This is a genomic window from Micrococcus lylae NBRC 15355, from assembly GCF_001570885.1.
Classification (GTDB): domain Bacteria; phylum Actinomycetota; class Actinomycetes; order Actinomycetales; family Micrococcaceae; genus Micrococcus; species Micrococcus lylae.
The window spans coordinates 1-57,671 of sequence record NZ_BCSN01000008.1; the positions used below are offsets into that span (position 1 = coordinate 1).

The following is a 57,671-nucleotide window of genomic DNA, read 5'->3' on the forward strand; positions in this document are numbered from 1 at the left end:
GGAGGCGGAACGGGCCCGGAACCTGGCCGGACTGGTCACGGGGCTCCCGGGGGAGGACGTGGACGCCAAGCGCTTCGACCTGCTGATTGTGCGCCGCCAGCTCGCACAGCTGACGGGCGACGCCGGCACGGCCGAGCGCATCCGGTCCACCGTGCAGTCCCTGGCCGAGAACCTGCTCTCCAAGGACGCGATCCCCTCGGTGCGGGAACAGCTCGTGCTCCTGGAGGCGGTGGCCGGTGACGAATGGTGGGAGGACGTCACCCTGGGCATGCTCGAACACGCCCGGAAGAAGCTGCGCGGGCTCATCCAGTTCATCGAGAAGACACGGCGCTCCCTCGTGTACACGGACTTCGCCGACACCCTCACGGAGATGGAGCACGTGGAGATCCAGGCGGCGACGCCCGGCGTGGACGTCGCACGGTTCTGGGCGAAGGTCACGGAGCCGCTGCGCCGCGACGAGGACACCCTCGCCCTGCAGAAGCTGCGCCGAGGGGAACAGCTGACCGAACTGGACCTGGACTCCTTGGAGGACCTGCTCCGCCGTCACGGGGCCGACGACACCCTGCTCCAGGAGGCGAAGTCCGAGGCCGAGGGGCAGCTGGGCCTGTTCGTGCGGAAGTTGGTGGGCCTGGACCGCAGCGCCGCGCAGGGCGTGGTCGCGGACTTCCACCAGGGCCAGACCCTCACGCAGACGCAGATCCGGTTCCTCGGCCACGTGGTGGAGGAGCTGACCGCCAACGGGGTGATGGACGCCGGGCGGCTCTTTGAGTCCCCCTACACGGACGACGTGGCCGACGGCCCCCTAGGGCTGTTCGAGGAGGCCCAGGTCTTCGCGTTGCGCGACCGCTTGGAACAGGTGCGCCAGGCCGCGATGGTGGGCGGGCCGTCCGGTGATGCCGCTCAGGAGAACGTGGTCGCCTGACCTGCCCCCCTGGCACCCGCGCCAGCCCCGCCTTCCGCGCTCAGGCCAGCAGCGATGCGTCCGTCCGGTGCCGGCTGACGATCGTGTGGATCAGCCGGGCCGCGGCCTTCGCCGTGCGGCCGTCCACGTCCAGGGCGGGGTTGAGCTCCACGACGTCGGCCAGGGCCAGCTTCCCGGACTGGGTGGCCTCCAGCGTGCACGCGTGGATCACCTCGTACGGCACACCGAAGCCGGCCGGTGCGCTCACCCCCGGGGCGACGGCAGCCGGCAGCACATCCAGGTCGATCGTCAGGTAGAGCACGTCCACCGCGTCGATGAACGAGCGCACCCAGCGGCGGACGCCGGTGGCGTCGGCGGTCTGGGCCTGCTCGTCGGTCACCCACGTGACCCCGTGCTCGCGCGCGGTGTCGAACAGGACACGGGTGTTGTTGGCCTCGCTGATGCCCACCACCGCGTAGGAGAGCTGATGCTCCGCCGCCTCGGCGTCCCGCAGCGCCTGCAGGAACGGGGTGCCGGAGCTGGGCCGCGGCGCCTCGCGCAGGTCGAAGTGCGCGTCCAGGTTGAGGATGCCCACGCGGGTGCCCGCACCCACGCGCGTGGACCCGGTCAGGCCCGTGATCGAGGCGTAGGCGGTCTCGTGTCCGCCGCCGAGCACCACGGCCAAATCGTGCGCGTTCAGCAGCCCGCTGACCACCGTGCCCAGCTCGGCCTGGCCCGCCTCGAGCTCGCCCGGGGCGTCGTCGTCGCCGCGGTCCACGGACACGTCGCCCGCGTCCACGAGCGCGCCCGTGCCCTCGAGGTACGCGAGCGAGGCGAGCGCGCCGCGCAGCGCCTCCGGGCCGTCCTCGGCGCCCACGCGGCCGTGGTTCCGGCGCACGCCCTCGTCCGAGGCGAAGCCGACGAGCGCCGTGGACCGCGCGCCCGACGTCGGGGCGCCGGCGCCGGGGTGGCGCTGCGTCGTCGTGGCCTCACCGCGGCCGTCGGCGGGGCGGACCACCTGGTGCCAGCGCAGGTGCTCGGGGGTCTCACCGTCGGTGCGGCCGGTCCAGGCGGGGGAGAGGGAGGAGGACGCAGAAGTCATGACTCCATCCCACGCCCCGGGACCCCTCGCGGGCAAGTCCGGGCCGCTCCGGCTCACCGGTCGATCGTCTGCCGCTTCGAGCTGATCACTCCGGTCACGAACCCGGCCAGGTTGAGGCCGCCGTGGAAGCGGGCGTGCTCGATCTTCACGCAGCGGTCCATCACGATGTCCAGGCCGAGCTCCTCGGCCAGGTGCGCGGCGTCCTCGTTCCAGATGCCCAGCTGCAGCCAGACGGTCCTCGCACCGGCGGCGTGGGCCTCGCGGACGATCTCCGGGGCGTCGGAGGCCTTGCGGAACACCTCCACGAGGTCCGGCTGCACGGGCAGGTCCGCCAGGGAGGCGTAGACCTCGTGGCCCAGGATCGTCTTCCCGGCCTCGGCCAGCACCGGGTTCACGAAGTACACGTCGAACGTCGTGGAGCTCAACAGGTAGGTGGCCACGAAGTACGAGGCGCGCGCGGGCTTGTCCGAGGCGCCCACGATCGCGATGCTGCGCGTACGGCGCAGGATCGCCAGCCGTTCCGGGGCCGTGGGGCCGGTCCAAGTGCGTTCGGGGATGACGGTGCTCATCTCAGGCCTCCTTCTTCAGTGCCGTTGCCGGCGGTCTTCTCCGGCTTCCCGACGACGGCCGCGTCCGTTCCCGGAGCCGGCTCGCCGTCGCGTGTGGTGCCGGTGGCGGCGGTGAGCGCCTGGTCCAGGTCCCAGAGGATGTCCTCGACGTCCTCGATGCCCACCGAGAGGCGGATGAGGTCCTCGGGGACGCCGCCGGCGATCAGCTGCTCGGCGGTGAGCTGCTGGTGGGTGGTGGAGGCCGGGTGCAGCACGAGGGTCTTGGCGTCGCCGATGTTGGCCAGGTGGCTGGCCAGCTGCAGGTTCGCGATGAACTCCGCGCCGGCCTCGCGCCCGCCGCGGTGCTCGCCGCCGGCCACGCCGAAGCTGAACACCGAGCCGACGCCACGGGGCAGCAGCGTCCGGGCCCGTTCGTGGTGCGGGTGCGAGGGAAGACCGGCGTAGCGGACCCAGCTCACACGCGGGTCCTCGTCCAGCCAGGCGGCCACCTGCTGCGCGTTGGCCAGGTGGGCGTCCATGCGCTGGGCCAGGGTCTCCACACCGATCAGCAGCTGGAACGCCGACTGCGGGGCCAGGGACGGACCGAAGTCCCGCAGCTGCTCCGAGCGCAGCTTGGTGAGGAAGCCGTACTCACCGAAGTTCCCCCACCAGGAGACGTTCCCGTAGGAGGGAACCGGATCGGTCATCTGCGGGAACTTCCCGTTGTCCCACGGGAAGGCGCCGGACTCCACGACCACGCCGCCGAGGGTGGTGCCGTGGCCGCCCAGGAACTTGGTGGCCGAGTGGATGACGATGTCCGCTCCGTGCTCGATCGGCCGGATCAGGTACGGGGGAGTGAGGGTCGCGTCCACCACGAGCGGGATGCCGTGCCGGTGCGCGACCTCCGCCAGACCCGGCAGGTCCACGATGTCCCCGGAGGGGTTGGCGACGATCTCGGTGTAGACGGCCTTCGTGTTGGGCTGGAGGACGGCCTCGAAGTCCGCGGCCTCGGAGGAGTCCACGAAGGTGGTCTCCACACCGAAGCGGCGCAGCGAGACGTCCAGCTGGGTGACGGTGCCGCCGTAGAGCTTGGAGGAGGCCGCGATGTGGTCCCCGGCGCCGCAGAGGGCGGCGAAGGTGATGAACTCCGCGGCCATGCCGGAGGCGGTGGCCACCGCGCCGATGCCGCCCTCGAGCGTCGCGATGCGCTCCTCGAACGCCGCGACGGTCGGGTTGCCGATGCGCGAGTAGATGTTGCCGTACTTCTGCAGCGCGAACAGGTTCGCCGCGTCGTCCGCGGACTCGAACACGAAGGAGCTGCTCTGGTGGATCGGCACCGCACGGGAGCCGTGCACGGCGTCGGGGACGGCGCCGGCGTGCAGCGCCTTCGTGCGGAACCCGAACTCGTGCGGGGCGGGGCGGGGGTCTGCCACGGGGATCCTTCCGGTCGTCGGCCACAGGCACGGGCGACGGACGCGCGGCGGGGAGGCGGCCGTCGTCGTGGTGTCCATGGTGCGCCCGGCCCAGGGGGCTCGGCAGGCCGGAAGGTCGTGCGAGGTCACGCAGGGGCGGCCGGGCCCCGCAGCCTGCGCGGCTGCGGGGCCCGGGAGGGGGTCCTGGACAGGCGGACGCCCCGGTGCCGACCGCGCGAGGGGGTACGCATGGTGGTCGACGCCGGGGCGTCCGCTTTTCAGTTGTCCATCATCACTCGCACCTTGATGAGGCGTCTACGACGCTAGGCGGTCACCCTTGAGGCTCTCGCAAACGAGCCTGGTCATTGCCTGGCGGTCCGGATGTCGAGTGATCTGCGTCTCAATTGTTGGAACCGCTCAGCCGGGCCAGGCAGTGATCCAGAGGACCGCCGGCAGGCCGACGGCGAACACCAGGACGAAGCCCCGGTAGAGGCGCCGACCGCCCGGAGAGCCGATGTTCACGGTGGTCCCCACTCCGTAGCCCTCGCGCTTGTTCACCACGATGTTCGGCTCATCCGGGTCGTTCATCATGCCGGTGGCGGTCCAGCGTTCCTCCTCCGCCCGCTCCTGGGCAGACGCATGGTGCCCCAGCTCGGTGGCGACGTCCTCGGACCAGCGGCGCCAGTGCCGCATGGACAGGGACAGGGCCGCGAACACGCCCACCATGACCACGGTGAAGACCAGGGGCATCAGCCACCAGGGCAGCCCGGCGGTGCGTCCGAGCAGGACGTGCACGGTGGTCGGGGCCGCGGCGAGCAGTATCAGCAGGCTGATCCAGCCCAGCGCGGAGACCATGCCGAAGTGCAGGCCGTGGCCGCGTACGCGCGCCCAGCCGGAGCGGTCCTGCGGGGTGGTGGACAGGGACGGGGCGAGGGCTGCGACGGCGGCCAGGGCGGCGGCGCTGCCCAGGCCGATGAGCGCTCCCTGGGCCACAGCGCCGAAGGACGTGCCCGCCCAGGCGTCCGGGGACCCGCTCGGGCCCCAGTGCGTCGGGATCTGCTCCGGCAGGCCCGGCAGGGCGAGGAACACCCACGCGACGAGGGCGAGGCCCAGGGCGGCGGTGACGACGAACGGCAGCCACGCCTTCGGCCTGGCCCTGCGGACGAGGCGACGCTCCTGCCTCTGGAGGCGGCCGTCGTCGGGGGAGCCGGGGGCGTGCGGCGGCTGGTGGGTCATCGGTAGAAGTCTCCCCTCGGGGCCGCGGCGCTGCGGCCGGATCTCATCGGGGCCTGGTCTCAACGGGCTGGTGGCCTACGAGTCTATCGAGGGGGGTCCATGAGGGCTGCGGAAGTTCCGCGCCTGTAGAGGTGCGGGGCCCGCAGAGGTGCCGCGCCTGCAGGGCGCGGTGCCTGCGCGCGGCCCGGCCCCGGACGTGCAGAGCCCCGGGCTCGGTCGCGTGAGGGGGACGCGTTGATGATCGAGGCCCGGGGCTTCTGCTGTTCAGTTGTGATTCATCACTCGCACCTTGATGAGGCGTGTTCCACGCTAGGGGGCGGCCCTGACCGGAGGCGCAGACGCCGCTGGGCGTTCTCTGGCCGTTGCGTTGCGCTTCGATCACATCGTGACGTGCGCCACGATCGGCTCGTGGCCACTGGGCTGTGCGGAGTGTCAGGCCGCGTCAGTGGGCGTCTGCGGCCTCGTTCGAGGAGCGCTTCACGAACCAGACGGCCACCACGTTGAGGCTGAACACGCAGGCGCCCGCCAGCAGGGCCAGGTGCACACCGTCCATGGTGGCGGCGACCTGGTCCGAGCCGCGGGCGGCGGACCCGGCCGTGCCCACGGTCAGCAGGGTGATGAACAGAGCGGTGCCGGCGGCCGCCGCCACCTGCTGGAGGGTGGACAGCAGCGCCGAACCGTGCGCGTAGAGGCGGCGTGGCAGAGAGGACAGGGCGGTGGTCATCAGCGGGGAGAACATCATGGACAGGCCCACGCTCATGACGATGTGCAGGGTGATCACGAACGCCGCCGTGGACTGCGGGGAGAGGAACGTGTAGCCCCAGAGCGCACCGGCGGCCAGCAGCGAGCCCGGGATGAGCAGGGGACGGGGCCCCACCCGGTCGTAGAGGTTGCCGACCACGTAGCCGAGGACGGCCATCGCGGCACCGCCGGGCAGCAGGGCCAGGCCGGATTCCTGAGTGGTCCAGCCGAGGACCTGCTGGAAGTACATCGGCAGCAGGATGATGACGCCGAACAGGGACATCATCGTCACGAGCATGCAGCACAGGGCCGTGGCATAGGTGGGCCGGGCGAGCGTGCGCAGGTCCAGCAGGGCGTCGTCCCCGAGGCGCACCTGCCGGTAGGCGAAGAACGCGAGGAACACGGCGCCGGCGGCGAGCGGGATCCATGGGGCGACCGGCGCGTGACCGCCGGCGGCCTCGCCGATGCTGGACAGGCCGAAGATCAGGCCGCCGAAGCCGAGCGCGCACAGCACGCCGGAGAAGCCGTCCAGGCGGATCTTCTCCGGCTCCGTGACGTTGCGGACCCACAGGGCGCCGGCCACCAGGGCGGCCAGGGCGATGGGGAACACGGCGCCGAACATCCAGCGCCACGTCAGGTGCTCCAGGATCACGCCGCCCACGGTGGGCCCGGCGGCCGGTGCGACTGCGATGACGATCGAGATGATGCCCATGACCCGGCCGCGACGGGAGACGGGGACCACGTTCAGCACGGTGGTCATCAGCAGCGGCATCATGATGGCCGTGCCGACGGCCTGGACGACGCGCCCGGCCAGCAGGACCGAGAACAGCGGGGCCAGGCCGGCCACCACGGTGCCGATCGTGAACGTGCTCATCGCGAAGACGAACACCTGCCGCACCGTGAACCGGTTCATCACCCACCCGGTGAACGGGATCACCACCGCCATGGTCAGCATGAAACCGGTGGACAGCCACTGTGCGGTGGCGGCGGAGACCGAGAACTCGGCCATCAGCCGCGGCAGTGCCACGGACATGATGGTCTCGTTGAGGATCACCACGAAGGCCGCGGACACGAGCAGGCCGATGAGGCGGCCGGTGCCGGGGGCGAGGGTGACGGGGACGGGGCCGGTGGGCAGGGAGTGGGCGGAGGACTGCGCGTCGGTGCCCGGCTGCGCCTGGCCGGCGGTCATGCGGCGACCCGCTGCTGAGGCAGGGCGGCCTGGAGGGTCTCGCCGGGGGCGCCGCCGGCATTCCAGGCGCGCACGAGTCCGGTCCGAGCGGTCATGGTCTGTTTCCCTTCCCGGTGGTTCACAGTGGGCGGTTGAAAGCCTCCGAGGATCTTAGTGGGGCACCGCCGCCTGGTGTCCGTTCGGCCGCACAGTGGATAAGGTGAGACAGACGTTTCGTATTCCCCGCCGATCCCCTGGAGGCAGCTTTCCGTGAAGAACGACGACGGCGCCCGCAACTCCGCCTCGACCGCCGCCCCCGCCGGGGGCGGCCGTCCGCCGCGACCGCAGACGGTGCTGGAGGTGGTCCGCACCGAGCAACTGACCCCCCACATGGTGCGCGTGGTGCTCGGCGGCGACGGGTTCGCCGCGTTCCACGAGCGCTGGGCCGCGAAGAGGGCGACCGACCAGTACATCAAGCTGCTGTTCGCCGATCCCGCGCTCAGGTTGGAACCGCCCTATGACATGGACGTGCTGCGGGAGCGGCTGGCCCCCGAGCAGATGCCCGTGCGCCGGACCTACACCGTCCGCGCGGTGGATGCACGGGCGCAGACGGTGGCCGTGGACTTCGTGGTGCACGGGGACGAGGGCCTGGCCGGCCCGTGGGCTGCGCAGGCGAAGCCGGGGGAGAAGGTCGCGTTCTTCGGGCCCGGCGGCGCCTACCGGCCGGACGAGGACGCGGACTGGCATGTGCTCGCCGGCGACGAGGCGGCACTGCCGGCTCTGGCCGCCGCGTGCGAGGACATGGCCGCACGGCTGCCGCAGGCGCGGGGCGTGGCACTGATCGAGGTGTCCGGAGAGCAGGACGAGCAGGAGTTCGCCGCGCCGGAGGGAGTCCAGGTCCGCTGGCTGCACCGCGGCGGGGACTTCAGCCCGCAGACCGCGCTCTGGGTGGACGCGCTCGAGGAGCTCGAGTTCGGGCCGGGCCGCGTGCAGGCGTTCGTCCACGGTGAGCGCGAGCAGGTGAAGCGGGCCCGGAGGCACCTGACCGACGTGCGTGGGCTGGACCGCAGGCAACTGTCCGTCTCCGCATACTGGGCCCACGGCCGTGCGGAGGAGGCGTTCCAGGCGGAGAAGCGCGAGCCGATCGGCAAGATCTTCGACGACGACTGACCCGCTGCCCCGTTCTCCCGTCCCCATCCCTGGTCTCACGCCCCCATCCCTGGCGTTTCTCCGCTCCGCCCACCCCTGGCGTTTCTCCGCTCCGCCCACCCCTGGCGTTTCTCCCCTCCGCCCACCCCTGGCGTTTTCGCTCGTGAAACGGGAAGGGGGCGCCTCCCACTTCACTAGCGAAGACGCTGCGGGGAGGGGTGGGGGCGTCTGGCCGGGGAAGGGTGGAGGCGTCCGGCCACGGTGCCGGTCCACGTTCGTCAGGGGTGGACGCGGGTGGAATCCGTTGTGATTTTATGGGGGAGCATAGAGTTCGGAGGCGGGCGTCCGGCCTTCCTCCACGATCATTGACGAGGGGACCGACCATGAAGAACCGTGTGTCCATCGCCGCCGGCATGTTCGCCGCCGGTAGCCTGCTGCTCACCGCCTGCGGCTCCGCGCCCACCCTGGATGAGGCCTGGCCGGAGGTTCGCAAGAACTTCGAGGAGGCCGAGAGCCTGCGTATCAACATGGAGGCTACCGGTGAGGAGGACGACAGCACGGGCACCGTCGACCTGGCCGGCGCCACGGACGACTCCCACATGAAGGGCACCATGAACATCCCCATGGGCGGAGACCCCGTGAACATGGAGGTCATGAGGCTGGACGGGGATGCGTACCTGAAGGTGAAGTCCGACGGCGAGGACAATGCCTTCACCGAGATGCTCGGCGACAAGTGGCTCAAGATGTCCGCCTCGGAGGCCGAGGGCATGGGCGAGTTCGCGATGTCCTCCTTGGTGGACCAGATGGTGGAGGACATGCCGAAGAGCGATCACTTCGACGGCCACGACATCGAGGCCGAAGAGGTCGAGATCGACGGTGAGAAGTACGACAAGTACGTGATCCCTGAGGATCTCCTTGAGAGCGAGGACGCCGGGGACGTCTACTACGTGGACCGTGATGACAACACGCTGTTCCGGGTGGAGGGCACGAAGACCGAGGACGGCGGCCAGGAAGCCGTCGTGACGTTCACCGACTGGAACGAGGTGGAGGCTCCGGAGGCGCCGGCAGAGGACGAGGTCGTCGACCAGTCCGATCTCATGAACCCCTGACACCCACCCGTGAGGGGAGGCCGGACGTTTCCGGCGCCTGTCTCCGGCGCCCCGCCGGACTCCCCACTCGTTTTCGCTCGCGAAACGGGAGGCGACGCCTCCCGTTTCGCGAGCGAAAACGTCTGGGGCGGGGGCGGAGGTCGTCAGAACCTCACCGGCGGGCGGCGACCGCCTTCTCGATCTCCGCCACGCACGGCTCGTTCTGCAGGCTCGTGGTGTCCCCGAGGGCGTCACCGGTGAACAGCTGCGTGAGCAGTCTCCGCATGATCTTGCCGGACCGGGTCTTCGGCACGTCCGGCACGAACACCACGTGCGCCGGCTTCGCCACCGGGCCGATCACCCGCGCCACGTGCCGCCGCAGCTGCTCGGCCTGCTCCGCGGTCTCCTCCGGGCGGCCGGCCACGGCGAACCGCTCGTGCGCCACCACGAAGGCCACCGCCGCATGCCCGGTCTTCGGATCCGGGACCGGGCACACCCCGGCCTCGATCACCTCCGGGTGTGCCACCAGCGCCGACTCGATCTCGATGGTGGACAGTCGGTGACCGGAGACGTTGATGACGTCGTCGATGCGCCCGAGGATCCACACGTCCGAGTCATCGTCCCGCTTGGCGCCGTCCCCGGCGAGGAACCAGCCCTGCCGCGCGTAGTCGGCCCAGTAGGAGTCGTAGAACCGCTGCGGGTTCCCCCACACGGTGCGGGCCATGGACGGGGAGGTCCGGGTGACCACGATCTTCCCCTGCAGGTGGGCGCCGACTGAGGTGCCGTCGTCGTCCACCACGTCCACGTCCACACCCGGCAGCGGGCGGGACCCGCAGCCGGGCTTGAAGACGGTGTCGGTCGGGCGCGGAGAGAGCACGGTGGAGCCGGTCTCGGACTGCCACCAGGTGTCCACCATCGGCACGCCGACGGAGCCGTCGCGGGGCACCGGCGCCCTACCCGCCGCGGCGGCCTGACCGTCCAGCCGGTCCAGCGCGTCCCGGCCGATCTGCGTGCGCGCCCACACCCAGGCCTCCGGGTTCACCGCCTCGCCGACGGTGCCGATCAGGCGGATCGAGGACAGGTCGTACTCCGCGGGCACGCCGTCCGGGTGCCAGCCCATCAGCGATCGGATCAGTGTGGGAGCCGTGTAGTAGCTGGTCACCCCGTAGCGCTGGATGACCTCGAAGTGCCGGCCCGGGTGCGGGGCGTTCGGCACGCCCTCGTAGATGACCTGGGTGACGCCGTTGCTCAGCGGCCCGTAGATCTCATAGGTGTGGGCGGTGACCCAGGCCAGGTCCGCGGTGCACCAGTGGACGTCGTCGTCGCGCCGTGCCGGGTCCGGGTGGGAGAACAGGAAGTCGTGCGTCCACGAGGCCGCGGCGAGGTACCCGCCGGAGGTGTGCACGAGCCCCTTCGGCTGCCCCGTGGTGCCGGAGGTGTACATGATGAACAGCGGGTGCTCTGCGTCGAAGGCGCGCGGGGTGTGGGTGTCCGGCTGGCGGTCCACGACGTCGTGCCACCACAGGTCCCGGCCCTCGGTCCACGGGATGTCCCGGTGGCCGGTGCGGTCCAGGACGAGGACGTGCTCGATCGCGTTGTCCCCGGACACGGCCTCGTCCGCGTTGGCCTTCACCGGCACGGCCGTGCCCCGGCGGAACTGGCCGTCCGTGGTGACCAGCAGCTTCGCCCCGGTGTCCTCGACGCGGAACCGCAGCGCCTCCGCCGAGAACCCGCCGAACACGAGCGAGTGCACGGCGCCGATCCGCGCGCACGCCAGCGTGATGACGATCGTCTCCACGAGCACGGGCAGGTACACGACGACGCGGTCGCCCGCCTCGATGCCCAGCTCCTCGAGGGCGTTCGCGGCCTGGGCGACCTCGCGCTGCAGCTGCGCGTAGGTGACGGCGCGGCGGTCGCCGGGCTCGCCCTCGAAGTACAGCGCCACCTTCTCCCCACGCCCGGCCTCCACGTGCCGGTCCACGCAGTTGTACGCCACGTTGAGCCGCCCGTCCGCGTACCAGCGGATCTGCGGGGCGGCCCCGGCGGCCGCGTCCGTGGGGACCGTGTCCGTCACCTGGGTGAAGTCCGTGTCCCAGGTCAGCCGGCGGCCCACCGCCTCCCAGAGGGCGAGTCGGTCGGATTCGGCGACGACGGCGCCGTCGCCCCGACCTCCATGGGCCCGTCCCGCGGGCCGTCCCGGGTGGATGTCCGGGTCCGCTGCGTCCACCAGGGACTGCGGCAGCGGACCGGGCAGCGTGGCCAGGGCGGCGGCGGGGACGCCGTCGTTCGGGCCGCGGACGGGATCCGGCGCGGGGAGGGCCGTCTCGGCGACGGTCGCGGCGGTGCCGGCTGCGGACACGGGCATGGGGTGTCTCCTTCCATCGGTCCTGGCGGGAGCACCCGCAGCCCGCGGGGAGGCGGACCCGGGTTGCTGCGGCGTCGAAGAGCCAGGTCTCTGGTGCCGCTCCGGATGGTGCGCGCGTCCACGGTAGGCCCGCGGTGTGCCGCAGACGCGGTGCCGGTCCGGCTGGTGGGCGTGGACGCGTTGCGCCAGGTCATCTGGGCGGCGCCGACGGACGACGCCCGTCCGGCGAGGGTGTCCATGACGGACGTGAGGCGGCTGCCTTCCGTGGCCGGGCGGGGCCGTGCTGTGCTGTGGCCGACCCATCCAGAGCGGCCGAGAGATCCGGATCGACGACGCCGCAGCAACCCCCTCATCCCTGCCCGGCAGGGTCGGGACGGTGCTACCGCCGGGACCGATGGAAAGGAGCCCGCGCATGTCTGCGCCCCTCACCGCACCCCACGACCCGACCGTGAACGCGGTCCCCACCCGTCCGCCGCTGGCCGTCACCCCGGACGTCCCGGACACCGACGACCTCGCTCGACTGCGGCAGCGGTTCGCCCCGATCTTCGAGCGCATCGCCGCCGGCGCCGCCGAGCGGGACGTGAACCGCACCCTGCCGTACGAGCAGATCCGCGAGCTCAACGCCGCCGGCTTCGCCACCCTGCGCGTTCCCCGCTCCCACGGGGGACCGGAGGTGAGCGTGCGGACGCTGACCGCCCTGCTGGTGGAGCTGGCGGCCGCCGACTCGAACGTGGCCCACCAGTACCGCTCCCACTACGGGTTCCTGGAGTCCCTGCGCCACAAATCGTCCGCCCAGCAGGAGCGCTGGTACCGGTTGATCCTCGAGGGAGCCACCGTGGGCAACGCATCCACGGAGACCTCGGGCAACGCACTGGGCACCCTCAACACCCGGCTCGAGCCCCGTCCGGGCGGCGGCGCGGTCCTCACCGGGCGCAAGGGCTACGCCACCGCGTCCCTGTTCTCCACCCACACCCGGGTCTCCGCGGCCATCACCGACGAGGACGGCAGGACGACGCCGGGCCGCTGCTTCGCCGTGGTGCCCGTCGATCACGAGGGCGTCGAGCTCTACGACGACTGGGACGGCTTCGGGCAGCGCCTCACCGCCACCGGCACCGCCGTGTTCACGTCCGTCCCCGTGGACGGCGCCGACCTCTTCGACCGTCAGGCCGGCACGGCCGAGGCCGTGATCGAGGCCGCCTACTTCCAGCAGTTCCTGCTGGCGGTCCTGGCCGGCATCGCCACCGGCGCCCGGGACACCGCCGCCGAACTGGTGCGCGCCCGCACCCGCACCTTCAACACCGGCTCCGGCGCGCTCTACCGCGAGGACCCGCTGATCCAGGAGGCCGTCGGACGGATCGCCGCCACCGCCTTCTCCGTGACCGCCGCCGTGCTGCACGCCGCCGACGCCCTGGACGCGGCCATCGCCGCGGTCGACGCCGCCGCCGAGGGCGAGGACCTGGCCCTGGAGGTCTACGCGGCCGAGCTGGCCGTGGAACAGGCCCAGGTGACCGTCCCCGAGGCCGCGATCCGTGCCGCCTCCGAGCTGTTCCACGCCGGCGGCGCCTCCAACACCCGCTCCGGCAAGGCCCTCGACCGGTTCTGGCGCAACGCCCAGACCGTGGCCACCCACAACCCCATCCCGTTCCGCGCCCGCTCTGTGGGCGACTGGTTCGTCAACGGCACCCTGCCCGAGGGGCTGAACGCCATCGGCGACGCCGCCGGCGCGCCGAAGCACTCCGAGCAGGGCGGCGCCCCGTCGGCGTCCGGGGCCGAGGCCGGCCCGGCGGTGGGCACTGCGCCGAAGGGAGGGGCACGATGAGCACCGCCTCGTTCCGCCTCTGCGCCTTCGAGATGATGACACCGGTGCATCAGTCTCCGGGGCTGTGGCGCCACCCGGACTCCCGCATCGCGGAGTTCGACAGGCTCTCCTACTGGGCCGACCTCGCCCGCACGGCGGAGGACGGCGGCTTCTCCGCGATCTTCCTCGCGGACATCCTCGGCCTCTACGACGTCTACGGCGCAGGCGTGGAGGCCACCGTCCGCGGCGGCGTGCAGTGGCCGCTGCTGGACCCGTTCACCGCGGTCTCCGCCATGGCCGCGGCGACGGACCGAGTGGGCTTCGGCGTCACCGCCTCGGTCACCTACGAGCAGCCCTATCTGCTGGCCCGCACCCTGGCCTCGCTGGACCACTTCACGCACGGCCGGATCGGCTGGAACATCGTCACCAGCTACCAGGACTCCGCCGCGCGGAACCTCGGCCTCCAGGAGCAGATCCCACACGACGAGCGCTACGACCGCGCCGACGAGTACCTGGACGCGATCTACCGCCAGTTCGAGGGATCCGTGGAGCCCGGCGCGATCCTCGCTGACGCGGACGCCGGCGTCTTCGCCGACCCCGCCAGGGTCCACCCGGTCGGGGCCGACGGCCCCCACGTGAAGCTCCCCGGCGTCACCCTTGCCCACCCCGGCCCGCAGGGCACCCCGTTCCTGTTCCAGGCCGGCGGCTCCCCGCGCGGACGGCGCTTCGCCCAGGAGCACGCCGAGGCCGTCTTCTACATCGGCCCCACCACGTCGCATGTGCGCCGGTTCGTGGAGCAGACCCGCGCCGAGCTCGCCGAGGCCGGACGGCCCGCGGACGCCATCCAGGTGTTCGCCATGGTCACGGTGGTGGTGGACGAGACGGACGAGCAAGCCCGGCAGCGGCTTGAGGACTACCGCCGGTACGTGGACGTCGAGGGGGCGCTCGCGCTCTTCGGCGGCTGGACGGGCATGGACCTGTCCGGCCTGGACCCGGACGCCCCGCTGGAGCATGTGGAGAACGAGACCTCGCGGACGGCCTTGGCGGCCTTCACCACCCAGTCCCCGGACCGTGAGTGGACGGTGCGGGAGGTCGCGGAGTTCGTGAGCATCGGGGGCCGCGGCCCGGTGATCGTGGGTTCGCCGCAGACCGTGGCGGACGAGCTGCAGCGCTGGCAGGCCGAGACCGGGGTGGACGGGTTCAACGTCTGCGCCGCGGTCCGCCCGGCCGACCTCGAACGGTTCGCCGACCTGGTCACCCCGGAGCTGCGCCGCCGTGGTGTGCTCGCCGAGCCCGCTGCCGGCCGCACCCTGCGGGAGAACCTCACCGGTGCCGGCCCCCGGCTTCCCGAGGATCACCGCGGGGCAGGGTTCCGCCATGGCACCGACACCATCGTCACGGAGGTCGCCCCATGATCACCCTGCGCGACGTCACCACCGTCTTCAGCACCCCCACCGGTCCGTACACCGCCGTGGACGGGGCGCACCTCGAGATTCCGGCCGGCAGCATCCAGGGGATCATCGGATTCTCAGGGGCGGGCAAGTCCACGCTGCTGCGCAACATCAACCTCCTCGAGAGGCCCACGTCCGGGCAGGTGGTCGTCGGCGGCACCGATCTGACCGAGCTCTCCGTGGAGGAGCTGCGCCGGGCCCGGCACGGCATCGGGATGGTGTTCCAGAACTTCAACCTGGTCAACAACCTGACCGCCGCCAAGAACGTCGAGCTGTCCCTGAAGTTCGCGGGCGTCGCCGGGACCGAGCGCCGTCGTCGTGCCCTGGAGGCACTGGCGATCGTGGACTTGGCGGACAAGGCCGATTCCTATCCGGCGGCCCTCTCCGGCGGGCAGAAGCAGCGGGTGGCGATCGCCCGGGCGCTGGCCACCGAGCCGGCCGTGCTGTTGTGTGACGAACCGACCTCCGCCGTCGATCCCCGCACCACCACCTCCGTGCTGCAGTACCTCGCGGACATCAACCGGGACCTGGGCATCACTACCGTGATCGTCACGCATGAGATGAACGTGGTGCGGGCCCTGGCGGACCATGTGGCCGTCATGGAGGCCGGGCGAATCGTGGAGCGGTTCGCGCTCGCCGAGCTGGAGGCCGGCACGTTCACTCCGGCGACGGCGATCGGCGCCCACCTCGTGGCCGACGAGATCGTCCTGGACCGTCGTCGGACCCCTGTCGGTGCCGGGGTCACACCCGGTGAGGAGGCCCACCATGGCTGAGTTCCTCGACCGCCTCGTGGAGGTCGGCCCCGAGCTGGCGACCTCGCTCTGGCAGACCGTGCTGATGCTGCTGATCGCCATCCCGATCGCGGTTGGGCTCGGCACCCCGCTGGGGATCTGGCTGCACACCCACGGTCCGCGCGGCCTGCAGCACACGCCCCGGATCCACCGGATCGTCGACGCGATCGTGAACGTGGTCCGTTCCTTCCCGTTCCTGATCCTGCTGATCGCGATCATCCCGTTCACCCGGTTCGTGGTCGGCACCACGATCGGCACGGCCGCGGTGATCGTGCCGCTGACCATCAACGCGATCCCGTACTTCGCGCGCTTCGTGGAGCAGAATCTCGGCCAGCTCGACCCCGGCGTGGTCGAGGCGGCTCGGGCCATGGGAGCCACACGCGGTCAGATCATCCGCGACGTCCTCCTCGTGGACGCGAAGCCCGCGATCGTCGGCTCCGCCACGATCATGACCGTCTCCTTCATCTCCTACTCGGCCATGGCCGGGCTGGTGGGCGGCGGCGGGATCGGCGACTTCGCCATCCGCTACGGCTACTACCGCTACGAGCTGCCCCTGATGGTGGTGGCGATCGTGCTGATGATCGCCCTGGTGGCCGTGGTGCAGACCGGCGGTGCCCGCTGGGCCCGTGCCCTGGACAAGCGGAGGTGAGGGGCATGGCGCATCACAGCACGACGCCGGTCACCCGCCGCGGTCTGCTCAGGACCGGTGCGCTGGTGGTCGGCGGGATCGGCGCCGGTGGAGTCCTGAGCGGCTGCGGTGCCGTCGAGATGGTCTCCGGGACGACGGGCACCGTGCCGCCCCGGGACCCGGCGGACCGCACGCTGCGGATCATCGTGACCGAGTCCGAGCCCTACCAGGAGCCCACAAAGATCGCCCAGAAGCTGCTCGCGGCACAGGGGTGGGAGCTCAAGCCGACCTACGTCACGGACATCATCCAGCCGAACCAGGCCGTGGACGAGGGTGCTTTCGACGTGAACTTCTTCCAGCATGTGGCCTACCTGAAGCAGTTCAACAAGGACTACGACACGTCCGTGGTCCCGCTGTTCTACGTGTACGCACTGCCGGGCGGGCTCTACTCGGACAGGCACGCGAGCATCGAGGACATCCCCGAGGGGGCGACTGTGGCACTGCCTGTGGACCCGTCGAACAACGGCCGGGCGATCCTGCTGCTGCGGGAGGCCGGGCTGATCACCCTTCGGCGGGAGCCGGAGTCCGTCATCGAGGTCTCGCAGTCGTTGATCGCACAGAACCCTCGGAACCTGCGGCTCGTTGAGCTCGACCAGCAGGCGTTGCTCAACACGCGCCAGGACGTGGACCTCGGGTTCCTCTCGCTGCGCAACGCCGCTGTGTTGGGGCTGACGCGCGAGGACGCGCTCGTCTTCGAGGACGGCGAATCGGAGCGGCCGTTCCGGATCCTCGTGGGGACGAGGCCCGAGTTCGCGGGGACCGAGGCGGCGCGGATGCTGCGCGAGGCCTACCAGTCGGCGGAGGTGCGGCAGTGGTTCGCGGGCTACCAGGGCGGGACCCTGCCCCTGCCGTGGGACGCCGACGCCGAGAAGGACTACGCGCAGGTGTGAGCCCGGTGGGCGTCCCAAGGACCGCGACCTGCCCGAGCGGTCCGGACGCCCGCGCCGAACGCCCGCCCCGGGACCCTGGACCCCAGCGCCTTCGGACCCAGCGCCTTCGGACCCAGCGCCTTCGATCCGAAGCGGAGACCGCGCCGCGTACTCTCCTTCGGATCGAGGGCGCTGTCTTCTCGGGGACCCGCGAATCCGGGGTGCTCGATCCGTTCCGGAGCACGCCAGAAGCGCTCCGGAACGGATCGAGGGGAGGGGCTTTCGGTGCGCACCGTGAGACGCACGGTGCGCACCCCGCCCGAGCGGCCGTCGTCGTGTCAGCATGGATGCCATGAGCAGCACCTACACCGACCTCGCCGACCGCTTCGCCGACCTCTTCGCCGCGGTGGGGAAGGGCGACCGGGCGCGTGAGGCCGGCCGGCACCTGCCGTTCGCGGTGCAGCAGCAGCTGCGGGAGGCTGGGCTCGGGATGGTCTCCGTCGCCGCGGAGGCCGGCGGCGAGGGGGCAGGGCACGAGGACGTGCTGCGCCTGCTCATGGACCTGGCCGCCCAGGACGTGAACACCGCCCATCTGTGGCGCTCGCACCTGGTGTTCGTGGCCGCCGTGGACGACCAGCCTGCGAGGACCCGACGCCGCTGGCTCAGGCACCTGGCCTCCGGAGAGTGGGGCGGCTCCGCGCTCGCCGAGCGCTCCGGCGCCGCCCCGGGGAAGGCCGCCACCACCGCCACGAAGGACGAGGGCGGCACCTGGGTGGTCACGGGTGAGAAGTACTACGCCACGGGCACCGCCTTCGCCACGTGGACCATCGTCACGGTCGGCATGGAGGGTGCGGACCTGGTGTCCCGCCGCAACTCCAAGCGCGCCGGCGGCGTGGTCCGGGAGCCCGAGCGTGCCGTGGCCGTGGTCCGCGTCCGCCAGCCACGGGTGCGCATCAAGGACGACTGGGACGGCTTCGGCCAGCGCATGACCGCCACCGGCTCGGTGCTGCTGGACGGCGCCGCCGCCGAGGACCTGCTGGAGATCCCGCGCCCCCACGGCCCGGTCCCGGTGCTGGAGGAGGCATCCCTGCTGGCGCTGCAGGTGGGCGTCGCCCGGGCCGCGCTCGCCGAGGGCGTGGACCTGCTGCGCCGGCGCCGTCGCACCTTCAACACCGGCACCGCCGAGCGCCCGCAGCAGGACCCGCAGCTGCTGGAGATCGTCGGGCGCATGGCCGGGCAGGTCTCGGCCGCCGAGGAGATGGTCCGCGTGGTGGGCCGGGCCATGGACGTCGCCGCCGGCCTGGAGGCGGGCGGGAACCACGACGACGGCAGCCTCGCCTCCGCCTGGGACGACGCCATGATCGCCGCCTACCGTGCCCAGGCGGTGGTGCCGCAGTTCGTGCTCGATGTCTGCACGCACATCTTCGACACCCTCGGAGCGTCGTCGACGTCCACTGTCCTGCAGCTGGACCGCCACTGGCGCAATGCCCGCACCATCGCCACCCATGACCCGGCCTCCTTCAAGGTCCGGATCGCCGGAGACCACCTGGTCAACGGCACCGTGCCGATCGCCTACACCTCCGCCGGGGACGTGCCGGACGAACGCTGAGGCGGGCGGGTCAGCAGGAAGAAGGCCGCCGCCGCGATCAGTGCCAGCGCCGGCCAGAGCACCAGGGGAGCGGCCAGGCCGGCGAGCTCGCCCAGCAGCCCTCCGCCGAGGGCGGCCACGGGCACGCACCCCATGGTCACCATGCGCCGTGCAGCAAAGGTGCGGCCGAGGGATGCCGGGGGCACCGTCTGTGCCGCAAAGGCGGCCCCGGCCACGTTGGTCACCGTCAGGGTGAGGGCCCACAGGGCGGCGAAGAGAGCCATGAGCACGCTCCCGGCCTCCGGACGCAGATACGCGGCCAGCGGCAGTGTGGCCACCCCGGCCTGGACCAGCGCCCCGAACGCGAACAGCCTCCGCGGTGCCACTGCCTCGGTGATCCGTGAGGCCACGGCGCTCGCCGCCAGCGCCGAGACGGCGGCCACCGTGCCCAGCAGGCCGAAGAACGCCGGCCCGAGGTCCAGGTGCCGCAGCACCAGCAGCGGCTCCACCGTGTCCCCGATCGCCAGGCCGATGTTGCCGGCGGTGACGAGCAGAGTGGTCGCCAGCAGCAGGCGGTTCCCGGCGATGATCCGGAATCCGTGCAGCAGGCCGGGCCTCGGTGCTTCTGGTGTGCAGCCCTCGCGCAGACCCTGGCCGTCGGTGTCTGGTCCGTCACCGGTCTCGACGTCGGCGTCTGCATCTGTGGCGACCACGTCGTCCGCCCCGCCGTCCGCGTCCTGGCGGCCGACACTGCTGACTCTGCGCACCAGCGCACGGACCCCGACCAGGGCGAGGACGAAGAGCCCGACAGCCACGCCCCACGGCACCCCCGGAGCGGACAGGGCGAGCAGGAGACCTGCGCCGCCCGGTGCCACGATCCCGGCGACAGCGTCTGCGGCCGCCATCCGCGAGACGAGGGCGGACACCTGATCCCGGCCGGTCACCTGCGGGACCACCGCAGTCTGCGCATTCTCGCTCGCCACCGTGCAGACGCCCAGCAGCGTGGCCAGCACCAGCACCGCCGCTGTGGACAGCACCCCGCTCACGTAGAGGCCGAGCATGGTCCCGGCCAGCACGGTCTTCGTCGCCAGTGAGGCGACGAGCATGCGGGCCGGTCCCCAGGCGTCGGTGGCGGCGCCGATCGGCACGGCGAGCAGCACGAAGGACAGTGAGCTGAGGGCGTTCAGCAGGCCGAGTTCGGCTGCGCCGAAGCCGAGCGAGGTGACCACGACGACCGCCAGCACAGTGTCCAGCAGCTGCACGCCGGCGGCATCGAGGCCGTTGGAGGCCAGAAGTCTGCGGCGAGTTCCGAGGTCGGCGGCGGCACGCCCGCCAGAGTGATGAGCAGGGGCAGGATGCGGCCCCGGCAGGGGAGGGGTGTTCATGGAAGAGCTCTCTATGGGATCCGGACACGGTCAAGACCCCTCGCACGGGGCGAGGGGGTGCGATCGCGTCGGATCAGGCGTGGAGCTTCATCACATGGAACATGGCCGTCACCCTACCGGACTGCGCTTCCGGCTCGCCGCCGTCGTCGAGCCAGAGACTTCGGTCCCTTCGCGGCATGCCGAAGTGACCACTTCCTCTGGTTCGGCCCGCCGCCGTCGCCGAGCCAGAGACTTCGGTCCCTTCGCGGCATGCCGAAGTGACCACTTCCTCTGGTTCGGCGCGATGGCCCCCCCCTGGTTCGGCCCGACGGCGACGTCACGAACCCGGCGCCGGAGGCACGCGAGGCGACGGCGCCGCCGTCGTGAAGCCTCTGCGGCAACCGACTACCGCAGCACACCGGCGGAGGCGTTGCATGGTCCCAGCCGCCCGGACTCGCACACCCCGCCGAGGCCGGTTCCCGCACCAGAAGCGCTGAAGGAGCACCCCATGAGCACTGCCGAGAAGGCCGGAGCCGCAGCATCCGCCGGACCGCACACGAACCGCGAGATCCTCTTCAACGCGTTCGACATGAACTGCGTGGCCCACCAGTCGCCCGGGCTGTGGCGGCACCCGGAGGACCGCGCCCGGGACTACAACACCCTCGGCTACTGGACGCACCTGGCGCAGACGCTGGAGAAGGGCCTGTTCGACGGGCTGTTCATCGCCGACGTCCTCGGCCCGTACTCCGTGTACGGAGGCACCTCCGAGGCCGCCGTCAGGACCGGGGCGCAGACCCCCGTGAACGATCCGTTCCTGCTCGTCTCCGCGATGGCCGCGGTCACCGAGCACCTCGGCTTCGGCGTCACCGCCGGCACCGCCTATGAGCACCCCTACCCATTCGCACGCCGCCTCGCCACGCTCGACCACCTCACGGGCGGCCGCGTGGGCTGGAACGTGGTCACCGGCTACCTGCCCTCCGCCGCCCAGAACATGGGCCAGGACGACCAGATGGAGCACGACGAACGGTACGACCACGCGGATGAGTACCTCGACGTCGTGTACAAGCTGCTCGAGAAGTCCTGGGAGGAGGACGCCGTCGTCTATGACAAGGCCTCCGGTGTGTTCGCGGACCCGGCCAAGGTCCACGACATCGCCCACGAGGGCACGTGGTTCAAGGTCCCCGGCCACGCCGTCACCGAGCCGTCCGTGCAGCGCACCCCCGTGATCTACCAGGCCGGCGCCTCCACACGCGGCCGCGCCTTCGCCGGCAAGCACGCCGAGGCCGTGTTCATCAACTCCCCCACGAAGGAGCTGGCGGCGGCCACTGTGAAGAAGATCCGCCAGGCGGTGGCGGAGGCCGGCCGCGACCCGTACGACGTGAAGATCTTCGCGATGCAGACCGTGGTCACCGGCGCCACCGACGAGGACGCGCGGGCCAAGTACGACGACCTGGCACAGTACGTGGACCCGCTGGGCGGCCTCGTGCTGATGTCCGGCTGGATGGGCATCGACCTGTCCCGGTACGAGCTGGACGAGCCGATCGGAGACGTGGAGTCGAACGCCATCCAGTCCACCGTGGAGACCTTCCAGAAGGCCTCCGGCACGGACGAGGAGTGGACGGTGCGCAAGCTCGCCGAGTGGGTGGGCATCGGCGGCTTCGGTCCCGTGATCGTGGGCGGCGGTGAGTCCGCGGCCCGTCAGCTCGCCGACTGGGCCGATGAGACGGACGTGGACGGCTTCAACCTCGCCTACCACATCACCCCCGGCACCTTCGAGGACATCGTGGAGTTCGTGGTGCCTCAGCTGCAGAGACTCGGCCGCTACAAGACCGCGTACACGGACGGCACGCTGCGCCACAAGCTCTTCGGCGCCGGAGACCGGGTGAAGCCGACCCACCGGGCCGCGCAGGTCACCCTGGGCTGATCCGGGCCTTCTTCCCGACGACGGCCCCTCGCCCCCGACGGACCCTCGCCCCCGGCGGGCGCCCCGCCTTCGGCCGCTGCGCCCGCCTCCGGCTGCAGCGCCCCGCCGACGGTCCCCCGCCTCCGGCCGCAGCGCCCGCCGGGTACCGTGGAAGGGCAGATCCCTGCACCCCGACGGAAGGATCCCCGCGTGATCTCCTCGACGCCCCGCACCGCCGCCGACCGTTCCGCCGCAGGTGCGCTGTCCCGCCTCGGCCTGGGCGCCCTGGCCGTCACGGCCGCCCTGACGCTCTCCGCCTGCGGCGGCCCGGACTCCGCCGGTGAGGCATGGGACGGCGCCCGGGAGCAGCTCGCGGAGGCCGAGTCCTTCCGGCTCACGGCGGAGCTTCCCGAGGAGGCGCTGCAGGGCGGTGCGGCCTCCGGCACCCTCGAGGCCTCCGGGAGCACCGGGGAGCCGAACGGCCAGCTGACCATGCGCATGAAGGCCGACCAGGGGGACTTCTCCATGGAGGTGCGCGAGGTCGGAGAGAAGGGCTACATCCGCATGGACGTGGACGGCGAAGACCTGGACCAGAACGCCAAGGCGATGATGGGCCTGGGGGACAAGTGGATCGCCCAGGACGTCCCGGAAGACCAGAGGGGCATGATCGGCTCTCTGCGTGAGTCGATGCTGGCCAAGCTCCCTGACGCCGGCGCCCTCGAGGGCGTTGACGCGGAGGCGCAGGAGGTCGACCGCGACGGTGAGAAGGCCTACCGCTATGAGATCCCCCAGGACATCGCCGAGTCCGCTGCCCAGGAGGCGGAGACCGAGGGGGAGGACTCCGACGGTCTGGACCAGGGTGCGGCCGCCCTGAACGAGCTCGACATGTCCCTGGTGCACGCCTTCGTGGTGGACGGGGACGGCGAGCTCCTCGCCCTGGAGCTCCGGGGTGAAGAGGGTGAGGACGGTGAGAAGGCCCCTGCCACCGAGATGACGTTCTCCGGCTGGGATTCGGTGGAGGAGGTCGAGGCCCCCGCGGAAGACGAGGTCCGCGAGGCGCCTGGCATCGACGGTCAGGGCTGACCGCCCGGACTCGACGGCCAGGGCTGACCGCCCGGCTGGTGTGCATGCGCACAAAGGCCCCCGACCGGGAACGATCGGGGGCCTTCGCATCGCGCCTCAGGCGCAGACGGCTCAGTTCTGAGCGCCGGCCGGGCCTTCGGAGGACATCGGGGTGGACGGGTCGGAGACCACGTCGGCGTCGGCCTTGACGGCGCTGTCGCCGTTGCCGGAGACCTTGGCCTTCGCGTCGTCCACCTTGTGCTGGACGGTGGAGGTCAGGTTCTGGACCTTCTCGTTGGACTTGGCCTCCTCCCACTTCTGGGTGGCCTGGCCCTGGACCTGCGAGACCTTCTCCTGGGTCTTCGGGTCGTTCCAGAACTTCTGGGCGTTGTTGGTCATCTTGTTCAGGTTCTGGCGGCCCTCACGGGAACCGAGGAAGTAGCCGAGGGCGGCACCGACGCCAAGGGTGATCAGACGCATGTCCATTCTCCTTCTGTAGGAACGGGGGCGGTGGGCTGCGGAGCCGAGGCGGCCCCCCTCGTCAGGCCCATCCGCCGTTTGAGTCCCACTTTTGCCGTACCGAGGCCGCCAGGTCAACGTCTGGGCGCGGATTCAGCCCAGGGCGTGTGGTGTCAGGCCTGCGAAGCCGCAGATGGGACGGGGTGGAGCGTGGGCCTCACCACTCTTGCGTGGTGGACGCGGTGGACCAGCTCGATCAGGGCGCATCCGGCCACGGCGATCGTCACCGCGGCGGCCAGCAGGTCCGGGGCCGGCACCTCGATCAGGTGGTACCAGCGGGACGCCGGCACGGCCAGCACCAGGGCGAGCAGGGCGTACATGGCCAGCACGAGGACCGCCGTGCGCTTCGTGAACGGTCGCGTCATCACCGTGAGCACCCACAGGCCCATGAGCGTCAGCGTGATCATGGCGGCCGCCTGCTGCTGGGCGGGCGAGGCCGGGACGGCGGCGAACAGGCGGATGTAGGCGCCGAGGGCGAGCAGGCCGAGCAGGATCACCGTGCCGGACGGGACCGCGAACAGCAGGGCCCGCTTCAGGAATCCGGGCACGTAGCGGCGCGGGTTGGACAGCAGTGCCAGGAAGAACGTCGGCAGGCCGATCATCAGGAAGTCCACCGTGGAGGCCTGACGCGGCAGCAGCGGGAACTGCCAGAACAGCAGGGAGAAGACCACCCCGAAGAAGGCGGCGTAGGTGGTCTTGGTCAGATAGATGTGCGCCAGGCGCTCCATGTTCGCGATGACCTGGCGGCCCTCTTTGAGCACGGAGGGCAGGCGCGCGAACCTCCCGTCCAGCAGCACGAGGCGGGAGACCGCCTTCGTGGCGGGCGCCGCGTTGCCCATGGCGATGCCGAGGTCCGCGGACTTCAGCGCCAGGGCGTCGTTCACGCCGTCGCCGGTCATGGCCACCACGTGGCCGCGTGCCTGCAGGGCCTTCACCATGGACTGCTTCTGCTCCGGGCTCACCCGGCCGAACACCTCGTGGGCGTCCATGACGTCGGCGAGCTCGTCCGCATCCTCCGGCAGCCGACGGGCGTCCACGGCCTCCCCGGCCAGCTCCATGCCGACCTCGCGGGCGACGGCCGCCACCGTGCGGGGGCTGTCTCCGGAGATCACCTTGATCTGCACGCCCTGCTCCCGGAAGTAGTCCAGGGTCTCCGCGGCGTCCTCGCGCACGTCCTCGGCGAAGGTCAGGATCGCGACCGGGCGGATGCCCGAGGGCAGGCGGTCGCCGTCCAGCGGGCGGTCCGTGCGGCACAGCAGGATCGTGCGCAGCCCCGCGTCCGCGGTGATCGTGCAGCGGGCGGTCAGCTCCTCCGCACCCTGCACACCGATCGTCTCCACATCCACCAGCGCCTCCGGGGCACCCATCAGCCAGGTGCCCGCCAGGCCGGGGACCTGCTCTTCGGCGGCCGCGTCGAAGGCGAGCGCGGACCAGCGGCGGGCGCTCGAGAACGCCACCGCCTGCGCCGGGCGCACGTCCGGGACCTCGGCGAACGGCTCCCGCAGGGCGGCGGCCGTCGGATTGGCGTCCGGGTCCGCGCCGGCCACGGCCAGCACGGCCCGGGCAGCGGGGGAGAGGGTGGAGGCCCCGGCCGGCTCGGCAGCCGTGAGCAGCTCTCCGGCGGAGGCGACGTCCCCGTCCCGGGCGCGGCCCGAGGCGGAGGCACGGGCGCCGTCGTCGTCAAGGGCGGACGGAACCGCAGGATCCGTGTCCCAGGGGTGGGCGCCGTGGAAGACGATGCCGCCCTCGGTGAGCGTGCCGGTCTTGTCCACGCAGACCACGTCCACGCGGGCGAGGATCTCCACCGCCGGCTGCTCCTGGATCAGCACCTGCTCACGAGCCAGCTTCAGCGCGGCCACGGCGAAGGAGATGGTGGTCATCAGCGCCAGGCCCTGCGGGATCATGCTGGTCACCGCGGCCACGGACGCCACCAGGGCCGGCTCCAGGGCCGCCTCGCGCGGGTTCGCCAGGGCGTAGGACCAGCCCCCGAAGGCCTGCACCTGGCCGTGGACGATGACCGCCACGATCGGGATCAGGGCGAACGTGATCCAGGAGGCCACCTTCTCCAGGGCTCCGCGCAGCTCGGAGGAGATCTTGGTGAAGCGGCGGGCCTGTGCCGCGAGCCTGGAGGCGTGCGAGTCCGCGCCGACCGCGGTGGCCCGCACCAGGCCGGCGCCGGCGATCACCGCGGACCCGGAGAGCACGGTGTCCCCCGGGCGCTTCGGCACCGCGTCCGACTCGCCGGTGAGCAGGGACTCGTCCAGGTCCAGACCCTCCGCGGTGAGGACCTCGGCGTCCACCGGCACCTGGTCGCCGCGGCGCAGCGCCACCAGGTCGTCCAGGACCACATCCGCCAGGGCGACGGTCTTCCGGGAGCCGTCCCGGACCACCGTGACGCCGTCCTGGTGCAGCAGCGCGATCTTCTCCAGCTTCCGCTTGGCCGAGTACTCCTGGACCACACCGATGACCACGTTGGCCACGGCGGCCAGGCAGAACAGCAGGTCCAGCCATCGGCCGAGCACGATCACCACAGCGGCGGCCAGGCCGATCGTGAGGTTGAACAGGGTCAGGACGTGGACACGGAGGATCATGGCCAGCGAGCGAGACGTGTCGTCTGGCTGGGCGTTGGTCTTGCCGGCGGCCACACGCTCGGCGACCTGCGCCGAGGTCAGGCCGGTCAGGTCCCCGGCGGGTACGCCGGTGGGCATGCCGGAGGACCGGGAGGGGCCGGAGGCGTGGAGGCCGGTGGCCGACGTCGTCCCGTCCTCGGCTGTCATCCCGGTGCGTCCCTCCTGTGGTCCTGGCGGGCGGATCCCCGCCCGGCCCGCGGGGCAGAAGGCGGGCCGGTGACCCACTCTAATCGGGGGCTGTGGGCCGCCGTATCCGACTCAGGGAGGAGATCCGGCGGCGGTGGTGCGCCCGGCCCGCACCGCAGGCGCTCAGCGGGCGTCGTCCAGCAGGAGGAGGCCGCCGAACAGCAGCAGGACGCCGCCGGTGACACGGTCGATCCAGTCGGTCGCACGCGTGCCCGTCAACAGCCGGCGGAAGGCGTGCGCAGCGGCGATGAGCACGGCGAAGAACACCAGTGTCAGCGCCGCGTGCACGCCGGCCAGCGAGAGCCCCATGAGCCAGGCGGGCACGCCCTGCGCCATGAACTGCGGGATCAGCGCCAGATAGAAGACGCCCACCTTCGGATTCAGCAGGTTCGTGGTGAACCCGCGCAGGAAACCGCGGGAAAGCCTTTCCGCAGGTGCGGCAGCGGGGGCCGGGCCGGGGCCCGCGGGGACCGTCTCCAGCATGTCCGTCACGGGGTCGGGCTCCTGCCCGCCTCGCCTGAGCGTTGCGCGGATCATGGAGACGCCGAGCCAGATCAGGTAGGCGGCACCGACCGCCTTGAGAGCCGTGTAGGCCAGGTCCGAGGCCGCGAGCAGTGCGGCGATGCCCACCGCCGCGGCCAGCCCCCAGATCAGGGCGCCGGCACAGACGCCCAGACCCGTGACGAGCGCGTGGGAGTGTCCCCTCGTCAGCGCTGAGCGCAGCACCAGGGCCATGTCCAACCCCGGCGTGACCGTCAGCAGCAGGGCGACGCCGGTGAACGCCAGCAGCGCCTGGCCGTACTCCATGCCGGTCCTCCTTCCGGAACGGGGTCTGCGTGCGCCGTGAGGCCGATTCGCGTGGGCCTGCGAGCAGGATAGGGCCGGTGCAGGCGGCCCGCGGCGCGGCGCCCGGACACGGTCCACCGGACGGACGACGACGGCCGCCCACCTCGGTCCCGCAGGTGCGGAACCCGTGGTGAGCGGCCGTCGTCGGGACGCCGGCGTCAGCCGGCCCGCACGGCGGCCCGGTGCGCCGGCGGTGCGGCTCAGCCGAAGTGCTTCGGCAAGGTGGCCTCCCAGGCCTCGCGCAGCTCGGCGATCGGCAGGGTGAACTGGTCCTGCACCTCGAGGGCCCCGGACTCCGCGTCCACCACGCCGATGCGCAGCGCCGGGTAGTTCCGGGCCGTGGTCATGTCCGTGAAGCGGACCTCCTCGGTGCGCGGCACCGAGACCACCGCGCGGGCCTGCGACTCGGAGAACAGGGCGGTGAACGCGTCCACGCCGTCGCGCTCCATGATCCCGTCCAGCACGATCCGGGCGCCCACGCCGAAGCGCAGCACCATCTCGGACAGGGTCGCCGCCAGGCCACCGCCGGAGAGGTCGTGCGCGGCGTCGATCATGCCGTCGCGCGAGGCGTTGACCAGCAGGTCTCCCAGCAGGCGCTCCTTCGCCAGGTCCAGCGTCGGCGGCAGGCCGCCGAGGTGGTCGCGCAGGCGGGCGAACTCCGAGCCGTCCAGCTCGTCCGCCGTGGTGCCGAGCAGGTAGATCGCCTGGCCGTCCGCGTCCTGGCCGAAGCCGGACGGGGTGCGGCGGGAGACGTCGTCGAACTGGCCGAGCACGGCCACCGTGGGGGTGGGGTGGATCGGCGTGCTGCCCGTCTGGTTGTACAGGGACACGTTGCCGCCGGTCACCGGGATGCCGAGGGCCTGGCAGCCGTCCGCCAGGCCGCGCACGGCCTCCGCGAACTGCCACATCACATCCGGGTCCTCGGGGGAGCCGAAGTTCAGGCAGTCGGACACGGCCAGGGGCACGGCCCCGGCGGTGGTGACGTTGCGGTACGCCTCGGCCAGGGAGGCCTGCGCGCCCGTGTAGGGGTCCAGGTAGGTGAACCGGTCGTTGCAGTCCGTGGCCAGGGCCACGCCCATGCCGGTCTCCTCGTCCACGCGCACCACGCCGGCGTCGTCCGGGGAGGCCAGGGCGGTGTTGCCGCGGACGTAGCGGTCGTACTGGCGGGTGATCCAGGAGGTGTCCGCCAGGTTCGGCGAGCTCATCAGCTCCACGACGGCGGCGCGCAGCTCCTCGCCCGTGGCGGGCAGGTGCTGACCGGCCTCGGAGGAGCGGAACGTGTCCGCCTGGAGCTCGTCCTGCCAGGCCGGGCGGGCGTAGGGGCGCTCGTAGACCGGGCCGTCGTGGGCCACGGTGCGCGGGTCCACATCCACGATGACCTCGCCGTCCCAGGTGATGACCAGCCGGCCGTCGCCGGTGACCTCGCCCAGCCAGGAGTACTCGACGTCCCACGTGGCCATGACGGCCTCGAACGCGGCGACGTTCTCCGGCGTCACCACGGCCATCATGCGCTCCTGCGACTCGGACATGAGGATCTCGCCCGGGGTCAGCGTGGAATCGCGCAGCAGCACGTCCGTCAGCTCCACGCGCATGCCGCCCTCGCCGTTGGAGGCGAGCTCGGAGGTGGCGCAGGAGATGCCGGCGGCGCCGAGGTCCTGGATGCCCTCGACGAGGGAGCCGCGGAACAGCTCGAGGCAGCACTCGATGAGCACCTTCTCGGAGAAGGGGTCGCCGACCTGCACCGAGGGGCGCTTGGCGGGCTTGCCGTCGCCGTCGAAGGACTCGGAGGCCAGCACGGAGGCGCCTCCGATGCCGTCCCCGCCGGTGCGGGCACCGAACAGGACCACCTTGTTGCCCACGCCGGAGGCGTTGGCCAGGCGCAGGTCCTCGTGCTTGAGCACGCCCACGGCGAGGGCGTTGACGAGCGGGTTGCCCTGGTAGATCGGGTCGAAGCGGGTCTCGCCGCCGATGTTCGGCAGACCCAGGGAGTTGCCGTACCCGCCGATGCCGGCCACCACACCGTGGAACACGCGGGCGGTGTCCGGGTGGTCGATCGCGCCGAAGCGCAGCGGATCCATCACGGCCACCGGGCGGGCGCCCATGGAGATGATGTCACGCACGATGCCGCCGATGCCCGTGGCAGCTCCCTGGTAGGGCTCCACGTAGGAGGGCGAGTTGTGGGACTCGACCTTGAACGTCACGGCCCAGCCGTCGCCGAGGTCGGTCACGCCGGCGTTCTCGCCGATGCCCACCATCAGGTTCTTCTTCATCTCGTCGGTGAGCTTCTCGCCGAACTGGCGCAGGTGCACCTTCGAGGACTTGTACGAGCAGTGCTCGGACCACATGACGGAGTACATGGCCAGCTCGGCGGCGGTGGGGCGGCGGCCGAGGATCGTCTTGATCTCGGCGTACTCGTTCTCCTTCAGGCCCAGCTCGGCCCAGGGCTGCTCGACCTCGGGGGTGGCGGCGGCGTGCTCGACGGTGTCGATGTTGAACTGCTGGCTCATGCGGCACCTCCGGAGGCGAGGGTGGACAGGACGGACGTGAAGAACGGCAGGCCGTCGAGGCCGGTGCGCAGGCCGTGCTCGGTGTCCGGGCCGAAGCCGGGCTCCACGGCGTGCTCCGGGTGCGGCATGAGGCCCACCACGTTCCCGGCGGCGTTGGTGATGCCCGCGATGTCACGGCGGGAGCCGTTCGGGTTCACGTCCAGGTAGCGGAAGACCACGCGCCCCTCGCCCTCGAGCATGTCGAGCGTGGGCTCGTCCGCCACGTACTGGCCATCCTGGTTCTTCAGCGGGATGGTGATCCGCTGGCCCGGGGCGAAGTCGCGGGTCCAGGCGGTCTCGTTGTTCTCGACGGCGAGGGCCTGGTCGCGGCAGATGAAGTGCAGGTGGTCGTTCTTGATCATCGAGCCCGGCAGCAGGTGGGACTCGGTGAGGATCTGGAAGCCGTTGCAGATGCCGAGGACCGGCAGGCCCCTGGTGGAGCCGGCCTCGCCGCCGGCGGCCGCGGCGATGGCGTCCATCATGGGGGCGAAGCGGGCGATGGCACCGGCGCGCAGGTAGTCGCCGTAGGAGAAGCCGCCGGGGATCACCACGGCGTCCAGGTCCTTGAGCGAGCCGGCGGCGTCCTCGTCCGCATGCCACAGGGACACGGGGGTGGCGCCGGAGAGGCGGACGGCGCGGGCGGCGTCGACGTCGTCGAGCGTGCCCGGGAAGGTCACGACGCCGATTCTGGCGCCGTTGAGCTCTGTGCCGGGAGTGGAGTAGTCCCCGATCAGCGGGATCTCGGTGGTCATCAGGCGGAGGCCTCCGACTCGTCCAGGACGGCGACGTTCACGACGTCCTCGATCACCGGGTTGGACAGCAGCTCGGCTGCGGCGGTGCGGGCCTGCTCGAGGATCTGGTCGGTGACCTCGCCCTCCACGTGCAGCTCGAAGCGCTTGCCCTGGCGGACCTGCTCGAACGCGGTGAAGCCGAGGCGGGGGAGGGCTCCGGCGATGGCCTTGCCCTGCGGGTCGAGGATCTCGGGCTTGGGCATGACGTCGACGACGATGGTGGGCATCCACTGCTCCTGATGTGCCTGGTGCGCCCCGCGCGGCGGGGCCTGCTGACGGTGCTGGAAGCACGGCGGCGCGCCGTCTCGTGCCGTCTCACGTCGGCCTGGGCGCCGGACGCTCCGCGTGCTTGCCCGCCCAGTCTAGCCGGGGGCGTGAGGCCGGGTGGGTGCCGGTGCCTGCCCTCTGCTGCTGATAATCGACGGTTCGTCACGAGATCGAGGAGATTCTCCGCGATCCCCTGACCAACCGTCGATTATCCGGCCCACCGCAGCCGCCACGACACCGGTGCAACCCGCCCGTGCATCGAGCCGACTGCCGGCGGGAGTTGTCCACAGCCGATCGGAGTCGTCCATCCGGACCCCGCAGGCTGGGCACATGGACGACGTTCTCGAACAACGGACCGCTCGGCTTCGGTCGGAGGGTCTCCTCATTCCCGGACATGGGCCGCTGCTCCGGCTGGCGGACGGAGCGCCCAAGTCGGCCGCGAACCTGCTCGGCAAGCTGTGGACGACCGGGCGCGTCGCCCGGCTCTGCCCCGGGGTCTACATCGGTCTCGAGCGCTGGGCCGCCATGGCGCCATGGGACCGATACACCGCGGCGTGCGCGGCCTATGCGCTCACTCATCCGGCGGCCCGGTTCACCGGTGTGACAGCGGCCCACCTGCACGGCCTCCCGCTCGCGGAGACGCCACGCGAGATCTGGCTTCGATCCCGCGTGCCCGGGCACCGTGCCAAGCGGGCGATGACCGCCTCGCCCTTCTCAGACGCTGCTCGAGGGCGGAACCGGCAGAAGCTGTGGGCGCTGCCCGTGGTGCGCTGGACCTGGAACGGCGTCGAGGCCCCGGTCGAAGAGAAGCCGCGGCGCTGGCGTGGCCGGCTTGCGTTGGCTGCCATCGGGTGGACCGCCTGGCCGGCGGCGCCCCTGGCACCGGCCACGGTCGAGGCGCAGCTGAAGGATGGTACGCCGCTCGGTGCTGTCACGGTCGATCCGCTGCCGACGCTGCAGCTTCTCCTGGGGTCCACCCTTCCGTTCCGAGAGGCCGTGGTCGCCCTGGATGGGCTTCACCGCCGTCTGCCCGGTCCCTCTCAGACGTGGGCGGAGAACCATGTCCACAGGCTCAGGAGCAGGGCTGCGACGCAGAGGTTCACCCGGGCCTGGTCCTTCTCGGACGCCCGTGCGGAGTCGGCCGGAGAGTCCCTCGCCCGGGCACTCATCCACGAACTGGGGTTCGTGGCGCCGCAGCTCCAGCGGCGCTTCTTCGCGCCGGACGGGCGGGAGATCGCGCGAACCGACTTCTGGTGGGAGGACGTCCGGGTCGCCGGCGAGTTCGACGGGATCGGCAAGTATGACGTGGACCTCCACGCGGACCCCCGAGACAGGAGGAATTCCATCAACAGAGAGAAGCAACGGGACGTGGAGCTTCGGAGGGTTTGCCGCGACGTCACGCACTGGACGTGGGCTGACCTGAAGGACCCGCGGCGTCTGGAGGCTGAGCTGCTGCGTGTCGGAGTGCCGCGCAGGCAGGCGTGACGACGCCGCCCGGGTTCCGCGGTGAGCGTGCGCGGGCAGCCCCCCGCCAGGATCGACGGTTTGTCATGGGATCGCGGAGAATCTCTGCGATCCCATGACGAACCGTCGATTATCAGCACTGGGGAGCAACGCGGGAGCATGCCCCGACCGCCTCATCCCAACCTGCGGGCCAGCACCTCGGCGGCGTCGTCGATGAGGGCGCGGAACAGGGCGTCGTCGCGGTGCTCGAGCCAGCCGACGGCCGCCCCGAACAGCCCGGACAGCGCCTGCTCGGCCACCAGGGCGACGTCCGCGTCCCGGGCCAGGCCGGTCCGCGCGGCCATGTCCTCCAGCAGCTGCGCCACCACGGCGCGATACTCGCCCTGGCTCTGCCCGGACAGCGCACGCAGCTCCGGATCCCGCGCCGCCATCAGGGACAGCTCGAAGTACGCGGTCTCGGTGTCCGGGTCCGCCATCACCGAGTCCGCATATGCCGTGAACACCTCGGCCACCGCGTGCCGCACGTCCTGTGCCGAGGAGATCTCGCGCTCCCGCTGCGTCGCCGCCAGGTCGTTGAGGTGGCTGATGTCCAGCCGCATGACCTCGCGCAGCAGCTCGTTCTTCGAGGAGAACGCATAGTGCACGGTGCCGTGCGGCACGCCAGCCTCTTTGGCCACAGCGCGGGTGGTCAGGGCCCAGGCGCCGTCGCGCGCCATCACCCGCACGGCGGTCTCGGTCAGCTCCTGACGCCGCTGCTCCAGGGGGACATGGGTGCGCTTCTCAGCCACGGGTCTGCTCCTTCCCGACGGCGGCGCCTGCCTCGTCCTGCACCGCACCGCAGGTGCCGCCCGGCCGGTCCCCGACGAAGGCTCGTGCCTGCGCCTGTCCCTCGCCTCGCGCGGGGGTCGGCTCGGCGGCGCCCCGGCGCACCTCGTGCGCCTCGACCCGCCGCATCTGCGCGGTGTCCCGTGCGGCCGCGGCCTCGGCGATGAACTGCCGGGCGGCGGCCGGCTGCCCCTGTCTGCCCTCCGAGCGCAGGCCGTGCCAGGCCAGCAGCAGGGTGAGCGCGGCCGTGCCGATGCCGATCGCGGCGACGAGGTCCATGCCGGCCATGAACGCGCCGTCGGCGATCTCGAGGAGACGGGTGCCGCCGTCGGGAAGGGACTCGGCGATCCGGTGGGCGGCGGCGAGGGTCTGGGAGGCGGCGTCCGCGGAGGCCGCGTCCATGCCGGGCAGGTCCGCGGTCTCGCGCACCTGCGCCGCATAGAGGGCCATGCCGGCGGTGCCCAGCACCGCGGTTCCCATGGCACCGCCGAACTCATAGCCGGTCTCGGAGATCGCGGCGGCCGCGCCGGCGCGCTCGGGTGGGGCTGCGGTGAGGATGACGTCGTTGGTGAGGGTCTCGGCCAGGCCCACGCCGAGGCCGAACAGGCAGGACAGCAGCGTGAACAGGAGCATGGTCTCGTCCCCGTGCATCTGTGTGCCCGCCCCGAAGCCGCAGATCACCAACCCCAGACCGACCATGATCACGGTGCGCACGGAGACGGTCTTCGCCAGGGCAGGGGCGAGCAGGGTGCCCACTACGGAGGCCGCCGCCAGCGGAAGCATCCACAGGCCGGCCGCAGCCGAGCCCATGCCCTCCACCAGCATCAGGTACTGGGGGAGGAAGAACATCAGGCCCATCAAGGCGAACATGGAGATCACGTTGATGGACACCGCGGAGGTGAAGGCGATGTTCGCGAACAGGGACACGTCGATCATCGGGTTCGCCAGGCGCCGCTGCCGCAGGATGAACCAGGTCAGTGCCGCGCCGCCGGCCGCCAGGCCCACCAGCACGGTCCAGTCCGGGGACTTCGCGGCGGTCTTCAGGGCGTAGACGACGCCGATCAGGCCCACGATGGACAGCAGTGCGGACAGCGGGTCGAAGGGGCCCGGGTGTGGGTCCTTGGACTCCGGCAGCAGGAACGGGGCGAGCAGCAGGAACGCCGCCATGACCGGGACGTTCATGAGGAACACCGAGCCCCACCAGAAGTGCTCGAGCAGCGCACCGCCCACCACGGGGCCGAGCGCGGCTCCGCCGGAGAATGCGGTGGCCCACACGGCGATCGCGGTGCGGCGCTCAGTGCGGTCCGGGAAGATCGTGCGGATCAGGCCGAGGGTGGAGGGCATGAGGGTGGCGCCGCCGATGCCGAGCAGGGCGCGGGCGAGGATCAGCGTCTCCGGGGTGGTGGCGAACGCCGCCACCAGGGAGGCGGCGCCGAACAGCGGGGCGCCGATGAGCAGCAGACGCCGGCGCCCGATCCGGTCGCCGAGGGACCCCATGAAGATCAGCAGTCCGGCCAGCAGGAACGAGTAGAGGTCGATGATCCACAGCAGCTGGGTGGAGCTCGGCTGCAGGTCGGCCGACAGAGACGGCACGGCGATGCCGAGCACGGACATGTCGATGGAGATCAGCAGCACGGGCAGGACCAGCACGGCCATCGCGGTCCAGCGGCGGAGTGCGGACACAGGGCACCTCACGGGGAAGTTCGGGTTAGGACGCGGACCATCCTGACACAGAGTTGGCCGGGCGGCCAAGTCCTTTTGGCCATCTGGCCGAAAGTGTGGTGGGCGGCGCCTGCGGCCGGTGCCCCGTCGGTGCGTGCTCAGGCGGATGGGCGCGGGCCGGGGGCCTGCTCGGCGTCCTTCGTCTGTCCCCGGGCGAACCGCTCCGCCCTCGGCGGAGGGGCCTGCTCGGACGCCTTGCCCGGGCCTAGCCTGGTGCCATGATCACTGCACGTCCCCCGAAGGGTGCCCGCCCGCCGGCCTCCGCCACGGACCGCGCTCGGCGTCCCCGCATCAGCCCGCTCCTGCCGACCATGGCCCTCGCCCTGGCCGGCGTCATCGGTGCCGCGATCCGCGGTTCGAAGAACACCTCCGCCCCGACCGCCCGCGAGCGCCGTCAGGCCGGCCGCGGCGGGAAGGCGTGAGCGCCGGGGCCTGCCCCTGCGGGCTCGGCCTGCCCTACGCCGAGTGCTGCGGGAGGGCACACCAGCGCTTCGCGGCCACCGGGAAGCTGACCGCGCCCACCGCGGAGGCCCTCATGCGCTCGCGCTTCGCCGCGTTCGCCCGCCTCGGCGAGGCGGATCCGAACCACGACGACGGCGCGGCGGAGTCTGCCGCGATGGTCGCCTATCTGCGGGCCACCTGGGCCGCCGAGCATCGCCCCTCCGCCGCGGACCTCACCCCGACGCCGGCGGAGCCGGCGGCGCGCTTCACGGGCCTGGCCGTGCTCTCCACCCAGGACGGCGGGCCGTTCCAGGACCGCGGTGTGGTCGAGTTCGTGGCGGTCGGCGAGGGCGAGGGCGGCCGGTTCCGCCTGCACGAGACCAGCCGCTTCCGCCGTGAGGGCGGGGCCTGGGTCTACGTCGACGGCGAGGTGCGCTGACCGGAGGGCGTCGGTCTGCCTCGGGGTGGGCCGGCATCTGACGCCGGCACGTCTCGAATGCGTGCGTCGGCCCGGTCCCGACCTCAGAGGAAGAGGCCGGAGAGGGCCGAGAGGACCAGCGCGGCCAGGCAGAGGACCGCCACGATCGTGACGATCGGCTTCGGACGGCGCGGGGCGTCGTCCTCCTCGAATCCGTGGTGGCGCAGCTCCGGGGGCATCTCGCCCATGGCGGGTCTCCTCATTCCTCGTCCGGGGTGAAACAGGTCCTCGATCCGCCGCTCGAACACCGCGGCGAGGCGGAAGGCGAGCGGGAGCGAGGGGTCGTAGCGGCCCTTCTCCAAGGAGATCACGGTCTGGCGGCAGACGCGATCGCGTCAGGAGGAAACCATGAGGTGGGCCGCTGAAGGCTATGCAGCCGAGGTTGCAGGCACGGCGAGGCCCCCGCACCGCCGCCGGGAAGGCGGAGGTGCGGGGGCCGTCGTCGTGAAGGGGGAGACGCTCCCCCGTCAGCAGAGGATCAGCGGTTCAGGAAGTCCTCGACCGAGGGAACCACCGCACGGGAGTCAAGCAGCTCGCGCTGCATGGCGGCCTCGGTGATGCGGTTGGCGGCCTTGACGGCCTCGGTGCGCATCGTGATCTTGATGTCGTTCTTGTGGGTCGGGGTGCCGGCCACCTGGTGGGCCTCGGTGTCCATCGGCAGCGGCAGGGCCTCGCAGAGCGTGTACTCGTCCGGCATCTCACCGGTCAGGAAGTACTCGCGCACCGGGGCGTCCACACATTCGGAACCGTACGGGAAGACGCCGTGCGAGCCCTCGTTGTCCACGGAGATCAGCGAGGTGTTGCGCAGTACGCCGGCAGCACGGTGGCTGCCCTCATACGGGGTGGCGGCGTCCAGCTCCGTCTGGATGATGACGGCGTCCTGGGCCTTGGCACCACCCGGCTGCTTCGGCATGGAGGTCTGGGCGGGCCAGTACATGCACTCGGACGGGCCCATCATGACGCCGATCCACGGGGCCTTGCGGATCAGGTCCTTGACCCACGAGGTCCAGTAGCCCTTCGACTGGTTCCACTGGCCGTCCTGGCAGCGGATGGCGGAGAAGGTGCCGGAGAAGGTCACCTGATCGCCGGTCTTCACGGCCTCGGCGATGCGGCCGCGGTTCTCCACGGACTCCATGCCCCGGGCGGCGAAGCGGTCGAAGGCCGCGACCTGGTCGGCCGGCATCTCCGCGCGCGCCTGGGCGACGACCTCCTCGAGCTGGGCCTTCGCCTCCTCCGGGGTCTCCGCCTCGGCCTCCTCTGCAGAGATCTTCAGGAACATGCGGATCATCACGCCGGCGAACGGGTAGTCGGCGGTGTTGTACATCGCCGGGAGGATGAACGAGCCGGCGACCATCTGGCCGAGCATCGAGCGGGTGCCGCCGGCGGCCTCCCACTGCTCGCGGATCTCCATCGCGTCGGTGCCCAGGCCGAACTCGTCGTCATGGCGGGCCACCCACGGGAGCATCATGTCCTGGAACTGGCGGTCACGGGAACGCGGTTGCAGGTCCCAGGTGGTCTGGAGGCCGTCACGGGAGACGTCCACGGCGGAGTCCAGCAGGAAGCGGTGGGCGCGCTGCGGGAACTCGCGCTGGTACCAGGAGCCCAGCCAGGTGCCGTAGGAGTAGCCGATGTAGGACAGCTGCTCCTCGCCGAACAGGGCGCGGATGAAGTCCATGTCATACACGGTCTGCTCGGTGGTGATGTACGGGGTGAGCGGGTTCTCGAGGCAGGCCTCGGTCTGAGCCTTCTGGTCCTCCCAGATGTCCGCGTCCGGGTCCGGGGTGTACGTGCACTCCAGCGGAGTGGACTCGCCCACGCCTCGCGGGTCGAAGCCGATGAAGTCGTAGGACTCCGCCAGCTCGGGGGCGCGTTCGGCCATGGCCGGACCCCAGGGCAGGCCGGAGCCGCCCGGGCCGCCCGGGTTCACGAGGGCGATGCCCTGGCGGTTCGGGTTGCCCTTCGAGGTCTCGGTCTTGGCGACCCGCAGGGTGATGGTGTTGCCGTCGGTCGGGTTGTGCCAGTCCCGCGGCACGGTCACGTCCGCGCAGGCGGTGCCCGGGATGGCGCCGAAGCGCTCGTTGAGGGACTCCGAGCCGAAGTCGCAGTCCTCCCAGTTCAGCTCTTGGTCCAGCAGGTGCGCGCCGAGGACGCCGGCGTCGTTCACCTGGTTGCCCTTGCCGTTGTTGCCGTTGCCGGGTGCGGCGCTCGCCGGGGCGACGCCTCCCAGGCCCAGGGCGGCGACTGCCGCCACGGCCGCCGAGATCTTCATGTAGCGCGACTTCTTCAGGCTCATGCCCATCGTCCTCATCTGTCGTGTTGTGTTGCCGGGAGTGACACAGGCTTCCCCTCAGACAGTCTGTGTGTGCGCCACATTACAGATCGACGCGAACTGAATGTGGTGGGAATCACTCCGGGGTCATGGTTCCACGGTGCCAGTGCATGGATATTCGACGCCTGACCAGGGCTGTCCGGGCGGTGTGCAACCAGCCGGAGGGCGGTGTGCAACCAGCCGGTCACAGTGTGTCGCGGGGTGCACAGCCGTCGTCAGGCCAGGCGCGAGGTCGCCTCCAGCAGCCGTGCCCGCAGAGCCTGGCCGCGGACTGCGAACTCGCGCTGGCGTCGCGCGTACTCGGCCCGGCCCGCGGGCGTCTCGATGCGGATCGGCTCGAAGCCCCAGTCCACGAGGTCGTAGGGCGAGGCCTTCATGTCCATCTCCCGGATCTCCCAGGCCAGCTCGAAGCAGTCCGCCGCGAGCTCCGAGGGGACCGCCGGCGTGAGCTTGCCGGCCCACTTGTGGAGGTCCATGTTGCCGTGCAGGCATCCGGGCTGCTCCATGTCCCGCATCGTCTGGCGGGTCGGCTGCTCCTCGTTCAGGGCGCGGGCCTCGGGGGCGAAGAAGCGGAAGGCGTCGAAGTGCGTGCAGCGGATCCGCTGGCCCTCCACCACGGCGTTCGTACCCTTGGCGCCGAGGCGCAGGGGCACGGTCGAGTGGCGCACCCCGTGGACCTCGGAGCGATAGGCCATGGCCCACTCGTGGAGGCCGAAGCAGCCGAGGCGGGCCTGGCGGCCGGCGGTGCGGCCGAGCAGGTCACGGATGAAGGCGATCCCCGTGGCACGGTCCGCGGCGAAGGTCTCCTGGTCCACGGTCCAGCCGCCCTCCGGGGCGTCAGGGTGCTCGCCGGGGGCGACGCGGCGGTAGTGCGTCCAGCTGTGCCGCGGGGCCTGCGCGAACTCCTCGGCCTCGGCCGCCGCGGCCGAGCCGGCCGAGTCGTCGGCGAGGATGACGCCCAGCCCCGGGTGCCAGCGCTGCAGTGAGCCTGCGGACTGGCTGTAGTACGTGAAGAGGAAGTCGTACACGGGGTGGCGCAGGCCGTCGTTGTGCAGTGCCATGAGCGGATCGGTGCGCTCGGCGATGCGGGCCCGATGCGCCCGGGCAGCGGCGCGCCACTGGGTGGCGGGCAGGACGACGTCGGCCTGCTGGGGTGTGGCAGGGCGGCGGTGGAGGTCAGAGGGGGAGTGCATGACTCCGCCCATTCTTCCCGAATCGCGGGTCCGAGCCGGCTCTCTCCGGACGCCCGGCCCCCGTTGCGTGGCGCGTTCAGATCACATTCAGGTAACGGTTGTGATGTCCAGGGCTTACCCAGGTTAGATTTGCACTCGCGTGTATGGCCTGGATCACGCCCTGAGGGGAAACAAGGGCGCCAGTCGCCGCACCCGCACCGCCCGCCCGGTCCCGGGTGGGGAATCCACATCATTGGTGAGGAAAGGCGAGGTTATGTCTGATAACCCCCAGCGCACCCGGAGGTTCCGGGCCCTGGCCGCCGCCGTCGCCGGTGCCGGCCTGGTCGTGGCGCCCATCGCGGGCGCTCCGGCCATGGCGGCCCCGAACGACGTGCAGGCCAGCTCGACCACCGGCGTGCCGACGATCTCGGACAAGTACGAGGCCGGTCGTTACTTCGTGGTCCTCAAGGACCAGCCCTCGGTGACCTACACCGGCGGCACCGCCGGCTTCGAGGCCACCGCCACGGGCAAGGGCAAGCCGTTCGACGCGAACCGCCCGTCCGTGGCCAAGTACGAGCAGCACCTGGCCATGCGTCAGGAGGCCGTCGCCAAGGGCGCCGGCGTCAAGACGCAGATGAAGTTCAAGCGTGCGCTCAACGCGTTCGTCGCCGAGCTGACCCCGGCCCAGGCCATGCAGCTGGCGAAGGACGACCGCGTCCTCGGCATCGCCAAGGACGAGCAGAACGCTCCGGACTACTCGTCCACCGAGTTCCTGGGCCTGCCCGGTTCCAAGGGCGCCTGGAACAGCACCTACGGCGGTGCGGCGCAGGCCGGCAAGGGCGTCGTGGTCGGCGTCATCGACTCCGGCATCTACCCGGACCAGCCGTTCGTGTCCGGCGAGCCGGTCAAGCCGCTGTCCGGCACCCCGAAGGTCGGCGAGCCGTACAAGACGGCCGACGGGCGCACCGCCATGCTCAAGGCCGACGGCACCACCGCCTACGCCGACTGTGAGACCGGCCCGGACTTCCCCGCCGAGTCCTGCAACGACAAGATCCTGGGCGCGTACGCGTTCTCCGAGGACTTCGAGGCCTTCGTGCCCGCCGAGAACCGTCACCCGTCCGAGCGCATCTCGCCGCTGGGCGTGTTCTCGCACGGCACCCACGTGGCCACCACGATCCTCGGCAACCACGGCACCGAGCAGATCATGAACGACGAGTCCTACGGCGAGGGCTCCGGCGTGGCTCCGGAAGCCAAGCTGATCTCCTACAAGATCTGCTGGGAGGACAACGACCCGAACACCGGCGGCTGCTACACCTCCGCCTCCGTGGCCGCCATCGAGCAGGCGATCGCCAACAACGTGGACGTGCTCAACTACTCGATCTCCGGCAACAACAACTCGATCGTGGATCCGGTGGCCATGGCCTTCCGCTCCGCGGCCGAGGCCGGCATCTTCGTGGCTGCCTCCGCCGGCAACTCCGGCCCGGGCCCGAACACGGTCAACCACTCCTCCCCGTGGCTCACCACGGTCGCCGCCCAGACGTTCTCCAACGAGCTGACCGGCACCATCGAGTTCGAGGACGGCACCAAGGTCCGCGGCGCCTCCGCCGCCACCTCTGAGGCCGGTCCGGCCGAGGTCGTGCTCGCCTCCGAGGTCGCCGCCGGCTCCGACGAGAAGGCCGCGCGCCTCTGCGTGCCGGGCGGACTCTCCGACGAGGCCGCCGGCAAGATCGTGGTCTGCGAGCGCGGCGAAATCGCGCGCGTGGACAAGTCTGCGGCCGTGGCGGAGGCCGGCGGCGTCGGCATGATCCTGGTCAACATGACCGAGGGCTCGCTGGACGCGGACCTGCACTCCGTGCCGACCGTCCACACCAACGACACCTCCGTGATCGACAAGGTGCGTGACAAGGACATCAAGGCCACCATCGTCCCTGAGGACACCACCGGCCTGCCGGAGGAGCCGCTGCCGCAGGTCGCCGGCTTCTCCTCGCGCGGCCCGTCCAACGCGGAGAACCAGGAGTTCCTGAAGCCGGACGTGGGCGCCCCGGGCGTCGCCGTCCTGGCCGGCGTCTCCGCCCTGGACCCGGACTACGGCGGAGACACCTTCGGCCTGATGTCCGGCACCTCCATGGCCTCGCCGAACGTGGCGGGCATGGGAGCCCTGCTGGCCGGCAAGCACACCGACTGGTCCCCGATGGCCATCAAGTCCGCCCTGATGACCACCGCCGACCCGGTGAAGAACTCCGACGGTTCGGACAACCAGGACAACTTCGCCACCGGCGCCGGCTCCGCCAACCCGAAGGCCGCCGCGGCCCCGGGCCTGGTGTACGAGTCCGACGCCAAGCAGTGGGACTCCCTGCTGTTCGGCGACATCGCCGGCCGTGACGTCAACGTCCCGTCCGTCGTGGTCCCGGACGTGGTGGGCTCCACTGAGGTGAAGCGCACCGTGACCGCCACCCAGGCAGGCACCTGGAAGTTCACCTCAGACGTTCCGGGCTTCGAGATCAAGGCCTCCCCGTCGACCGTGACCCTCGCCAAGGGGCAGTCGGCCGAGGTCACCCTGACGATCTCGCGCACCGACGCCGAGCTGGACACCTGGACCCACGGCTCCATGTCCTGGGAGCGCCCGGCCGCCCAGTCGGTGACCTCCCCGGTCACCCTGAAGGCCAAGGCCGCCTCGGTCACCGCCGAGAACGGCACCGCCGACATCGTCGACGAGGGCGCCTCCGGTTCCCACGACGTGGAGGTCAAGGCCGGCATCACCGGCGAGCTGACCCCGACCATCGCGGGTCTGAACCAGAGCGAGTCCGAGGCCATCACCAAGAAGCCGGGCGGTGAGCTCGATGTCGCGGAGAACGAGTCGACCGCCATCCGTGAGGTGAACGTGGCGGAGGGCGTGGAGTCCTTCTCCGTCGCCATCAACTCCGGCCGTGCCGGCTCCGACTGGGACCTGTTCGTCTTCACCCCGTCCGGCCAGCTCATCGAGCGGGCCACCGCTGCGGAGTCCGAGGACGTCACCATCAACTCCCCGGCGGCCGGTCAGTACATCGTCATCGCGCACCTGTACAGCACCGACGACGGATCCAGCGACGACGCCACCCTGGAGACCCTCCAGCTGACCGCCGACGCCGGCAACCTGACCGTGGACCCGAACCCGGTCCCGGTCGTGAAGGGCCAGACCACCAAGACCACCGTCTCCTGGTCCGGCCTGACCGAGGGCACCTGGCGCGGTGTGATCACCTGGGCTCCGGGTGTGACCTCCAACGTCACCATCACCGTGGGTGAGGGCGGCGGCCAGCCGGGCGACCCCGAGGTCTGCGACGTCGAGGACTTCTCGGACAACCCGGAGGGCTCGCAGTTCTACGGAGCCGTGCGCTGGATGCAGTGTGCGGAGATCACCTCCGGCTATGTCGACGGCACGTACAAGAAGCACCGCGACATCACCCGTGGTGAGTCCATTGCCTTCCTGTACCGCTACATCAAGCCGGAGCACACTGCTCCCGCCACCTCGCCGTTCTCTGACCTCTCCACGCGCTTCACGCACTACGAGGCCATCACCTGGGCGGCCCAGGCCGGCGTGACCACCGGCTACCTGGACGGCACCTTCCGTCCGAAGCGCGACGTGAGCCGCGGCGAGTTCGCCTCGTTCATGTACCGCGCCGCCGGTGAGCCGGAGTACACCGCCCCGGCCGAGTCCCCGTACACGGACGTGCTTCCGGGCTCGACCCACTACAAGGCGATCGCCTGGCTGCATGACCAGGGCATCGTGGAGGGATACGGTGACGGCACCTTCCGTCCGGGCACCGACATCTCCCGCGGTGAGGTCGCCGTGATCATGGAGCGCTTCGACGGCACCCGCTGATCACAGTTCGGATCACCCGGTGATCTGACCTGACGCAGAGGGCCCCGCACCGGCAACGGTGCGGGGCCCTCCTGCATGTCCGGGAGCGGCACTCCCTAGAATCCTGTCCATGCCCTCGCACGCCGCCCCTGCGCCCTCCGCACCGTTCACGCGCCGTCAGGGACTCTTCGCCGTGAGCCTGACGGGTGTCGCCGGCTTCGTGGACGGGCTGGCCTTCATCCATCTCGGCGGCTACTTCGTCTCCTTCATGTCCGGCAACTCGTCCCGCGCCGGTGCGGATCTGGCCGAGGGGTTCGTGGAGGGCTGGGCGAAGGCGATGGGTCTCGTGGCCGCCTTCGTGGTCGGCGTGATGCTCTCCTCGCTTGTGCTGGGACGCCGACGCCGTCGGCATCGGACGCCGGAGGACGGCCCACAGCTGCCCGCAGTGGCCCTCACCCTCGGCATCCTCGTGGTCGCCGCGCTGCTGGCCGTCGTGGTCGACGTCGCCCCCGAGCCGCTCGCGGGTGCCGCCGACGTCGTGGCCCCGCCGATCATGGCCGCTGCCATGGGTGCCGTGAACGGCACCTTCACCCGCGGGGGAGAGGTGACGGTCGGCCTCACCTACATGACCGGCACCCTGGTGAAGGTGGGACAGCACCTGGTCGCCGCGTTCTCCGGCGGCAGTCGCACGCTGTGGCTGCACTACCTGGGGCTGTGGGCGGCGATCGCCCTGGGCTCCATCCTCGGAGCGGTGGCCTACCTGCAGGTCGGTCTGCAGGCTCTGTGGTTCGCGGTGGCCTCGCTCGCCCTCTCCCTCGCCCTGGCACAACGACGACGGCGACGCGCCTGAGCAGGGTGCGGAGGCGTCACGCCGGCGTCCGGCGACCCGCTCAGCGGCCGGTGCCGCCGTACACGGTGGCCTCCACGTCCGTGTCCATGCCGAAGGCCGAGTGGATGGCCCTCACGGCGGTGTCCAGCTTGTCCTCGCCGGTCACCACGGAGATGCGGATCTCCGAGGTGGAGATCATGTCCACATTCACGCCGGCCTCGTGCAGGGCCTTGAAGAAGGTCGCGGAGATGCCCGGGTTCGAGCGCATGCCGGCGCCGATCAGGGAGAGCTTGCCGATGGCATCGTTGTAGACGATGTCCTCGAAGCCGACCCGCTCCTGGGCGGCGCGCAGGGCCTCGCGGGCCTCCTTGCCCTCCACGATCGGCAGGGTGAAGGAGATGTCCGTGCGGCCGGTGCCCTCGCGGGAGACGTTCTGCACGATCATGTCCACGTTCGCGTTGGCCTCGGCGATCACCGCGAAGATCTCGGCGGCCTTGCCCGGGATGTCCGGGACGCCGACGACGGTGACCTTGGCCTCGGAGCGGTCGTGGGCGACGCCGGAGACGATCGGCTGTTCCATGGGTTCGCCTTCCTTGATGGTGATGGTGTCCTCGGGGTCGGGGATCACCCAGGTCCCCTCGTGCTGGGAGAAGGAGGAGCGCACGTGCAGCGGCACGCCGAAGCGTCGGGCGTACTCCACGGAGCGCAGGTGCAGGATCTTGGAGCCGGACGCGGCCATCTCGAGCATCTCCTCGGAGGAGATCCGGTCGATCTTCTTCGCGGAGGGGACCACGCGCGGGTCGGCGGTGTAGACGCCGTCCACGTCCGTGTAGATCTCACAGACGTCGGCCTTCAGTGCGGCGGCCAGGGCCACAGCGGTGGTGTCCGAGCCGCCCCGGCCCATGGTGGTGATGTCCCGGGACTCCGGGCTCATGCCCTGGAATCCTGCGACGATCGCCACGTGGTCCGTGTCCAGGGCGGTCTTCACGCGGTCCGGATTCACCGAGATGATGCGGGCACGGCCGTAGCTGGTGTCCGTCATCATGCCGGCCTGGGAGCCGGTGTAGGACCGGGCCTGGGAGCCCTCGGCGTGGATCGCCATGGCCAGCAGCGCCATCGAGATGCGCTCGCCGGCGGACAGGAGGATGTCCATCTCGCGGGCGGGGGCGTCGTCGGTGAGCTCGGCGGCGAGGTCGAGGAGCTCGTCCGTGGTGTCGCCCATCGCGGAGACCACCACACACACCTGGTGTCCGGCGCGCTGGGTCTCCACCACGCGCTTGGCCACACGCGTGATGCCGGCGGCGTCCGAGACGGACGAGCCGCCGAACTTCTGCACGATCAGACTCATGGTGTCCTGCCCTTGCGGTTCGGGGTCGGTAAAGCCGGGAACCGGTCCGTGCCCGCACACCGGAAGGGGTGCGGAGCCCATGCTGACCGGGGCCGTTCGGGGTCATCGTAGGCACGGTGCCGGGGCAGGTCCGACATGTGAGGTCGAATGTGTCCAGCCGGTGGACGTCGGTGGCCCGGCCCGCCTCCAGCTCAGACCTGAGACTGATGTGGGCCCGGGCTGGAAGGTGTCATTATGAGTCCATGACACAGATCACCTCGGCCTCGATCCCGGAGGTCCCGCAGCGGCGGGTACCCGGCGGGATCGACGCGCACGGCCTGTCGCGCTCCTTCGGGGACGTGAAGGCCGTGCGGGAGATGGCCCTCTCGGTCCCGCCCGGGAAGGTCACCGCACTGGTAGGGCCGAACGGCTCCGGCAAGACGACGCTCATGCTGATCCTGGCCACGCTGCTGCGCCCGGACACCGGCTTCGTCACCGTCGACGGGATCGACGCGATGCGCGACCCGCAGGGCGCCCGCCGGCGGATCGGCTGGATGCCGGACACCCTGGGCGTCTGGGAGTCGCTGACCTGCCTGGAGATCCTGGGGACCATGGGCCGGCTGTACGGCATGTCCGGCGCCGAGGCCGACGCGCGGGCCGCCGAGCAGCTCGAGTGGGTGCAGCTCACCGAGTTCGCCAAGCGCCCCGCCCGTGTGCTCTCTCGCGGCCAGCAGCAGCGGCTGTCCCTGGCTCGAGCCACCGTGCACCGCCCGTCCGTGCTCCTGCTGGACGAGCCGGCCAACGGCCTGGACCCCGGCTCCCGGCTGCGCCTGCGCGACGACGTCCGCCAGATGGCCGCGGACGGGGTGGCCGTGCTGGTCTCCTCCCACGTGCTCTCGGAGCTCGAGGAGATGTCCGACCGCGCGGTGGTCGTCCGCGACGGCACCACGGTCTCCGCCTCGGAACTGGACGACGCCGCGGACCGAGAGCTGCGGTACCGCATCGCCGGCCCGGAGAACGCCCAGGGTGCGGCCCTGACGCGGGCGCTCGAGGAGCGAGGCATCCCCTACACCCACGGCAGGGGACGGCAGCGTGCCGGTGTGGTCGTTGCCGTGTCCGGTCGCCAGGCGGCAGCGCAGCTGCTGGCCGAGCTGGTCGGTGCCGGCGTGCCGATCGCCCACTTCGCGGAGGAGGGCTCCCGTCTGGAGGATGCGTACCTCGCCGCGGAGCGTCCGGCCGCGCAGGGCTCGTCCGGCGCCGGCACGGCGGCCGGGCCGGCAGCGAACGCCGCCCCGCAGGAAGGAGAGACCGCATGAGCCACGTCGGCACCCTCGTGGGGATGGAGCTGCGCCAGCGGATGCGCTCGCGCGGCTGGTACGTGATGCTGGCCGTCTTCTTCGTGCTCACCGGCCTGGTGACCCTCGGCGCGCTGGGCCTGTTCGGCCTGTCCGGGGCGGGGCCGGAGGAGCGGCAGGCCTCCGGCCGGCTGATGTTCGACTTCGTCGCGTTCTTCGTGCTCCTGCTGTCCCTGCTGATCTCCCCGGCGCTGTCCGCGAACGCCATCACGGGCGACCGCGCCGGCGGCACCCTGGCGATCGTCCAGGTCACGCCGGTGCGGACCTGGCAGCTGATGCTCGGCAAGTGGATCGCCGCATGGATCCCCTCGGTGGCGTTCCTGTTGGCGGCGCTGCCCTGGTTGATCGTGACCCTCGTGTTCGGTGACCTGCCGGTGTCCATGCTGCTGCTGGCCTGCCTGGTGCTCATGGTGGAGTTCGCCGTGGTCACCGGACTCGGCGTCGCCGTCTCGGCGATCTCCGGCCGCACCCTGTTCGCCGTGGTGGTGACCTACCTGCTGGTGGCCCTGCTGGGGATCGGCACGCTCATCGGCTTCGGCCTGGGCACCCAGTTCACCAAGACCACGGTGAAGGCCAACTACCCGGACTACTCCTCCACCGCAGATGTCGACTGGCAACCCGGACAGGTAAAGGAGTGCACCGGGCGGCTTCGGGACCAGGAGGTCTCGGACATGCGGCGGATCGGCTGGGCGCTGGCGCCGAACCCGTTCGTGCTCATGTCGGATGCCGTGGCTCCGGCCAGCCGGCTCCTGGACGAACGGGACGCCGCGGTCAATTCCCTCATGACCACGATCTCTGCGGGCACCCGCATCACCCAGCTGTCCCCGGAGGAGACCATCTACTGCGTGGACGGCATCCCGCGGACCACCGGCGAGCCGCTGCTGGTCGAGCGCGGGGGCCTCACCCCGGTCTGGCCGCTCGGCCTGGCCGTGCAGGTCGGGTTCGTGGCGGTGCTGATGGTGTTCGGACACCGGCGGCTGAACACTCCGGCCGGACGTCTTCCCCGCGGCCTGCGGGTCGCCTGAGCGGCCTCGTCAGCCGTTGAGGAGGCGGCGTCCCTCGAAGGCCCGTCCGAGCGTGACCTCGTCCGCGTACTCGAGGTCGCCGCCGACGGGCAGGCCGGAGGCCAGCCGGGTGACGCGGATGCCGGTGGCGCCGAGCATCCGGCCCAGGTAGGTGGCGGTGGCCTCGCCCTCGAGGTTGGGGTCGGTGGCGAGGATGACCTCGTGGATGACGTCGTCCTGGAGGCGGGTGAGCAGTTCGCGCACGTGCAGCTGCTCCGGGCCGATGCCGGCGATCGGATTGATGGAGCCGCCGAGCACGTGGTACCTGCCGCGGTAGGCGCGGGTGCGTTCGATCGCCATCACGTCCTGCGACTCCTCCACCACGCAGAGCAGGGACGTGTCCCGCTTGTCGTCACGGCAGATGGCGCAGCGCTCCTGTTCGGAGACGTTGAAGCAGAGCTCGCAGAGCTTCACCTTCTCCTTCACGGTCCGGATCGCGTCGGACAGACGCAGCATGTCCTCGGACTCGGCTTCCAGGATGTGGAAGGCGATGCGCTGCGCGGACTTCGGGCCGATGCCCGGCAGCCGGCCGAGCTCGTCGATGAGGTCCTGGACGGCACCGTCGTACACGTGTCACCTGTGGCTTTCTCGCGGCGTGTGGGGTGCCGCGTGGATGGAGTGTCCGCGTCGGCGGCGCGGGCAGGTCAGCTGTTCGGCTGCTCTTCGATGAGGCGGGCGCCGAGGATCCGCTCGACCACGGCGCGGCCGACGAGGCCGGATTCCTCGAGCGAGATGTCGTCGTCGCTGGCGACCTCGTCCTCCCAGGATACGGAGGGCTTGGCCTCGGCCGGCGGGGTCGTCGGCTCGGGGCGGGGTGCCCGGCCGCGGGCGGCATCACGGGCCGCCTGGACGGCCGCCGCACGCGGGTCGAGTGCCGGCCTCTCGCTTCCCGACGACGGCTCCTCGCCGCCGCCTGCCTCCCCGCCTCGAGGACGGGACAGGTCGGCTGCGCTGGGACGGCCGCCCTGAGACGGGTCCGCGGCGCCGGGTCCGCCCGGTGCGCGGGAGCCGGGCACGCCTCCGGGACCACCGGATCCCTCGTTCACCGGGGGATCGGCCGATCCGCCCTCGGCCATGCGCTGCATCAGGGCACCGAACCAGGAGGCGGGGTGCCCTCCACCGCGCTCGGCGAGGGCCTTCGGGTCGTTGCCGGCGGCGGCCTCGGCGAAGGCGACCTCCCGGGCGGAACGGGCACCGGTGGAGCGCTCGCCGGACGGGGAGCCCGCCGAGTCCTTCCCGGGGCGGCCGGGGACTCCGGGCTTCTGCGTCGCGGACGAGTCGTCGTGGTCCGGGGCGGGGACGCCCGGGTCCGGGGAGTCGTCACTGCTGGGGCGGCGGGAGGATGGACCCTCTGAATCGGCAGCCGAAGCGTTCGGGCGCGGGTCGTCCTCGGCGGAGCGGTCGAAGCCCTGCGGTCTCAGGTTGCCGAAGCGGGCGGCGAACTCGGCGCGCAGCTCGGACTCGGGCCGCGCGAACACCGGGATCGAGTGCTCGACCTCCGGGACCAGGGGGCCCGGGTCGTAGGCCGGCAACGGGGAGCCCTCGGTCGAGGACGACGGGCCGGCCGGGTCGGTGCCCTGCGGTGCGGACGACTCGGCGGACGGGTCGACCTTGCCGCCCTGGTCGGAGGCCGATGCGTCCTCCAGAGCCTGAGGGTCCTGAGGGTCCTGACGGTCCTGAGGGTCCTGACGGTCTTGTCGGTGCTCGTCAGCGGTGGTGTCGTCGTCCGCGTCGTCCGCGTCGTCTGCGGCGGACGCGGAAGGCGCGGAGGAACCGGAGGCGCCGAAGGTCTGCTCGGCCTCGGAGCCGGTGTCCTCCGGGCTCCAGCCCTCGGGACCGGCCGAGTCCTCCATGTCCGAATCCGGGTCGAACTCGGGGATGTCGGCCCACGGGTCGTCACCTGGGGACCCGGAGGGGCCGCCCCAGTCCGGGGCGGTGTCCTGCGGGGTGCCCCAGGCGTCTGGGGAGGGCGCCGGCGGGGGAGTGGTCTCACGATTGGCCGGCCGCTGGCGCTGCTCGTGCTCAGGCGGGGCCGGTCGCTCGGGCTGCGGCGTCTGAGGGCGCGGACGCTCGGGGTGCTGCGGGCTTGGGCGCTCGGGCTGCTGCGGCACCATGGGGGCCGAGTCCTGCGCGGGCTGGGGGCCTGGATTCTGTGGCGTTCCGCCGTTCACAGGTCCGGCCGCCGGGGAGGGGCGGCCCTCAGCTTTTGGGTGCCGGTCTCCCTGGGGGCCGTCGCCGCCGAGGATCAGGTCCAACTCGGGACGGATGCCGAGGACGCGGTGCACGGCCTCCGCGAGCACCTGGTCGCCGCGGCGGTTCAGCAGGGAGCGTCGCGGGCCGTCCTGGGTGAAGCCGACGGTGAGCAGACGGCCGTCGAAGCCGGCGACGGACGCGTTGTCCTTGACCAGCATCCACACCAGGCGGGAGGAGTCCTCGAGCGCGGCGAGGATGTCCGGCCAGGCGCGGCGCACCATCTCCACAGAGTTCGTGGCCTGGCCGCCGGACGGCGGCTGCTCCGAGGCGGGGGTCGAGGAGTCTGTGCCCTCGGCGGCGTCCGGTGCGCCGGGGGTCTCCACCGGCGGGGCCTCGCTCTGCGGCCCCTGCGTCGAGGGAGCCTCGGTCGACGGTGTCTGCGGAGCCTCGGCTGGCGACCCTTGCGTCGAGGGAGCCTCGGCCGTCGGAGCCTCGGCCTGCGGTGCCTGCGGTGCCTGCGGTGCCTGTGGACGCTGCGAGACCTGCGGCGCCTCCTGAATCTGCTGGGCCGCTGGGGCCTGCTCGGCCGCCGGAGCGCCCTGACCGCCCGGCGCGGTGTCCTGCCGGCGCATGGCGGCACGGGCGAGCGCGGCGCCGGACAGTCCGGCCGCGGCGGCCACGCCACCGCCGCCGTCTGCACCGTCACCGGCGGCTTCGGCGCTGCGGGCCACACCGTCCGGGGTGCGCCCTGCAGCCGCTGCATCGGCGGCAGGCGAGGCGGGCTGGGAGGGCGCGGGGCCGTCGTCGGGAAGGGAGCCGCCGGCGTAGGCGAGGCGACGCTCCAGGGCCTCCAGGCGCGCGGACAGGCCGCGGTGGGTGTCATCGGAGGCGGGCAGCAGCAGACGGGCCATGAGCAGCTCGAGGTGCAGGCGTGGGCTGGTGGCGCCGACCATCTCGGACAGGGCCTCATTGGTGATGTCCGCGAGCCGGGAGAGCTCGGCGCGGCTCAGCTGGGCGGCCTGCGCGGCCAGACGCCGGACCTGGTCCTCCGGCACCCCGTGGAGCACCGCGGACGCCTGGTCCGGCATGGCGCGGGCGATCACCAGGTCACGGAAGCGGTCCAGGAGGTCCTCCACGAACCGTCGCGGATCCTGTCCGGACTGCACCACGCGGTCCACGGCCTTGAACACGGTCTGCGAGTCGTCCGCGGCGAGGGCGTCGATGACGTCGTCCAGCAGGGCCTCGGGGGTGAAGCCGAGCAGGTTCACCGCGAGGTCGTAGTCCACGCGCCCCTCGGCGGCGCCGGCGATCAGCTGGTCCAGCACGGACAGGGTGTCTCGCACCGAGCCGGTGCCGGCGCGCACCACCAGCGGCAGCACGCCCGGGTCCACCTGCGTCTGCTCGGAGGCGCACAGCTGCTCCAGGTACGCGATCAGCGGCTCCGGCGGCACCAGCCGGAACGGGTAGTGGTGGGTGCGGGAGCGGATGGTGCCGATGACCTTGTCCGGCTCCGTGGTGGCGAAGATGAACTTCAGGTGCTCCGGCGGCTCCTCCACGATCTTCAGCAGGGCGTTGAAACCCGCCGAGGTGACCATGTGGGCCTCGTCGATGATGAGGATCTTGTAGCGGTCCCGGACCGGGGCGAACGTGGCGCGCTCGCGCAGGCCGCGGGCGTCCTCCACGCCGCCGTGCGAGGCGGCGTCGATCTCCAGCACGTCCAGCGAGCCGGGGCCGCCGGTGGCGAGGTCCCGGCACGAGTCGCACTCGCCGCACGGGGTGGACGTCGGGCCCTGGGCACAGTTCAGGCAGCGGGCCAGGATGCGTGCCGAGGTCGTCTTGCCGCAGCCGCGCGGACCGGAGAACAGGTACGCGTGGTTCACCCGGTCCTTGGACAGGGCAGTCCGCAGCGGGACGGTGACGTGGTCCTGCCCGATGACGTCCTCGAACCGGTCAGGGCGGTAGCGGCGATACAGGGCGGTGCTCACCCGTAGAACACTATCCGGTGTGCCGGACGTCATGGAACGGCCACGGAATACCTGTGGACGGCCGTTCCGTTGCGCCCATCATGACTCAGACCACCGCAGACCTGCGCAACGACGCCGAGCAGCACGCCCGCTCCACCGCCCCCGAGGACATGGGGGTGCGGCTGGACCGTGAGGCGCTCGACGCCCTGTTCGAGGGCTCCCACACCACCCAGCTGTTCACCGATGAGAGGGTGGACCCCGAGCTGATCCGCCGCGTCTACGAGGACCTGCGCTGGGCCCCGACCGCCATGAACAATCAGCCCCTGCGCCTCGAGCTGATCGAGTCGGAGGAGGCCAAGGCCCGGCTGCTGCCGCACATGATCGCCTTCAACCAGGAGAAGACGCGGCGGGCGCCGCTGACGCTGATCGCCTCCTATGACCTGGACTGGCACCGCCACATGCCGCACCTCGCCCCGTTCCGCGAGGGCTTCGCCGAGGACGCGGAGGACAAGCCGGGCATGCGCGAGGGCATGGGCCGAACGAACGGCTGGCTGCAGATCGGCTACCTGATCCTCGCGCTGCGCGCCCACGGCCTGCAGGTCGGCCCCATGGCCGGCTTCGACGGCGACGGCATCGACGCCGAGTTCCATGGGGACACCAACTGGAAGTCCCTGCTCGTGCTCAACGTGGGTCACGCCCCGGCCGGCCACGAGAAGGCCCAGCAGCCCCGCCAGGGCCGCCTGGAGTTCGACCAGGTCGCCACGGTCCTCTGACCGTCCCGCGGACACAGGGACGACGACGGCACAGGGCCCCGGAGCGCATGCTCCGGGGCCCTGTGGTCGTCTGGGGAGGAGTGCTCGGCGGTCGGAACGGTGGCGAACCGTGGGCTCAGGCGGTGAAGGCGGTCTCGTCGAAGACCCAGGCCCGGCGGGGCAGCGCCCGGGGGTCGAACACGGCGACCGCGTCCTCGAGAGGCCCTGCCGGCAGGCCGACGGAGGCGAGCATGACGTCCCGCACGCGCTCGCCGACCGCGCTCAGGTTCGCGGGGGCGCCGACGGCGGCGAGGTCCTCGAGGGTGACGGCCCCGTCCCGCTTGGCCAGGCGACGGCCCTCGGCGTTCACCACGAGCGGGACGTGCAGGTACTCGGTGTCCGGGCAGTCGTCGCCGCGGGCGACGCAGAGCGCCTCGGCCAGCCAGCGCTGCCGCGGGGCGGAGTCGAGCAGGTCGTCACCGCGGACGACCTGGTCGACGCCCTGCTCGAGGTCGTCCACCACCACGGCGAGGTTGTAGGCGTAGGCGCCGTCGTTGCGGCGGAGGACCACGTCGTCCACCAGCCCCGTGACGGTGCCGTGGAGCAGGTCACGGGCGGAAGCCTCCGGGAACTGCCCTGAGGGGAGCCCTTCGATCCGGGCGGCGTCCACGCGAAGTGCCGCAGGGCGCTCGGCACGGCGGCGGACCCGCTCGGCCGCGGACAGGTTCCGGCAGGTGCCCGGGTAGAAGCCGGGTGGACGAAGAGGCGCCGGGGAGGCGGAGGAGGGGCCGTCGTCGTGCTGCCCGGCGGGTCCGTTGGGCGCGGAGGAGGCCTCTGCGATGTCCTTGCGGGAGCAGTAGCACTCGTAGACGGCGTCCTCGCCGAAGCGGGCGCGCAGGGCTGCGACGGCGTCCGCGTACAGGGCGGTGCGCTCGGACTGCCGGACCGGCTCGGCGTCCCAGGTGATGCCGACGGCCGCCAGCTCGGCGAGCTGCTCCTCCTCGGCGCCGGAACGGACACGGTCCAGGTCCTCCACACGGAGCAGGAACGGGCGGCCGGAGGCGCGGGCGGCGATCCAGGCGAGCATCCCGGTGCGCAGATTGCCCACGTGGAGTCGGCCGGTGGGGGAGGGGGCGTAGCGACCGGCGGGCATCGTCAGGCTCCTCGGTGTGCGGGCCGGAGACGCCGTGCGGCGCATGGCTCCGGGGAAAGTGAAGGCCCCCCACGCACCTGCCAGAGCCCACCTACCCTTGCTACCTTCCGGTCCTGGGGGAGTTCAGCGAGATGACACCACGTGAGGGGCCGTCGATGAGTCTAGCAGTGAACCGGGGGGCGAGCGATTCAGTGGTCGATTGGCGTCGTCGGGAATCTGTGGTGTAGGCTCATCTGTGCCCTTGGCCGGTTCGCCGGCAAGGGCGAGCCAAGGAGGATTCGCCTAGCGGCCTATGGCGCACGCCTGGAACGCGTGTTGGGTTAACAGCCCTCGGGGGTTCAAATCCCCCATCCTCCGCGGAAGAAGAGCCCTCGGACTTCGGTCCGGGGGCTTTTCGCATGTCCGAGAACTCCTGAAAGACGCGTTGTGTCCCACTCGGTGACGTATGCTTCACCACCAACCGAGGGTGTTCTGCCTCACATATCGCCAGACCGGCGAGAGGGGGAGCAGCGGCTCCCTCACACTGTTCTCTTCATCTCGGAGGCCACAGCATGTCGTTTGAGGAACTCATCGAACTCACCAACAAGTACGTCTGGTCCTCGGCCCTGGTGTACCTGTGTCTGGCCGCAGGCGTCTACTTCTCCCTGCGCACCGTCTTCCTGCAGGTGCGCTGCATCCCGGACATGCTCACTCAGCTGAAGGCCGGCGAGAAGTCCGCGGACGGCACGTCTTCCATGCAGTCGCTGATGATGTCCCTGGCCGGCCGCGTGGGCATGGGAAACATCGGCGGTGTGGCCACCGCGATTGCCTTCGGTGGCCCCGGTGCCGTGTTCTGGATGTGGACCGTGGCCTTCCTGGGGGCGGCGACCTCCTTCATCGAGTGCACCCTCGGCCAGATCTTCAAGGAGAAGGACCTGGACACCGGTGAGTATCGTGGCGGCCCGGCCTACTACCTCTCCAAGGCGTACCAGCACACCTCCTTCGGCGGCGCCCTCAAGGTCTACGCCGTGGTCTTCGCGATCGTGACCGTGTTCGCCACCTCGTACTTCCTGCCGGGCGTCCAGGCCAACGGCATGGCCGCCGCCATGGGCGAGGCGTGGGGCGTGGCGCACTGGGTCGTGGCCCTCGGCGCCGTGATCCTGCTGGCCTTCATCGTCATCGGCGGTGTGAAGCGCATCGCCACCTTCGCCGTCTACGTGGTGCCTGTGATGGCGGTGCTGTACATCGTCCTGGCGCTGATCGTGTTCTTCGTGAACTTCGACCAGATCCCGCACGTCTTCTCCCTCATCTTCTCCTCGGCCTTCGGCGCCCACGCCGTGTTCGGCGCGATCCTCGGCATGGCCGTCCAGTGGGGCGTCCAGCGCGGCATCTACTCGAACGAGGCCGGCCAGGGCACCGGCCCGCACGCCGCGTCCGCCGCCGAGGTGTCCCACCCGGCCAAGCAGGGCTTCGCCCAGTCCTTCGCCGTGTACATCGACACCCTGTTCGTCTGCACCGCCACCGCGTTCATCATCATCTCGACGAACATGTACAACGTGTTCTCCGAGGGCAAGGAGGACTCCGCGAAGCTGTTCACCGGCAGTGTGGCGGACTCCGTGAAGGTCGGGCCCGGCTACGTGCAGAACGGCTTCGACACCGTGTTCGGCGGCTGGGGCCCGTCCTTCGTGGCGATCGCCCTCGCGTTCTTCGCCTTCACCACGATCGTGGCCTACTACTACATGGCCGAGGTCAACACCTCGTTCCTGGTCCGCAACCTGAAGAACCCGATCCTGCGGCGCGGGGCCATCCGCGCCGTCCAGGGCCTGATCCTGATCTCCGTCGCCTATGGCGCCGTCACCACCACCGGTGCCGCATGGGGCCTCGGTGACATCGGCGTGGGCTCCATGGCCTGGCTGAACATCGTGGGCATCCTCCTGCTCCAGGGGCCGGCGTTGAAGGCGCTGAAGGACTACCAGCAGCAGAAGAACGCCGGGCTGGACCCGCAGTTCGACCCGCGCAAGGTCGGCATCCGGAACGCGGAGTTCTGGGAGCTGCGCGCCGACGGGCTGGTGAAGCAGGGCATGACCGGCGAGGAGCTTGCGGCCACGGCTGACACCGCGGACGCCCCGCGCCGCGACGGAGGTGCTCATACCAACTGAGCACCCGCTGACCGTCAGGGACGACGGCGGCCACGCACCTTTCACAGGTGCGTGGCCGCCGTCGTGTGTGCGGGGCCGTCCGGCCCCGCGGGTGGTCAGCCCAACAGGTGCGGGTGGAACTTCTCCGTCACCTTCGGGTGCGCCCGGGCGAAGCCCTTGAGCATGTTGGCCCCGAAGGAGGAGAGCATCGGGTTGTCCGGGTCGTCCGAGGCGCCACGGGCCTCGGCGGCCAGCTCGGCGGGCAGCTCCACCTGGTCCACCACGGCGTCCAGGCGCGGGGAGTAGAAGAACGGCACAGAGTAGCGGTCCACGCCCTCCGGAGGGGACTGGACCCGGTGGATGGTGGCCATGAGGTACCCGTCTGTGGCCACCTCGAGCATCTCGCCGAGGTTCACCACCAGGGCTCCCGGGATCGGCTCCACCGGCAGCCATGCGTCCTGGCCGTAGGGGCGCACTTCGAGGCCGCCGACCTCGTCCTGCAGCAGCAGGGTGATGAACCCGTAGTCCGCGTGCAGGCCCACGCCCTGGGAGCCGGCCTCGGTCACGCCGCCCACGTAGTGGGCGAGCTTCGCCATCCAGGCGCGGTCGCCGGAGAAGGCGTCGGCGAAGTGGTCCTCGTCCAGGCCGATGGCCACGCACAGCGCGCCGAGCAGCTCCTCGCCCACGTGGTCCATCAGCGTGGCCCAGGCCATGGCCTGCCGCTCCAGCTCCGGCATCTGCTCCGGCCACTGGTTGCGGCCCTGCAGATGCCAGTACTGGTCGTCCGGGCCGATCCGCTCGGCCGGCACCGGCTCGCGGTCCGGGGAGAAGTCCAGCTGCTCGCGGGAGTCTGGCCGCCCCTGGGTGCGCTCGGCGGCGATCGCCGAGTAGCCGCGCCAGTGCGGCGAGTTCTGGTTGTGCAGCGCCATCTTCTCCGCCTCCGGGCGGGCGAAGAACTCGGCGGTCACGCGGAACAGGTCGTCCACCTGGCCGGGCTGCGCTCCGTAGCCGACGATCTGGAAGAACCCGACTGTGTGCGCCGCATGCCGCAGCTGCTCCAGGAACTCGGGGTTCCGGGAGCCGTCCGGCAGGCGCAGCGTGGACATGTCCAGCACGGGGACCTCAGTGGGGGCCGGCTCCGTGCGCTGGTCCTGTGTGGTGAAGGTGGTCATGCCCACTATGAGACGCCCGGGCCGGTCTCCGGCGCACATCGCGTTGCGCCGCATGTCCTGCGGTGACTCCGTGTGTCCGACGGTGACCCCGCGTGACGGGTTCGGAGCCCGCGCCCAGGTCAGTGTCCCCGCAGCTCCTGCTCCACCCACTCCAGCAGGGACGCCCCGACGGCTTCGTGCACGTCCTCGGCGTCGCCGAAGCCCCGTTCCGCCAGGTCGGCCGCCGTCAGCACCGGGTAGGGCGTGTCCGGGACGCCGTCCGCCGGGCGCACGTCCACATGGTCCACGCGGGCGCCGCGGCCGTGCAGCCAGTCCGCCATCGTGTAGTCGGAGCGCGAGTCGCCGGCGGTGAGCCAGCGTGCCGGCAGCTGCACGCGCGCCTCGGCCATCATCTCCAGGGTGTGGGAGGCGCCGAGCGCCTTCCCGGAGTCTGCGTGCTGTACATCCACCGAGATGACGGTCGCCTC

General features: G+C 71.4%; 43 protein-coding genes, 1 tRNA gene, 1 other RNA gene, 1 pseudogene and 1 riboswitch (1 of these 47 running past the window's edge). Of the genes and pseudogenes, 21 read left to right on the forward strand and 25 right to left on the reverse strand.

Features of this window, described 5'->3' with window-relative positions:
* A partial coding sequence (locus MLY01S_RS03125; protein ID WP_303621055.1) for a type I restriction-modification enzyme R subunit C-terminal domain-containing protein occupies positions 1 to 922 on the forward strand: 922 nt, incomplete at its 5' end.
* A gap of 40 nt (positions 923 to 962) precedes the next feature.
* On the opposite strand, the gene hutG is transcribed toward MLY01S_RS03125, so the two are convergent.
* The 5 genes from hutG to MLY01S_RS03150 form a co-directional block, all read right to left on the reverse strand.
* Complete coding sequence (gene hutG, locus MLY01S_RS03130; RefSeq protein WP_067189235.1) at positions 963 to 2,003, reverse strand: formimidoylglutamase; 1,041 nt, start codon at positions 2,001 to 2,003, stop codon at positions 963 to 965.
* 53 nt (positions 2,004 to 2,056) lie between these two features.
* Positions 2,057 to 2,572 carry a CoA-binding protein gene (locus MLY01S_RS03135; RefSeq protein ID WP_067189237.1) on the reverse strand — a complete coding sequence of 172 codons (516 nt, stop codon included), beginning with the start codon at positions 2,570 to 2,572 and terminating at the stop codon, positions 2,057 to 2,059.
* Positions 2,569 to 3,984, reverse strand: a complete 1,416-nt coding sequence (locus MLY01S_RS03140; RefSeq protein WP_245232114.1) for an O-acetylhomoserine aminocarboxypropyltransferase/cysteine synthase family protein — start codon at positions 3,982 to 3,984, stop codon at positions 2,569 to 2,571. Before MLY01S_RS03140 ends, MLY01S_RS03135 begins: the two co-directional genes overlap by 4 nt.
* Positions 3,985 to 4,380: 396 nt before the next feature.
* Positions 4,381 to 5,199: a DUF1648 domain-containing protein gene (locus tag MLY01S_RS03145; protein ID WP_067189239.1), complete on the reverse strand. Its 819-nt coding sequence runs from the start codon at positions 5,197 to 5,199 to the stop codon at positions 4,381 to 4,383.
* 442 nt (positions 5,200 to 5,641) lie between these two features.
* Positions 5,642 to 7,129 carry an MDR family MFS transporter gene (locus tag MLY01S_RS03150; RefSeq protein WP_067189241.1) on the reverse strand — a complete coding sequence of 496 codons (1,488 nt, stop codon included), beginning with the start codon at positions 7,127 to 7,129 and terminating at the stop codon, positions 5,642 to 5,644.
* A gap of 249 nt (positions 7,130 to 7,378) precedes the next feature.
* Between MLY01S_RS03150 and MLY01S_RS03155 the strand changes: the two genes are divergently transcribed.
* Positions 7,379 to 8,278, forward strand: coding sequence for a siderophore-interacting protein (locus MLY01S_RS03155; protein ID WP_082739588.1), 900 nt, complete (start codon positions 7,379 to 7,381; stop codon positions 8,276 to 8,278).
* Positions 8,279 to 8,640: 362 nt separating this feature from the next.
* Positions 8,641 to 9,366, forward strand: a complete 726-nt coding sequence (locus MLY01S_RS03160; protein WP_067189243.1) for a hypothetical protein — start codon at positions 8,641 to 8,643, stop codon at positions 9,364 to 9,366.
* 151 nt (positions 9,367 to 9,517) lie between these two features.
* On the opposite strand, the gene MLY01S_RS03165 is transcribed toward MLY01S_RS03160, so the two are convergent.
* Positions 9,518 to 11,710 carry an AMP-binding protein gene (locus MLY01S_RS03165; RefSeq protein WP_082739590.1) on the reverse strand — a complete coding sequence of 731 codons (2,193 nt, stop codon included), beginning with the start codon at positions 11,708 to 11,710 and terminating at the stop codon, positions 9,518 to 9,520.
* A 296-nt stretch (positions 11,711 to 12,006) separates the two neighbouring features.
* Positions 12,007 to 12,111: riboswitch (SAM riboswitch) on the forward strand.
* An 11-nt stretch (positions 12,112 to 12,122) separates the two neighbouring features.
* On the opposite strand from MLY01S_RS03165, the gene MLY01S_RS03170 reads away from it, so the two are divergent.
* The 6 genes from MLY01S_RS03170 to MLY01S_RS03195 all read left to right on the forward strand — a co-directional run bounded on the left by MLY01S_RS03170 (position 12,123) and on the right by MLY01S_RS03195 (position 18,916).
* Entirely contained in the window at positions 12,123 to 13,529 is a 1,407-nt protein-coding gene (locus tag MLY01S_RS03170; protein ID WP_082739592.1) for an acyl-CoA dehydrogenase family protein, read from the forward strand.
* A complete protein-coding gene (locus MLY01S_RS03175; protein ID WP_067189245.1) occupies positions 13,526 to 14,923 on the forward strand; it encodes an LLM class flavin-dependent oxidoreductase in 1,398 nt (465 codons plus the stop codon). The genes MLY01S_RS03170 and MLY01S_RS03175 overlap by 4 nt, the downstream gene beginning before the upstream one ends.
* Positions 14,920 to 15,732, forward strand: a complete 813-nt coding sequence (locus MLY01S_RS03180; RefSeq protein WP_067189247.1) for a methionine ABC transporter ATP-binding protein — start codon at positions 14,920 to 14,922, stop codon at positions 15,730 to 15,732. The genes MLY01S_RS03175 and MLY01S_RS03180 overlap by 4 nt, the downstream gene beginning before the upstream one ends.
* Entirely contained in the window at positions 15,725 to 16,399 is a 675-nt protein-coding gene (locus MLY01S_RS03185) for a methionine ABC transporter permease (protein WP_067189249.1), read from the forward strand. Before MLY01S_RS03180 ends, MLY01S_RS03185 begins: the two co-directional genes overlap by 8 nt.
* 5 nt (positions 16,400 to 16,404) lie before the next feature.
* Complete coding sequence (locus tag MLY01S_RS03190) at positions 16,405 to 17,328, forward strand: MetQ/NlpA family ABC transporter substrate-binding protein (protein ID WP_067189251.1); 924 nt, start codon at positions 16,405 to 16,407, stop codon at positions 17,326 to 17,328.
* Positions 17,329 to 17,659: 331 nt separating this feature from the next.
* Positions 17,660 to 18,916 carry an acyl-CoA dehydrogenase family protein gene (locus MLY01S_RS03195; RefSeq protein WP_067189253.1) on the forward strand — a complete coding sequence of 419 codons (1,257 nt, stop codon included), beginning with the start codon at positions 17,660 to 17,662 and terminating at the stop codon, positions 18,914 to 18,916.
* On the opposite strand, the gene MLY01S_RS03200 is transcribed toward MLY01S_RS03195, so the two are convergent.
* Positions 18,880 to 20,280, reverse strand: a complete 1,401-nt coding sequence (locus MLY01S_RS03200; protein ID WP_082739593.1) for an MFS transporter — start codon at positions 20,278 to 20,280, stop codon at positions 18,880 to 18,882. The genes MLY01S_RS03195 and MLY01S_RS03200 overlap by 37 nt on opposite strands.
* A 487-nt stretch (positions 20,281 to 20,767) precedes the next feature.
* Here MLY01S_RS03200 and MLY01S_RS03205 point away from each other — a divergent pair, with 487 nt between their 5' ends.
* Positions 20,768 to 22,183, forward strand: a complete 1,416-nt coding sequence (locus MLY01S_RS03205; RefSeq protein ID WP_067189257.1) for an LLM class flavin-dependent oxidoreductase — start codon at positions 20,768 to 20,770, stop codon at positions 22,181 to 22,183.
* A gap of 189 nt (positions 22,184 to 22,372) precedes the next feature.
* Positions 22,373 to 23,245, forward strand: a complete 873-nt coding sequence (locus MLY01S_RS03210; RefSeq protein ID WP_067189259.1) for a hypothetical protein — start codon at positions 22,373 to 22,375, stop codon at positions 23,243 to 23,245.
* Positions 23,246 to 23,356: 111 nt separating this feature from the next.
* Here the strand turns inward: MLY01S_RS03210 and MLY01S_RS03215 are convergent, their stop codons facing one another.
* The 6 genes from MLY01S_RS03215 to purS form a co-directional block, all read right to left on the reverse strand.
* A complete protein-coding gene (locus tag MLY01S_RS03215; protein ID WP_067189309.1) occupies positions 23,357 to 23,704 on the reverse strand; it encodes a YtxH domain-containing protein in 348 nt (115 codons plus the stop codon).
* Between the two features lie 152 nt (positions 23,705 to 23,856).
* Entirely contained in the window at positions 23,857 to 26,520 is a 2,664-nt protein-coding gene (locus MLY01S_RS03220) for an HAD-IC family P-type ATPase (protein WP_082739594.1), read from the reverse strand.
* Between the two features lie 162 nt (positions 26,521 to 26,682).
* Positions 26,683 to 27,366, reverse strand: a complete 684-nt coding sequence (locus MLY01S_RS03225; RefSeq protein ID WP_067189261.1) for a LysE family translocator — start codon at positions 27,364 to 27,366, stop codon at positions 26,683 to 26,685.
* 239 nt (positions 27,367 to 27,605) lie between these two features.
* Positions 27,606 to 29,912 carry a phosphoribosylformylglycinamidine synthase subunit PurL gene (gene purL, locus MLY01S_RS03230; protein WP_067189263.1) on the reverse strand — a complete coding sequence of 769 codons (2,307 nt, stop codon included), beginning with the start codon at positions 29,910 to 29,912 and terminating at the stop codon, positions 27,606 to 27,608.
* The gene (gene purQ, locus MLY01S_RS03235) at positions 29,909 to 30,703 is read right to left on the reverse strand and encodes a phosphoribosylformylglycinamidine synthase subunit PurQ (RefSeq protein WP_067189264.1); all 795 of its coding nucleotides are present in this window, start codon (positions 30,701 to 30,703) and stop codon (positions 29,909 to 29,911) included. The genes purL and purQ overlap by 4 nt, the downstream gene beginning before the upstream one ends.
* Positions 30,703 to 30,969: a phosphoribosylformylglycinamidine synthase subunit PurS gene (purS, locus tag MLY01S_RS03240; protein ID WP_067189266.1), complete on the reverse strand. Its 267-nt coding sequence runs from the start codon at positions 30,967 to 30,969 to the stop codon at positions 30,703 to 30,705. Before purS ends, purQ begins: the two co-directional genes overlap by 1 nt.
* 370 nt (positions 30,970 to 31,339) lie before the next feature.
* Here purS and MLY01S_RS03245 point away from each other — a divergent pair, with 370 nt between their 5' ends.
* Complete coding sequence (locus MLY01S_RS03245; protein ID WP_067189268.1) at positions 31,340 to 32,494, forward strand: hypothetical protein; 1,155 nt, start codon at positions 31,340 to 31,342, stop codon at positions 32,492 to 32,494.
* Positions 32,495 to 32,646: 152 nt separating this feature from the next.
* Here the strand turns inward: MLY01S_RS03245 and MLY01S_RS03250 are convergent, their stop codons facing one another.
* Together MLY01S_RS03250 and MLY01S_RS03255 are read right to left on the reverse strand one after the other, a co-directional pair.
* Positions 32,647 to 33,261: a TetR/AcrR family transcriptional regulator gene (locus tag MLY01S_RS03250; protein ID WP_067189270.1), complete on the reverse strand. Its 615-nt coding sequence runs from the start codon at positions 33,259 to 33,261 to the stop codon at positions 32,647 to 32,649.
* The gene (locus MLY01S_RS03255) at positions 33,254 to 34,981 is read right to left on the reverse strand and encodes an MFS transporter (RefSeq protein ID WP_245232115.1); all 1,728 of its coding nucleotides are present in this window, start codon (positions 34,979 to 34,981) and stop codon (positions 33,254 to 33,256) included. The genes MLY01S_RS03250 and MLY01S_RS03255 overlap by 8 nt, the downstream gene beginning before the upstream one ends.
* A 257-nt stretch (positions 34,982 to 35,238) precedes the next feature.
* Between MLY01S_RS03255 and MLY01S_RS12910 the strand changes: the two genes are divergently transcribed.
* Both MLY01S_RS12910 and MLY01S_RS12915 read left to right on the forward strand, forming a co-directional pair.
* On the forward strand, positions 35,239 to 35,442 hold the full coding sequence (locus MLY01S_RS12910; RefSeq protein WP_067189272.1) for a hypothetical protein: 204 nt from the start codon (positions 35,239 to 35,241) through the stop codon (positions 35,440 to 35,442).
* Positions 35,439 to 35,900: a YchJ family protein gene (locus MLY01S_RS12915; RefSeq protein ID WP_067189274.1), complete on the forward strand. Its 462-nt coding sequence runs from the start codon at positions 35,439 to 35,441 to the stop codon at positions 35,898 to 35,900. Before MLY01S_RS12910 ends, MLY01S_RS12915 begins: the two co-directional genes overlap by 4 nt.
* Before the next feature lie 251 nt (positions 35,901 to 36,151).
* On the opposite strand, the pseudogene MLY01S_RS12335 reads toward MLY01S_RS12915, so the two are convergent.
* From MLY01S_RS12335 to MLY01S_RS03275, 3 genes and pseudogenes are all read right to left on the reverse strand, one after another.
* Positions 36,152 to 36,265, reverse strand: a pseudogene (locus tag MLY01S_RS12335) (helix-turn-helix transcriptional regulator); the annotation flags it as partial.
* Between the two features lie 152 nt (positions 36,266 to 36,417).
* On the reverse strand, positions 36,418 to 38,232 hold the full coding sequence (locus tag MLY01S_RS03270) for an alpha/beta hydrolase (protein WP_245232116.1): 1,815 nt from the start codon (positions 38,230 to 38,232) through the stop codon (positions 36,418 to 36,420).
* Between the two features lie 251 nt (positions 38,233 to 38,483).
* On the reverse strand, positions 38,484 to 39,461 hold the full coding sequence (locus tag MLY01S_RS03275; RefSeq protein ID WP_082739596.1) for a 3-methyladenine DNA glycosylase: 978 nt from the start codon (positions 39,459 to 39,461) through the stop codon (positions 38,484 to 38,486).
* Positions 39,462 to 39,714: 253 nt separating this feature from the next.
* Between MLY01S_RS03275 and MLY01S_RS03280 the strand changes: the two genes are divergently transcribed.
* Together MLY01S_RS03280 and MLY01S_RS03285 are read left to right on the forward strand one after the other, a co-directional pair.
* Entirely contained in the window at positions 39,715 to 43,299 is a 3,585-nt protein-coding gene (locus MLY01S_RS03280; protein WP_067189278.1) for a S8 family serine peptidase, read from the forward strand.
* Between the two features lie 109 nt (positions 43,300 to 43,408).
* Entirely contained in the window at positions 43,409 to 44,128 is a 720-nt protein-coding gene (locus MLY01S_RS03285; protein ID WP_067189280.1) for a YoaK family protein, read from the forward strand.
* Positions 44,129 to 44,168: 40 nt separating this feature from the next.
* Here MLY01S_RS03285 and MLY01S_RS03290 read toward each other — a convergent pair whose 3' ends face one another.
* Positions 44,169 to 45,455: an aspartate kinase gene (locus tag MLY01S_RS03290; protein WP_067189282.1), complete on the reverse strand. Its 1,287-nt coding sequence runs from the start codon at positions 45,453 to 45,455 to the stop codon at positions 44,169 to 44,171.
* A gap of 242 nt (positions 45,456 to 45,697) precedes the next feature.
* Here MLY01S_RS03290 and MLY01S_RS03295 point away from each other — a divergent pair, with 242 nt between their 5' ends.
* Together MLY01S_RS03295 and MLY01S_RS03300 are read left to right on the forward strand one after the other, a co-directional pair.
* Positions 45,698 to 46,750: an ABC transporter ATP-binding protein gene (locus MLY01S_RS03295; RefSeq protein WP_082739598.1), complete on the forward strand. Its 1,053-nt coding sequence runs from the start codon at positions 45,698 to 45,700 to the stop codon at positions 46,748 to 46,750.
* The gene (locus tag MLY01S_RS03300; RefSeq protein ID WP_067189284.1) at positions 46,747 to 47,814 is read left to right on the forward strand and encodes an ABC transporter permease; all 1,068 of its coding nucleotides are present in this window, start codon (positions 46,747 to 46,749) and stop codon (positions 47,812 to 47,814) included. Before MLY01S_RS03295 ends, MLY01S_RS03300 begins: the two co-directional genes overlap by 4 nt.
* Positions 47,815 to 47,823: 9 nt before the next feature.
* Here the strand turns inward: MLY01S_RS03300 and recR are convergent, their stop codons facing one another.
* Together recR and MLY01S_RS03310 are read right to left on the reverse strand one after the other, a co-directional pair.
* Entirely contained in the window at positions 47,824 to 48,423 is a 600-nt protein-coding gene (gene recR, locus MLY01S_RS03305) for a recombination mediator RecR (RefSeq protein ID WP_067189286.1), read from the reverse strand.
* Between the two features lie 74 nt (positions 48,424 to 48,497).
* Positions 48,498 to 52,031, reverse strand: a complete 3,534-nt coding sequence (locus tag MLY01S_RS03310; RefSeq protein ID WP_067189288.1) for a DNA polymerase III subunit gamma and tau — start codon at positions 52,029 to 52,031, stop codon at positions 48,498 to 48,500.
* A gap of 80 nt (positions 52,032 to 52,111) precedes the next feature.
* On the opposite strand from MLY01S_RS03310, the gene MLY01S_RS03315 reads away from it, so the two are divergent.
* Positions 52,112 to 52,783 (forward strand): malonic semialdehyde reductase, encoded by a 672-nt coding sequence (locus tag MLY01S_RS03315; RefSeq protein ID WP_245232118.1) that lies wholly within the window; start codon positions 52,112 to 52,114, stop codon positions 52,781 to 52,783.
* Positions 52,784 to 52,898: 115 nt separating this feature from the next.
* Here the strand turns inward: MLY01S_RS03315 and gluQRS are convergent, their stop codons facing one another.
* Positions 52,899 to 53,915, reverse strand: a complete 1,017-nt coding sequence (gene gluQRS, locus MLY01S_RS03320; protein ID WP_067189290.1) for a tRNA glutamyl-Q(34) synthetase GluQRS — start codon at positions 53,913 to 53,915, stop codon at positions 52,899 to 52,901.
* A gap of 57 nt (positions 53,916 to 53,972) precedes the next feature.
* Positions 53,973 to 54,069, reverse strand: an RNA gene (gene ffs / locus MLY01S_RS03325) — signal recognition particle sRNA small type.
* A gap of 117 nt (positions 54,070 to 54,186) precedes the next feature.
* Between ffs and MLY01S_RS03330 the strand changes: the two genes are divergently transcribed.
* Both MLY01S_RS03330 and MLY01S_RS03335 read left to right on the forward strand, forming a co-directional pair.
* A tRNA-Ser gene (locus MLY01S_RS03330) sits at positions 54,187 to 54,272 on the forward strand.
* A 194-nt stretch (positions 54,273 to 54,466) separates the two neighbouring features.
* Entirely contained in the window at positions 54,467 to 56,053 is a 1,587-nt protein-coding gene (locus MLY01S_RS03335) for an alanine/glycine:cation symporter family protein (RefSeq protein ID WP_067189291.1), read from the forward strand.
* Positions 56,054 to 56,148: 95 nt separating this feature from the next.
* On the opposite strand, the gene MLY01S_RS03340 is transcribed toward MLY01S_RS03335, so the two are convergent.
* Positions 56,149 to 57,204, reverse strand: a complete 1,056-nt coding sequence (locus MLY01S_RS03340) for an isopenicillin N synthase family dioxygenase (protein WP_067189293.1) — start codon at positions 57,202 to 57,204, stop codon at positions 56,149 to 56,151.
* Positions 57,205 to 57,323: 119 nt separating this feature from the next.
* Positions 57,324 to 57,671: the end of a haloacid dehalogenase gene (locus tag MLY01S_RS03345; RefSeq protein ID WP_067189295.1), read on the reverse strand. It continues 552 nt past the right edge of the window; only the last 348 of its 900 coding nucleotides appear in the window; the start codon falls outside the window, past its right edge — the gene reads right to left on this strand; its stop codon occupies positions 57,324 to 57,326.

Coding starts and splice junctions, on each gene's coding strand:
- hutG (WP_067189235.1), bottom strand. CDS start 2,003: ATGACTTCTGCGTCCTCCTCCCTCTCCCCCGCCTGGACCGGCCGCACC.
- MLY01S_RS03135 (WP_067189237.1), bottom strand. CDS start 2,572: ATGAGCACCGTCATCCCCGAACGCACTTGGACCGGCCCCACGGCCCCG.
- MLY01S_RS03145 (WP_067189239.1), bottom strand. CDS start 5,199: ATGACCCACCAGCCGCCGCACGCCCCCGGCTCCCCCGACGACGGCCGC.
- MLY01S_RS03150 (WP_067189241.1), bottom strand. CDS start 7,129: ATGACCGCCGGCCAGGCGCAGCCGGGCACCGACGCGCAGTCCTCCGCC.
- MLY01S_RS03160 (WP_067189243.1), top strand. CDS start 8,641: ATGAAGAACCGTGTGTCCATCGCCGCCGGCATGTTCGCCGCCGGTAGC.
- MLY01S_RS03165 (WP_082739590.1), bottom strand. CDS start 11,710: ATGCCCGTGTCCGCAGCCGGCACCGCCGCGACCGTCGCCGAGACGGCC.
- MLY01S_RS03170 (WP_082739592.1), top strand. CDS start 12,123: ATGTCTGCGCCCCTCACCGCACCCCACGACCCGACCGTGAACGCGGTC.
- MLY01S_RS03175 (WP_067189245.1), top strand. CDS start 13,526: ATGAGCACCGCCTCGTTCCGCCTCTGCGCCTTCGAGATGATGACACCG.
- MLY01S_RS03180 (WP_067189247.1), top strand. CDS start 14,920: ATGATCACCCTGCGCGACGTCACCACCGTCTTCAGCACCCCCACCGGT.
- MLY01S_RS03185 (WP_067189249.1), top strand. CDS start 15,725: ATGGCTGAGTTCCTCGACCGCCTCGTGGAGGTCGGCCCCGAGCTGGCG.
- MLY01S_RS03190 (WP_067189251.1), top strand. CDS start 16,405: ATGGCGCATCACAGCACGACGCCGGTCACCCGCCGCGGTCTGCTCAGG.
- MLY01S_RS03195 (WP_067189253.1), top strand. CDS start 17,660: ATGAGCAGCACCTACACCGACCTCGCCGACCGCTTCGCCGACCTCTTC.
- MLY01S_RS03200 (WP_082739593.1), bottom strand. CDS start 20,280: ATGAACACCCCTCCCCTGCCGGGGCCGCATCCTGCCCCTGCTCATCAC.
- MLY01S_RS03205 (WP_067189257.1), top strand. CDS start 20,768: ATGAGCACTGCCGAGAAGGCCGGAGCCGCAGCATCCGCCGGACCGCAC.
- MLY01S_RS03215 (WP_067189309.1), bottom strand. CDS start 23,704: ATGCGTCTGATCACCCTTGGCGTCGGTGCCGCCCTCGGCTACTTCCTC.
- MLY01S_RS03220 (WP_082739594.1), bottom strand. CDS start 26,520: ATGACAGCCGAGGACGGGACGACGTCGGCCACCGGCCTCCACGCCTCC.
- MLY01S_RS03225 (WP_067189261.1), bottom strand. CDS start 27,366: ATGGAGTACGGCCAGGCGCTGCTGGCGTTCACCGGCGTCGCCCTGCTG.
- purL (WP_067189263.1), bottom strand. CDS start 29,912: ATGAGCCAGCAGTTCAACATCGACACCGTCGAGCACGCCGCCGCCACC.
- purQ (WP_067189264.1), bottom strand. CDS start 30,703: ATGACCACCGAGATCCCGCTGATCGGGGACTACTCCACTCCCGGCACA.
- purS (WP_067189266.1), bottom strand. CDS start 30,969: ATGCCCACCATCGTCGTCGACGTCATGCCCAAGCCCGAGATCCTCGAC.
- MLY01S_RS03245 (WP_067189268.1), top strand. CDS start 31,340: ATGGACGACGTTCTCGAACAACGGACCGCTCGGCTTCGGTCGGAGGGT.
- MLY01S_RS12910 (WP_067189272.1), top strand. CDS start 35,239: ATGATCACTGCACGTCCCCCGAAGGGTGCCCGCCCGCCGGCCTCCGCC.
- MLY01S_RS03270 (WP_245232116.1), bottom strand. CDS start 38,232: ATGAGCCTGAAGAAGTCGCGCTACATGAAGATCTCGGCGGCCGTGGCG.
- MLY01S_RS03275 (WP_082739596.1), bottom strand. CDS start 39,461: ATGCACTCCCCCTCTGACCTCCACCGCCGCCCTGCCACACCCCAGCAG.
- MLY01S_RS03280 (WP_067189278.1), top strand. CDS start 39,715: ATGTCTGATAACCCCCAGCGCACCCGGAGGTTCCGGGCCCTGGCCGCC.
- MLY01S_RS03285 (WP_067189280.1), top strand. CDS start 43,409: ATGCCCTCGCACGCCGCCCCTGCGCCCTCCGCACCGTTCACGCGCCGT.
- MLY01S_RS03290 (WP_067189282.1), bottom strand. CDS start 45,455: ATGAGTCTGATCGTGCAGAAGTTCGGCGGCTCGTCCGTCTCGGACGCC.
- MLY01S_RS03295 (WP_082739598.1), top strand. CDS start 45,698: ATGACACAGATCACCTCGGCCTCGATCCCGGAGGTCCCGCAGCGGCGG.
- MLY01S_RS03300 (WP_067189284.1), top strand. CDS start 46,747: ATGAGCCACGTCGGCACCCTCGTGGGGATGGAGCTGCGCCAGCGGATG.
- MLY01S_RS03315 (WP_245232118.1), top strand. CDS start 52,112: ATGACTCAGACCACCGCAGACCTGCGCAACGACGCCGAGCAGCACGCC.
- gluQRS (WP_067189290.1), bottom strand. CDS start 53,915: ATGCCCGCCGGTCGCTACGCCCCCTCCCCCACCGGCCGACTCCACGTG.
- MLY01S_RS03335 (WP_067189291.1), top strand. CDS start 54,467: ATGTCGTTTGAGGAACTCATCGAACTCACCAACAAGTACGTCTGGTCC.
- MLY01S_RS03340 (WP_067189293.1), bottom strand. CDS start 57,204: ATGACCACCTTCACCACACAGGACCAGCGCACGGAGCCGGCCCCCACT.